Source organism: Rosettibacter primus (genome assembly GCF_036860675.1).
GTDB lineage: Bacteria > Bacteroidota > Ignavibacteria > Ignavibacteriales > Melioribacteraceae > Rosettibacter > Rosettibacter primus.
This window is the reverse complement of sequence record NZ_JAYKGK010000008.1, coordinates 57,672-115,342: the sequence shown is the minus strand read 5'-3', so window position 1 is coordinate 115,342 and position 57,671 is coordinate 57,672. Positions and strand designations below refer to the sequence as shown.

The window sequence follows — 57,671 nt, the reverse complement described above, 5'->3', positions numbered from 1 at the left end:
AGAGCTAATTTAATTAGTATTCTTGTTTTTTCATCAAGTGGTCCGGATTCATGAACAGCTGCACCTAAATTTTCATAAGCTACTGCAATTTCAGGAAATTCTTTCAAGAATCTTTCGAATCTTTTTGGAAGCTTTGCCATTTTATATCCCTCAATATTTTATTGTGTAAATTAACGCTATAACATGGTTTGTTCAATAAAAATTTTTATCGAGTAAAAATTTTTTTGTGTATTACAATTTATAAGAAATTTCTTATAATATTTTTAATTACAAGAATTTTATTTCGTATTTTTACAAAAAAAAGTAGAAAAATTATGAAAATACTAGTTACAGGTGGAGCAGGTTATATTGGTTCTCATTTTGTAAAATTACTATGCGAATATAGTCATGAACCTATTGTAATAGATAATTTATTTCGCGGACATAAAGAAGCTTTGCCTGAAGGTGTTCCACTCGAAATTGTGGATTTACTTGAATATGAAAAATTATTTGAGGCAATTAAAAAACATAATCCTGAAGCTGTAGTTCACTTTGCTGCTCTGGCTTATGTTGGTGAATCGGTTAAAAATCCAGAACTTTATTATTTGAATAATGTAGTTGGAAGTTTTAATCTAATTAAAGCCGTTGTTCATTCTAAAATTAAAAAATTTGTATTCTCTTCAACATGTTCAATTTATGGCAATCCATTGATGATTCCTATTTCGGAAAAAGAATCATCAAAACCTATAAATCCTTATGCAAATACAAAACTTATGATTGAAACTATGTTAAAAGATTTCGATACAGCTTATGGATTAAAATATGTAGCATTGAGATATTTTAATGCTGCAGGGGCACATTTGAGTGGTGAAATTGGAGAAAGCCATAATCCTGAAACTCATTTAATTCCACTTGTTCTTTATACTGCATTACAAAAAAGAGAAAAGTTATTTGTTTATGGAAATGATTATGATACTCTGGATGGAACATGTATTCGTGATTATATTCATGTAATGGATTTAGCTGATGCGCACTTAAAAGCTATAGAATACTTAAATGCTAACAATGAATCGACTATTATTAATCTTGGAACCGGGAAAGGTAATTCAGTCCTTGAAATAATTAAGAAATCCGAACAGATTACAAAAAGAAAAATTCCATATGAAATTACATCGCGAAGAGAAGGTGACCCTGCAATACTTGTTGCAGATAATAAAAAAGCTAAAGAAGTCTTAGGCTGGTCACCTAAATTTTCTATTGAAGAAATTCTTGAATCTGCTTGGCGCTGGCATTTAAATCCTAAATTTTGAGAGGGTAATTTGACAACAGAAAAAACTTTTATTGATGGTTTATTAGTTATAAAACCTGATGTTTATTTTGATGAAAGAGGTTTTTTCTTTGAGTCATTTAATCAAAAAAAATATTCAGAGTTAGGAATTAATTATAATTTTGTTCAGGATAATATTTCAAAATCAAAAAAAGGAACTATACGCGGACTTCATTATCAAGTCGGTGAATTTGCTCAAGGTAAATTGTGCTATGTAATTAAAGGAAAAGTTTTAGATGTTGCTGTAGATATTCGCTTTGGTTCTCCTACCTTTGGAAAATATTTTTCGTGTGAATTAAGTGAAGAAAATAAATATCAATTGTGGATACCACCCGGATTTGCTCATGGTTTTTCTGTTTTATCTGAAGAAACTATTTTTTGTTATAAATGCACTCAATTCTACAATAAAGAATTTGAAAGAGGAATTTTATATAACGATTCTGATTTGAATATCAACTGGAATGTTGAAAATCCAATTGTATCTCAAAAAGATTTATCATTAAAAAGATTTAAGGAAATAGATAAAGATTTTTTATTTAATTCTGACAGATAAAAAATAACTTATAAAAATTGAGGGAAAACAAATGGAACTTTCAGTTATTGGAACGGGCTATGTTGGATTGGTTAGTGGGACATGTTTTGCAGAAATGGGAAATAGGGTGATTTGTGTTGATAATAATCAAGAAAAGCTAAAAAAACTTAAAAACAAAATAGTCCCAATTTATGAACCCGGTTTAGAAATTTTATTTCATCGAAATATTGAAAAACAAAGATTAATTTTTACGGATGATTTAAAGAAAGCTGTACTTGAATCAGAAATTATTTTTTTATGTCTGCCCACACCTCAGGATGATGATGGCTCGGCAGATTTGAAATATGTTTTTGGTGTTGCTGACGAAATTGGCAAAATATTGAAAGAAGCTAATACTTCAGATTTTAAAATCATTGTTAACAAAAGTACCGTGCCTGTTGGAACTTCATATGAAGTAACAAAAATTTTACAAAAGCATGGAATTAAAAATTTTGAAGTAGCTTCAAATCCAGAATTTTTGCGTGAAGGTTTTGCAGTAGAAGATTTTATGAAACCAGATAGAATTGTTATTGGGGCAAGAAGTCAAAAAGTTTTTGAAAAACTTCACGAGCTTTATGAACCATTTGTTCGTCAAGGTAATCCAATTTACAATATGGACCCTGAGAGTGCAGAAGTAACAAAGTATGCTGCCAATTCATATTTAGCTATGAGAATTACTTTTATGAATGAGATTGCAAACTTCTGCGAAGCTGTTGGTGCTAATGTTGATTTAGTTCGTAAAGCTATGGGTGCCGATTCAAGAATTGGAAAAAGATTTCTTTTTCCTGGTATTGGTTACGGAGGTTCATGTTTCCCGAAAGATGTGAAAGCATTGATTAAAACTTCTCAAGAAAAAGGTTCTCCAATAAAAATTTTGAAAGTTGTTGACGAAGTAAATAATAATCAAAAACTTATTCTTGTTAATAAAATTCTAAAACATTTTAATAATGATATCAAGGGGAAAACATTTGGCGTTTGGGGATTAGCATTCAAACCAAATACTGATGATATGCGCGAAGCCCCTTCAATTGTTATTATAAAAAAGCTCGTTGAACTTGGAGCAGAAGTAAAAGCTTATGACCCTGCAGCTGCTGATAACGCAAAATATTATCTTGGTAATATTCTGGAATATGTAGATGAACAATATAAAGCATTAGAAAATGCTGATGCTCTTTTAATATTAACTGAATGGAATGAATTTAGAAATCCTGACTTTGATAAGATAAAATCATTGCTGAAATCAAAACTGATTTTTGATGGGAGAAATATTTTTGACCTGAATAAAATGCTTGAAATGGGATTTATTTATTATAGCATAGGCAGAAGACCTGTCGGAATATAATTTTGTATTTTTTAATAATGAGAGAAATTTTAACAGTTGTAAGATTGCTTTGTCATTTATTTTATTAAAATTTTCTGTTTATGCATTTAAGATTTTTTCATAATAATCAATATATTTTGGAACAATTAAATTTTTGTCGAAATATTTTACCGCTCTTTCTCTTGAATTCTTTGAAAATATTTTATACTTCTTTTCGTTAGTTAACAAATCAATAACATATTTTGCCATGCGTTCAACATCACCAATTTCTGCAATGTATCCAGTTTCATTGTGAATTACTAATTCAGGCAAACCACCAACAGAAGAGCTTACAACTGGAATCCCACATGCCATTGCTTCAAGTGCAGATAATCCAAAACTTTCTGATTGTGAAGGCATTAAAAATATATCAGCAGCATTAAGAATCTCTGGTAATGCATCTTGCTTGCCAAGAAAAATTACATCCTTTTGCAAATCTAATTCTCTTGCAAGTCGTTCGCATTCAGACCTGTCAGGTCCATCACCAACAAGAACTAATTTAGCGGGCAATTCTTTTTTTACTTTGTGAAGTATTTTTATTGTATCAGGGACTCTTTTTACTGCTCTGAAATTTGAAGTATGAATTAAAATTTTTTCTCCATGTGAAGCTAATCTTTCACGATAAGGTTTATCATCAACTGGTTTATATTTTTCTGTGTCAATGAAGTTATATATTACTTCAATTTCTTTATTGACATTAAAATTAATCAATGTTTTTTCTTTTAAAAATCTTGATACTGCAGTTACCCCATCACTTTCTTCAATACTGAATTTTACAAGAGGCATAAACGAAGGTTCGAGACCCATTAGTGTAATATCAGTTCCATGAAGTGTAGTTATAAACTTTATATCCTTATTTACTTTTTTTCGAATTTGTTTGGCAAGGTATGCACTTACTGCATGAGGAATTGCATAATGAACATGCATTAAATCTAACTGTTCATATTCTATTACTTCGAGCATTTTACTTGTCAATGATAAGCCATATAATGAATGTTCAAACAATGGATAGCTTGCTACTTCAACTTCGTGGAAAAAAACGTTTTCAACAAAGTGAGTTAATCTGTGTGGAATCGCATAACTGATAAAATGAACTTGATGACCTAAAGAAGCAAGAGCTAGTCCAAGTTCTGTTGCTACAACTCCGCTTCCTCCATAAGTTGGATAACATGTTATTCCAATTTTCATATTTTATTTAACCTTTTTGTTCAATCTTATTTATTTTTGAATTAAACATTAAACGCATAATCTTTAGTTCATAATATATCAATTTTGATATGAATATTTTATTAATCGGACATTCTATTATTGATCACATAGAAATCTCTGGCAGGGAGATAATAAAACCTGGTGGAATTTATTATTCAGTTTCGGGAATGTTATTTGTGAAAAACGAAAATGATAATATTTTTCTGTTAACCGGAATCAATAAGAATGCATTAAAGTATTTCGAAAAATTATATTCAAAATGTTTGCCTGACTTTTTAATTCATCTTGATGATATGCCCGAAGTCTTTCTAAAAATTTATGAGCATAAAGAACGTGATGAATTTTATAAAAATATTTCTTCATCTTTGCCAGTTGAAAAAATTAATAACTGGTTATCTTTTGATGGAATTTTAATAAACATGATAACCGGCTTTGATATTACTTACGAACAGTTGAAAAATGTTCGCCATAATTTTAATGGTTTAATTTACTTTGATGTTCATACATTATCTCGCGGAGTTGATGAAAATTTGAAGCGAGAGTTTAGAACAATTCCTGATGTAGAAAACTGGCTTTCAAATGTTGATATAATTCAATGCAATGAAAGTGAATTGAAAACTATTTTTAATTATGATGACAAGAAGATAATTATTGAAAATATTTTGAAATACGGTCCTCGAGCTTTAATTCTTACAAAAGGAAATAAAGGTGCAGAAATTTTCTACATAGACAAGGGAGAGATTAAAAACCTGAGTGTTACAGCAGAAAAAGTTGAAATAAAAAATAAAATTGGCTGTGGTGATATTTTTGGCGCAGTCTTTTTTTATACATATCTTAATACAAACGACTTATTAATTTCTTTAAGAACTGCAAATAAAATTGCTGCAAAATCAGTTTCATCAAACAATATTGAAGAATTGCTGAAAGAATATGTTAATTGGTAATTTAATTAAAACAAGAATTCTAATAATTGGGTCAAATGGAATGCTGGGGCAAAGACTCGCGGAATATTTTTCACTTACAAATAATTATGAATTAATGTGTGCCTCGGCTGAACCAGAGTCTTTCGTTCCCGGTGTTGATTATAAAAGTGTTGATATTACTCAGAAAAACAGTGTAAGAAAACTTATCTTAGATTTTTTCCCGGATTTTGTAATTAATGCAGCTGCATATACTAATGTTGACAAAGCAGAAAAAGAAAGAGAATTGGCATGGAAAATAAATGTAAATGGTGTTGAAAATATTGCTCTTTATGCATGGACGATTGATGCTCACATGATTCATATTTCAACGGATTACATTTTTGATGGTAAAAAAGGTCCTTATTCTGAAAATGATAAACCATGTCCAATCAGTTATTATGGAAGGACCAAATTAGCAAGTGAAAATTCGATAAGAACAAGCGGGGTTCGTTATACAATTGTTAGAACAAATGTTTTATATGGACCAGCAAAGCATGGCAGACCCGATTTTGTTAAATGGGTTATTAATTCACTTCGTGCAGGTGAAGAAATAAGAATTGTAACTGACCAATATAACAATCCAACATATGTGGATGACCTTGTTGATGCAATTCATAAAATTATTTTATTCAAAAAAGAAGGTATTTACAATATTGCAGGAAAAGAAATTATTTCAAGATATGATTTTACATTAAAAATAGCTGATTACTTTGATCTAAATAAAAAATTAATTAAACCAGTTTTAACAAAAGATTTGAATCAAGCAGCACCACGTCCTTTAAAATCAGGATTGATAATTTTGAAAGCAATGATAGAACTTGATTATAAACCTCACGAGTATGAAGAATCATTTGAAATGATGAGAAGAGACTTGAATTTGTGATTTTTATTGAAATCTTAAAAAATTCTAAAAAGTAAATAAGGGCTCAAATACTTATGAAGAATAATAAAAAGTTTTTTTAGGTTAAATTAATTGAGAATTCTATTTTATATAGTAATATTGTAAACATAATTTAAGCAATCCTTATATCATCCTTCAAAAAGGAGGTGTCTGATGCTGAGCATGCTAATCAGTCCTGAAATAAAAGAACTAATACAAAACAAACAATTCCTTGACCTTAAGGAAATTTTAATTGACTGGACACCAACAGATATTGCGGATTTGATTTTAACACTTAATGAAGATGAAAGAGTATTACTTTTTCGGTTGCTTCCTAAAGAATTAGCAGCTGATGTTTTTGAATATCTAAATTATGATACACAGGTAGAACTTATACATTCAATGGGACACGAAAAAATTTCGGAACTGCTCAATGAAATGTCACCAGACGACCGAACTGCATTGTTTGAAGAAATGCCGCCTAATGTTGTTAAACAGTTGTTAAACTATCTATCATATGAAGAAAGAAAAATTGCTCAGCAATTGTTAGGATATCCTGAAAACAGCATCGGGCGATTAATGACGCCTGATTATATTGCAATTAAAAAAAACTGGACTGTTCAAGAAACACTTGATTATATTCGAAAATATGGACAGGATAAAGAAACTTTGAACATTCTTTTTGTAGTTGATGAATCTGGTAAACTTATTGATGATATCAGAATTAGAGAAATATTACTTGCCTCACCTGATACTAAAATTAGTGAGTTGATGGATGGTAATTTTGTTTCATTAAAAGTATACGACGACCAGGAATCTGCAATAGAAATATTCAAAAAGTATGATAGGGTTGCTTTGCCAGTTACAGATAGTTCAGGAATTCTGGTTGGAATTGTAACAGTTGATGATGTACTCGATATAGCAGAAGAAGAAACAACAGAAGACATTCAAAAGATTGCAGCTGTTCAGACTTTCGAAGAACCTTATCCTCAGGCATCAATATTTCAGATGATAAAAAAGAGAGCAGGCTGGCTGAGTATTTTATTTATCAGTGAAATGTTTACAGCTACTGCTATGGGTTATTTTGAAAATGAAATTAGTCAGGCTGTTGTTCTCGCTTTATTTGTTCCTCTTATAATTTCAAGTGGGGGTAACTCAGGTTCACAAGCTTCTACATTGATTATACGTTCTCTTGCTCTTAACGAACTTTCTCTTAAAGATTGGTTTTTTGTATTCAGAAGAGAAATATTAACAGGTTTAATACTTGGTGTAATACTGGCAGTAATAGGTTTTCTAAGAATTTCTTTGTGGCAGTTCGTAAGCGGTGTTTATGGAGAACACTGGTTCTTAATCGGGATGACTGTAGCTATTGCTTTAATTGGTGTAGTTTGCTGGGGAAGTCTTATGGGCTCAATGCTCCCTTTTATACTCAAAAAACTTGGATTTGACCCGGCCAGTTCTTCAGCACCATTTGTAGCAACTCTGGTTGATGTTACAGGAATCATAATTTATTTTACTGTTGCTCATATGATACTTAAAGGAACATTACTTAATTAAAGAATTTATTCAAAACTTTTTTTCCAGCTTCGCATTAAAAAGCCAGTAATTATCAATGCAACACCAATTAATGCAATTTTTATATAAGATTCTGAGTAATAATAAAATCCTCCAATTGCAACAGGAACATTTTGCAACTCAGAAGTTGTAAAGCCTTCACCTCTGGCTATTTCGACTTTATATTGAAAATGAAGCAAAGCATAAAATAAAATTACGCCTCCCTGAACAAAACAAACAATATCTACTAATGCAAATATTACTGTTGACATTAATTTTTTCATTTAATTATCCCTCATCTTTTATTGAAATTTTTTTCATGTAAAAATTATTAAAATTCTATACGAATTGATATAAATTATTTTTGGATTTATGCCTTTGAATTTGGTTCATTATTAATATCGATTTTATGAAAAACAATTAAGTATTCCAATTTAGAATTTTCTTATATTTGTTAGCAGTTATTAATAAAAAGAGAGAAAAACTTGGCTAAGGAAAAAGTACTTGTAACTTCTGCTCTGCCTTATGCAAATGGCAATATTCATCTTGGACATTTAAGCGGAGCTTATTTACCTGCAGATATTTATGTAAGATACAAAAGACTTAATGGAGATGATGTAATTTATATTTGCGGTTCTGATGAACACGGTGTCCCGATAACAATTACAGCAGATAAAGAAAAAGTTCATCCAAAAGTTATTATTGACAGATACCATGAACTCAATAAAAAAGCTTTTGAAAAATTTGGTATGAGTTTCGACATATACTCAAGAACAAGCATTCCAATACATCATAAAACAGGACAGGAATTTTTTAAGTGTTATTATGATAATGGATTGCTGATAGAAAAAAAGTCAATGCAGTTTTATGATGAAAAAGTTAAAATGTTTTTGCCAGATAGATATGTAGAAGGAACTTGTCCACGTTGTGGATACGAGGAAGCAAGAAGTGATGAATGTGAAAAATGTGGTTCACTTTATGAACCTTCAGAATTAAAAAATCCTAAAAGCAAAATCAGCGGCGAAACTCCTATACTGAAAGAAACTTCTCACTGGTATTTCCCTTTGGGCAGATATCAAGAACGTCTTGAAAAATATATTGATGAAATGAATAAAAAATATGGCTGGAAAGATAATGTGCTTCAATATTGCAAAGGTTGGTTTAGCGAAGGATTAAAAGATAGAGCTGTAACGAGAGATTTAGATTGGGGTATAAAAGTTCCACTCCCAAATGCAGAAGGAAAAGTTTTGTATGTTTGGTTCGAAGCTGTTCTTGGTTACATATCGGCAACGAAAGATCTTTCTGAAAAAAGAAATGACCCCGATTTATGGAAAAGATACTGGCAGGACCCGAATACAAAATATATTGCATTTATAGGGAAAGATAATGTTGTTTTTCATACAATAATATTTCCTGCAATGTTAATGGCATGGAATGATTACAATAACGACAAATATATTTTGCCTCAAAATGTTCCTGCAAATGAATTTTTGAATTTTGAAGGGAAAAAATTTTCTAAATCACGCGGCTGGGGAATTGATGTAATTGACTTCCTTGAAATATTTCCCCCTGACCCGCTAAGATATACACTGGCAGCTAATCTTCCTGAAAATAAAGATACCGATTTTTACTGGAAAGAATTTCAAGCAAGAAATAATGGCGAACTTGCAGATATTCTTGGCAATTTCATTAACAGAACTTTTACTTTTGCATTCAAACACTTTGAAGGTAAAGTTCCAAAACTTGAAACTTTAGAGCCAATAGATGAGAACATGATTGAACTTTTGAAATCATATCCTCAAAAAGTTGGGAATCTTATTGAACACTTTAAAATCAAAGATGCAGTTTTCGAAATGATGAATCTTGCAAGAGCTGCAAATAAATATTTTAATGACTCTGAACCATGGATTACTATCAAGCAAAATAAAGCAAGATGCGGAACAACTATCAATATTTGTCTTAATACTATTTATACTCTTGCTGAATTATTCGAACCAGTTATTCCTTTCACATCTTCCAAAATATTTAATATGCTTAATGCAGAAAAATGTGAGTGGAATGAATCCGGAAAATTGAATTTAAAAGAAGGTCATAAACTTAATCCTCCAGAAATTTTATTCAATAAAATTGAAGATAAGATTATAGAAGAACAAATTAATAAACTTGGTGCGGTCGATACGGATGTTCAAAAAGACGAAGAAATTACAATAGATGAATTTAAACGTATAAAACTAAAGGTTGCAAAAATTATTGGAGCGGAAAAGGTTAAGAAAAGTGATAAGCTTCTTAAACTTCAACTTGAGCTGGGTAACGAACAAAGACAGGTAGTTGCTGGAATAGCAAAGAGCTATGAACCAGAAGAATTAATTGGGAAAAATGTTTTGATTGTTGCCAACTTAAAACCGGCAAAATTGTTTGGATTGGATTCACAGGGAATGATACTTGCTGTTGATGCTGATGAAGAAGGAAAAGTAAAGATAATCGAAATTGATAGCTCGATTAAGTCTGGCACACTTGCAAAATAATTTATATTCTCTTTTTGAACTAATCTAATTTTTCATTTATGAAGAATAAAAAAGTTGCACCCAGAAACAGAACAATCTTTTTATCTGATTATGAATTGAAAAAATATTCAAAGAAGTTAATCAAACTAAAAAATAAAGCTGAAGTAAAAGATATATTGAATAAAACAATCTGTCAGGATTTATTCACCGTTCTGGATTATCTTCCAGATTCCTTTGTAGATTTACTTTTTGTTGATCCGCCGTATAATCTTAATAAATCTTTTAACAAACTTAAGTTCAAGGAACAATCAATATTAGATTACTCAAGCTGGATTGAACAATTTATAATAAAATTGAAGCGAACTTTAAAACCAACTGCAACAATTTATTTTTGTGGCGACTGGCATACTTCAATTTCAATTCCTTTAGCTTTAGAAAAACATTTTATAATTCGAAACCGAATTACATGGGAAAGAGAAAAGGGAAGAGGTTCAAAATCAAATTGGAAAAATAGTTCGGAAGATATTTGGTTTTGTACTGTTTCAAACAAATATACATTCAATATAGATTCAGTTAAATTGATGAAGAAAGTTATTGCTCCTTACAGAGATGAGAATGGGAATCCGAAAGACTGGTTAGATTCTTCGGAAGGGAATTATAGATTAACTCATCCTTCAAATATCTGGACTGACATTTCTGTGCCGTTCTGGTCAATGCCTGAAAATACAATTCATCCAACTCAAAAGCCGGAAAAATTAATTGCAAAACTTATTTTAGCAAGCACAAATAAAAATGATATTGTACTTGACCCATTTTTAGGTTCTGGAACTACTTCGGTTGTAGCAAAAAAATTAGGAAGAAATTATGTAGGAATTGAGATAGATAAATATTTTGCATCGTTAGCAGAAAAAAGACTTCATATTGCCGAAAAAGAAAAAAAAATACAGGGCTTCGAATACGGCGTTTTCTGGGAAAGGAATACCAAACCTTTCCCTGTATAATTCCATTGACATACTTGAGTTGCAGATTATTACAAAAAGATTTCATTTTAGCTTTGTAAAATATTTGTGATATTGAAATAAAGATAAAATTAGAATGCAAGAAACTTTTTTATGAATAGAATTATTAAAAACAACTAAATAAAATTATTGTGGAGGATTTTAGCTATGCATATTAAAAAAATGTTTTTATTGATGCCTGTTATAATCTCCGTTTTTACTTCCTGTGCTGTTGAACATTCTAAAATTGTTGTTGCAGAATTTGGTAAAAATAAAATTTATATGGACGAGTTTGAAAAAGCATATGCTAAAAATTCCGGCAATATCGAAAATGCTAAACAGGATTCAATAAGTAATTATAAAAAATTTTTAGACCTTTATGTTAATTACAGAATGAAACTCCGTGATGCATTCGTAAGAGGTTATTATTCAGATGAAGATATGCAAAAAGAATTGAATGATTATAAAACAAACATAGGTACTACATTCTATCTTAATGATGAATTAATTAAACCAGGGATTAAACAACTTTATGAAAGAAGAAGATATGAATATCAAGTAGCTCATATAATGTTAAGACCTGATTCTTCGATGAACGAACAACAAACAATTGAATTCGGGAATGAATTAATTAAAAGAATTAACAATGGAGAAGATTTTGAAAAACTTGCCAGAGAATATTCTAAGGACACATACTCAAAAGAAAAAGGCGGTGATGTTGGTTTTGTTACAGCTGGAGAAATTGTAATCCCAGAAATTGAAGATGCAATTTATTCTACTGAACCAGGTAAAATTTATCCACAATTATTAAAATCAAATTTTGCTTATCATATCATTAAAGTTGTTGGGAAAATTCCAAGAAGACATATGATTCGTGCTCAACATATTCTTGCAAGCTCGAGAGATTCTCTCGGTAATGTTGATACATTAAAAGCTTATCAAAAAATCTTAGAAGTACAAAAGAAAATTCAGGAAGGTGCAGACTTTGGTGAACTGGCAATGGAATATTCTGATGATAAATACAGTGCAAAGAATAAGGGTGATTTAGGATATTTTCAGCGTCACCGCATGGTTCCTGAATTTGAAAATGCTGCATTTAAATTAAAGGTTGGAGAAATTTCTCCAATTGTTAAAACTTCTTATGGCTATCACATAATAAAATTGACAGAAGAAAAACCAATCCCAAGTTTTGAAGAAAGCAAAGATGAATTAGAAAAAACATATAAAAATCTGCGTTATAAAAAAGATTTAATGAAGTTAAAACAAAGTTTGATTAAACAGGCAAATCTGGAAATTAAAAAAGATTTATTTGATAGAGTCCTTTCTTACTCCGATTCATTAAAGAATATTAATGACTATTCTCAAAGTGTGATACATTATGAATTAGGAATGGGAGTAATTTTTGAACTAAATAAAAATAAAATATTGTGCGATTCATTATTCAATTATATGAAGGGAAAAGGTGATTATGTTTTTAGAAAATTAAGTTCAGACATGTTGAATGAAGCAATCGAAGATTATGCAGGAGAATTATTAATTAGAGAAAAAGCATTGCAATATGATAAAGTTAATCCAGAATTTGCTTCTTTAATTAAAGATTATGAAAACGGAATTTATCTTTTCAAAATTCTTGAAGAAGAGGTCTGGTCAAAAGTAAAAGTAGATAGCATAATGGCTATGAATTATTATGAAAAGAATAAAGAAAATTTTAAATGGAAAGACAGAGTTGCCTTCAAAGAAATAAGAGTTGATTCTGATTCTTTGGCAAATGTAATTTATAACCAAGCAAAAAGTGGAGTTGATTTTGATTCATTAATGATAAAGTATAATAAAAAATCATCTGCGCGAAGTCAGTCTAAGAACGAGTTAGTTGAAATTGGTGATAATGGTCTTGCTGATGAAGCAAATAAAATTAAAAACATAGGAGATATTTCAGCACCATTCAAAAATGGGAATAATTGGATAATTTTAAAACTGACAAATAGAGAACCATCACGAATTAAAACATTTGCAGAAGTTCGAAATGAAATTATGGGAATTTTACAAGAACTGGAAAGTAAACGTCTTGAAGAATCATATATTAACAGATTAAAAAAATTGTATCATCCAAAATATTATTATGATGAACTTGCTAAAGCATTCAAACAATAAAATATTTTTTGCTTTCTTTGTTCTTTTTATTTTCTTTGGTTGTTCAAAAGAAGAAAGAAAATCAAATGAAATTGTAAGAATAAGAGATGCTGTTCTTACAGAAGATGAGCTAAATATTGCACTCGGCGAAAAATCGAACAATACAAAACTACGAGAACAATTCATAAATGAATGGATTGAAAGAGAAGTTTTGTATCAAAAAGCTATCGAAGAAGGAATTACTGAGGATAAAGAATTTAATTCAATTTTAGAAAGGTCGAAAAAAGAATTGGCAGCTGCATTTCTTATCAATAAAATATTATCTGAAAATACAAATTCGCCTGATGAAGTAGAACTTCGAGATTATTATGAATTATTAAAGGAAGACTTTCGTCTTTTAGATGATTTATATCGCATTAACATTATTTATTTTAATAACTTTGATGATGCTGTAAAATTTAGAACAATTTTAATAGAAAGCGGATGGGATAAAGCATTAAATGCATTTGCTAATACATCTTCAATTATAAGTTCAGAGACCAATAGTTTGTATTATGGATATCAATTACAACCAGCAAGTTTGGCAAGAATAATTTCATTCATGTTGCCAGGTGAAATTAGCATTGTAATCGAAGCAGAAAAAAATAAATATGCTGTAGTCCAGCTCGAAGAAAAATTTGATAAAGGAATTATTCCGCCATTTGAAGTGATAAAAGAAAAAGTAAAAGAAAGATATCAGGTTATAAAAAACAAAGAGTTTATTCAGAATTACATTGAAGAATTAATTTCTGATTATGATGTTGAAATAAAAAGGTAATTAACATGAAAAAAATTTTTTTGGCATTATTGATTAGCACATCAGCTTTTGCACAACAGGTGCTTGATAAAATTGTTGCTGTAGTAGATAATGAAATAATTTTAAAATCTGAATTGGATTTTCGAGCGAATTATGAAGCGGCTCAAAGAAATATGAGTGCACCTGATTCAAATATGCTACGAAATGTTTTGATGCAGATGATAGAAGAGAAACTTTTATATGCTCAGGCTGAACTTGATTCGATTGTTGTTTCTGATGACCAGGTTAAAAGTCAGCTTGATTATCAGATTAATTATTTTATTCAACAATATGGTTCACAAGAAAAATTAGAACAGGTTTATGGAATGCCTGTCGAAAAAATAAAACGAGTTTTAAGAGATGATACAAGAAAAAATCTTATGGCTCAAATGCTGCAGCAAAAGAAATTTGGTGATGTTCAGGTATCACGTAAAGAAGTAGAAGATTTTTTTGAAATGTATAAAGATTCACTTGGTATTGTGCCAGAAAAATATGAAATAGCACATATATTTCAGAATCCAAAAACTGGTGAAAGAGCAAGAAAAAAAGCATATGAACTTGCAAAAACTCTTCTTGATTCTTTGAAAAAGGGAGCTGATTTTGCTGAACTTGCTAAAAAATATTCTGATGACCCCGGCAGTGCTGCTCAGGGTGGTGACCTGGGATTTGTAAAGCGTGGTGTTTTCTACCCTGAATTTGAAGCAGTTGCATTTTCACTGGCTCCTAATCAATTATCTGGAATAGTTGAATCTCCAGTTGGTTTTCATATAATTCAAATGCTCGAAAGGAGAGGTGAATCCATTCATACACGTCACATTTTGATTAAAATGAAATCTGATAATGAGTCGGACCTCAGAGCAATAGAATTTTTAAATGAAATAAGAGACAGTATAATTTCTGGCAAAAACACGTTTGAATATTATGCAAAAAAATATAGTGACGATAAAGAAAGTGCAAAATTTGGTGGTGTTCTTGGTACATTTGAAGCTAATCAGCTTGATAAATCAATAGTTGATCAGATTTATAAAATGAAGGAAGGAGATATTAGTTTCCCTAAAAGAATGGAACTTGATAGAAATAATTACGGATATCACATTGTGAAACTAATTAAAAGAATTCCACAGCATAAAGCTGACCTTGAACTTGATTATAATGAAATTAAAAGACTTGCAGAATATTATAAGAAACAAAAACTTTATAAAAATTGGATGGATGAAATTAAAGGAAAAATTTATTGGGAAGTTAGATTATAAATAAATCAAAAGGAATAAAGTGAATAACAAAAATATAAATGATATTGAGATAGTTGAAAAACTATCTGAAGCTGTTAAAGAAATTAAAAAGGAAATTTCAAAGGTCATAGTTGGACAGGAAGAAATTATTAGTAACTTAATTGTAAGTTTGTTGTCAAGAGGCCATTGCCTTTTAGTTGGAGTCCCTGGTCTAGCAAAAACTCTTTTAATTAAAACACTCTCAGAAGTACTCGATTTAAAATTTAGTCGTATTCAATTTACCCCTGATTTAATGCCAAGTGATATTACAGGAACAGAAATAATTGAAGAAGATTCGATAACTAAAAAGAGAGATTTTAGATTTATAAAAGGACCAATTTTTGCAAATATTATTCTTGCAGATGAAATAAATCGCACTCCTCCCAAAACTCAATCAGCATTACTCGAAGCTATGCAGGAACATAAAGTCACTGCAGCTGGTGTTACATACAAACTCGAAGAACCATTTTTTGTGCTTGCAACACAAAATCCTATTGAACAAGAAGGAACTTATCCATTACCTGAAGCACAGCTTGATAGATTTATGTTCAATCTCTGGCTTGATTATCCGTCTTTTGATGAAGAAATTAAAATTATAAAACAAACTACAAGCGATTATAAACCAGAATTGCAAAAGATACTTAATGCTGAAGATATAATTTTCTTTCAGGATTTTATCACGAGAGTTCCAGTTGCAGAAAATGTTATCGAATATGCTGTTAAATTTGTTAAATCAACACGTCCAGTCGATGGAACAAATAAATTTATTAAAGATTGGATAAGTTGGGGTGCAGGTCCAAGGGCATCACAGTATTTAATACTTGCTGCAAAAACAAAAGCAGTAATGGAAGGAAGATTTACTCCGTCAATTGAAGATGTGAGAACATTTCTTATTCCAGTTTTACGTCATCGTATAATTCCGAATTTTTCTGCTCAAGCAGAAGGTATAGATTCTGTAGAAATTATTAAGAGACTCGATACAGTTTGAAAATTTTTATAAATATTTAACTTATAATTATGCATTATTATGCATAAAATTAAAAAATATTTTTTTTAACAACTGTTTTTATTGCAAAGCCGCAAAATATTTTTTATCTTCGCAAAAAATTTTAGGAGCAATATGAAAGCAGAATGCCCTGTTTGTGGTGCAATGATTGAATTAAAGGAAGGGACAGTAGTTGGAGAATTACTTGAATGTCCCGATTGTGGAACTGAACTTGAAGTTGTTTCTCTTAACCCTCCAACATTAAACGAAGCACCTCAAGAAGAAGAAGATTGGGGAGAATAATTGGTCTGGGTTTTAGACTCAACTTTAAGAGAAGGGGAACAAACCCCCGGTGTTTATTTTGATAAGCACATCAAGCTTGCAATTGCAAATTTACTCGATGAAATCGGCATCGATATTATCGAAGCCGGGCATCCAATGGTTACGCCTGAAATTCATGAAGCTGTAAAATCTATTGCTCAAAAAAATTATAAGGCTATTGTAGGAGCTCATTCAAGGTCATTAAAACAGGATGTTGACATGGCACTTGAATGTGGTGTAGGCTTTATTGGTGTTTTTTATTGCGTATCCGATGAAAGATTAAACACAGTTTTTAAGAAAGACCTCGATAGTGCAATTAAACAAATTACCGATATAATTAAATACGCTAAAAGTCAAAAACCTGATTTATTAATTCGATATACTCCTGAAGATACTGTAAGGTCACAGTTTGAAAATGTTGTGAAAGCTTCTGTTGCTGCTATTGAAGCAGGAGCCGACATTATCAGTGTTGCTGATACTACAGGATACATGATACCAGGCAAGAGAAGTATGTATGATTATATTTCAAGATTGAAAGAAGAATTTAATAAGAGAAATTTATATCCTAAAGTTGCTGTGCATTGCCATAATGATAGAGGACTGGCACTCGCAAATGCACTTGATGCATATCGCGCTGGAGCCGATATAATTGACGCAACAACTCTTAGTTTGGGTGAAAGAGCAGGTATAGTCGATTTAGCTCAATTACTGGTTGTTCTTACAGTAGATTTTGGAGAAAATCGATGGAATCTTCACAAACTTATTGATTTATATAATCTAGTTAGTAAACATTCTGGGATTCCAATACCAGCTAATTTCCCGATTACTGGTATGAATGCATTTACTCACTGTGCCGGAGTTCATACCCACGCTGCTTCTATCAATCCAATGCATTATGAAAGCTTAAGTCCTGCAGTTATTGGTAGAGAAAGAAGTTTTGCTTTAGACCATATGTCGGGAATCGCATCACTAAGATATGCATTAAATTTAATTGGTGAATCAGAACTTGATGAGCAGACGCAATATGATATTTTGAAGGAAGTAAAATCTGTTGGTCAGAAAGGACGGATGGTCGACCTTGCCGAACTTAAACACATCGTAGATGCTGTCAAACATCATCTAACCTATAAACGCTGAAAAATTTCTGCTCTTTTTTATTTAATTAGGGAGAATATTAAAAATGAAAATCGGATTACTTCATTCATTGATAAGAAAAGATGAAAAATTTCTAATTGATGAATTCAACGCAATTAAAGGTGTTGAATTGGTTATGATTGATGACCGTGAGATAACATTTAATCTTGGCAAAGACCATTTTGACTTAGATGTTGTTGTTGAAAGATGTATTAATCACTCACGGGCACTGCATAGCTTACGACTTTTTGAAGCAGCAGGAATTAAATGTGTTAATACTTATCATGTTGCTACTATTTGTGGTGATAAACTGCTTACTTCTGTTGCTCTTGCCGAACATAATGTTCCGCAACCGGAAGTTAGAGTTGCATTTACAGAAGAATCAGCTCTAAAAGCTATTGAAGAAATGGGTTATCCGGTTGTTCTTAAACCAGCTGTTGGTTCATGGGGTAGACTGCTTTCGAAAATTAATGACCGCGATGCAGCAGAAGCTATTCTTGAACATAAAACTATTTTAGGTTCTTATCATCATTCTATTTTCTATATTCAAAAATATGTCGAAAAAAAAGGAAGAGACATTCGTAGCTTTGTGGTTGGCGACGAATGTATTGCAGCAATTTATAGAACATCACCTCACTGGATTACAAATACAGCTCGAGGTGGCATTGCTTCTAATTGTCCTGTAACTGATGAACTTCGTGATATATCCTTACGTGCTGCCAAAGCAGTAGGCGGAGGTATTGTTGCTATCGATATCTTCGAAACTGAAAACGGCTTTTTGGTAAATGAAGTTAATTATACAATGGAATATAAAAACAGCATCGTAACTACGGGTGTAAATATTCCTAAAAAAATGGTTGAATATATCTTGAGAGTTGCAGAGGAGAAATAAATGGAAAAGATTAAAATCTCCATAGTAGGTGCTTCTGGTTACACTGGAGGTGAACTTCTTAGATTATTGCTGTTTCATCCTTTTGTTGAAATAAAACAGGTTACTTCTGAAAGTAATACCGGAAAATTTGTTCATAAAATTCATCCAAATTTAAGAAAAGTTACAACACTGAAATTTAATTCAATTAATGAGCTTGAAGAGTGTGATTTATTATTTCTTTGTCTCCCTCATAATAGTTCTCAAAATAAAATTGATGCATTCAAAAAAATTGCTCCAAAAATAATTGATTTGAGTGCAGATTTTAGATTAAAAGATGCTTCTGAATATGAAAAATGGTATGGCCACAAACATACACGCCCAGACTTATTAAACGAATTTGTCTATGGTATTCCTGAACTTCATCGTGAAGAGATGAAACAATCTAATTTTATTTCGAGTGCAGGATGCAATGCAACCGCAAGTATACTTGGTTTATATCCTTTGTATAAAAATGGACTTGTCGAAGAAGATAGAACTGTAATTGAAGTAAAAGTTGGTTCAAGTGAAGGCGGCAATAAAGTTAATGAGGGTTCTCATCATCCTGAAAGAAGTGGAGTTGTTAGATCTTATATGCCAACTCAACACAGACATACTGCTGAAATTTTACAGGAATTATCTTTTGGTAAAAAAATTCAGGTTCATTTCTCTGCTACTGCTATTGATATTGTCCGTGGCTTGCTTGCAACATGTCATGTATTCTTAAAAGAAAATTTAACTGAAAAAGATATATGGAAAATTTATCGCGAAGCTTATGGTAATGAACCATTTATTCGTATTGTGAAAGAAAACGAAGGAATTTACAGATACCCCGAACCAAAATTATTGATTGGTACAAATTACTGTGATATTGGTTTTAAAAAAGATGAATTCTCAAATCGACTTGTTGTTATAAGTGCAATTGATAATTTAATGAAAGGAGCAGCAGGTCAAGCTGTTCAGGCATTTAATATCATGTTCGGATTTGATGAAAAAACTGGTCTTGAATTTCCAGGACTTCATCCAATTTAATTTTTTTCATTTTGATTGATGATTTAATTTACTTTGATATTACTTAAAAAGAATAAGTTTATTAAGATGAGATAAAATTATAACTGTTATGTTATGGAGAAAAAATGTGCAGACTGTTGTATGTAAATTCTAAATATGAATTTAATGCTAAAGATTATCTTTTGAAATTTGCAGAAATATCAAAAATAAGTAAGGAATATCAAGGTCATGGGTGGGGTTGTGCTTACTGGCGAAACAATAAATGGAATTTTTACAAAAACATAAAACCAATCTGGGAAGATGATTTTCATCATTTTGGTTCGACAAAAAGATTAATAGCTCATGCACGAAGTGCTTTTCGCGATGAAGGAATTAGCATAGAAAATAATATGCCGTTTTATGATGATAATTACGTCTTCATTTTTAATGGTGAACTTCGCGGTGTTAAAATAAAAGAAGAAGGAAGAATTGGTGCAGAAAAAATTTTTAATTACATAAAAAGATTTGATAAGGGAAGCATTAAAGATGCGATTAAAAAAGGAACTGAAATAATTATAAAAAAATCTTCTTATGTCCGAGCAATGAATTTTATCATTGCAGATAAAGAAAATGCTTATCTTTATTCTTTATTTAATGAAGATGAAGATTATTTTACAATGCATAAAAAAATTACTGAAGATTTAATTCTTATTTGTTCAGATAAATTTATGAATGAAGATAACTGGCAATCTATTCCAAATAATTCATTGATGGAGTTCAAATGTATTTGATTAAAATTGGTGGTGGAAAAGAAATTAATCTAAAAGGAATTATTTCAGACCTTTCAACAATTAATGAAAAATTTATTATAGTTCACGGTGCAAATGCTTTAAGAGACGAGATAGCACAAAAATTAAATTATCAAAAAAAAATTGTTACTTCTTTATCTGGCTATGATTCTGTTTTGAGCAGCGAAGAAACAATCGATTTGATGATGATGACTTATGCAGGACTGAAGAACAAAAGAATTGTAGAACTCTGTCAGCAAAATGGAATTAATGCAGTTGGATTAAGTGGACTTGACGGCAAAGTCATAGTTGGAAAAAGAAATAGTGGAATAAAAGTTCGAGAAGGCGGCAAAACTCTTTTATTAAGAGATTTTTCCGGAAAACCAAAGTCAGTTAATAAACATCTATTAAATTTATTGCTTGATAATGGCTATACTCCCGTTTTATGCGTTCCATTAATAGATGAAAATAATTTTGCAATTAATTCAGAAAATGATGATATAGTAGCACTATTACAAAGTGAATTCAATGCAGAGAAAATTATTTCCTTAATTGAAGCTCCAGGATTTTTACTTGACAAAAATGATGAATCATCACTAGTTGCTAAAATGTCAAAAGAAGAACTTGAGGCAATGGAACAAAAAGTTGAAGGGAGAATGAAAAGAAAAATTTTAGCACTTCGAAAATTATTTGAAACTGGAAATACAACAGTTATAATTTCAGATGGCCGAACTGAGCATCCAGTTATAGATGCATTAAATGGTAAAGGGACAATTATTTCATAGAAATGAGGTTTCAAAAATGACTGATTACAAAGCACTTCAACAGCAATACGAAATTGAAGTTTATCCAATGCGAGATATTGTTTTTGTAAAAGGAAAAGGGGCACGACTTTGGGATGACCAGGGAAATGAATATATTGATTTAGCTGCAGGAATTAGCGTTGCTAATGTAGGACATTGCAACGATAAAGTTGCAGATGCAATCTCAAAACAAGCTTCTACACTAATAACATGTCCGAATACTTTTTATAACGATAAAAAAGCTTTATTTCTTGAAAAACTTTTTAGTATTGCACCAAAGAATCTTAAAAAAGCATTTCTGACAAATTCAGGAACAGAAGCAATTGAAGGTGCAATTAAATTTGCAAGATTTACAACCAGGAAAACAAAATTCATTGCTGCAATGAAAGGTTTTCATGGGAGAACAATGGGGGCTTTAAGTGCAACTTACAAATCTGAATATCGTGAAGGTTTTGAACCGCTGGTCCCAGGTTTTACATTTGTTCCTTATAATAATTTTGATAAACTTGCTGCAGCTGTTGATGATGATACTGCTGGAATTATGCTTGAATTAGTTCAAGGAGAAGGTGGAATTAATATTGGGAAGAAAGAATTTTTTCAGAATGTCAGAAAGTTATGTGATGAAAAAGGTATTATCTTAATCATTGATGAAATTCAGACTGGATTTTGCAGAACAGGAAAAATGTTTGCAATAGAACATTATGATATTGAAGCAGATATAATGACACTTGCAAAATCGATTGCTGGTGGATTCCCTATGGGTGCAATTCTTTGTTCGGATAAAATTAAAATGGAAAAAAGCAAACATGGTTCTACCTTTGGCGGGAATCCTCTTGCCTGTGCAGCTGGAATCGCTGCAATTGATTTTATGATTGAAAATAAATTGTGGGAACAAGCTGAACAAAAAGGAAATTACTTCAAAGAAAAATTAAGTAAATATTCATTATCAAAAGTAAGAGAGGTTCGTCAAATCGGTTTAATGATTGGCATTGAGTTAAAAGATAAATCTCAGCCAGTTATTGTGGAATTATTAAAGAAAGGAGTTGTTACTCTTCCCGGTGGCACTACTGTGTTGAGATTACTTCCACCTTTAGTAATAAGTTATGAAGATTTAGACATTGCAATAGAAAAAATTGCCGAAGTGCTTGCCTGAAATTAATCCCGGTTATTTCTAAAAGTAACCGGGATTTTTAATTATATATCACTTCTTAATATCTGCTTTTGCATAATAAAATGAATTAGGTTATTTTTCATTCATAAAAAAGTAGAAAATCTGTTTATGATATTAGATTATATACCAATAATTCTTGTATTAATTTTCTCTGTAATAGTAAGTGCAGCTATTATTCTTTCTTCGAGAATTTTTGGACCTTATAGGCCAAATAAAGTTAAATTAATGCCATATGAAAGTGGTAAAAATCCTGTAGGAACAACTCACGAACGAATTTCGGTTAAGTATTATCTTGTTGCAATGTTATTCATAATATTTGATATTGAAGTTATTTATGTTTACCCGTGGGCTGTCCAATTTAAATCACTTTTTAATCAATGTGGAATTTTTGCATTTTTTCCGATGTTTATCTTTTTAGTAGTACTCGAAATAGGATTTATATATATCCTCATGAAAGGGGGATTAAAATGGGATTAGAAGCAAAGTTAAATAAAGATGGTTTTATTATCACTACATTAGATGCGGTAATTGCTTGGGCAAGAAAAAGTTCTGTTTGGCCAATGCCTATGGGAATCTCATGCTGTGCAATTGAACTAATTGCAGCTGCAGACCCTAAATATGATTTAGCTCGTTTTGGTTCAGAAGTTATGAGGTTTACACCGCGCCAGTGTGATTTAATGATTGTAGCTGGAACAGTAACTTATAAAATGGCTCAAGTGGTAAGAAGAATTTATGACCAGATGCCTGAACCAAAATGGGTAATTGCAATGGGTGCATGTACTTCTTCTGGTGGAATGTATCGTTCATATAATGTAGTTCAAGGAATTGACCAATTTTTGCCGGTCGATGTTTATACAGCAGGATGCCCGCCACGACCAGAAAATTTAATAAATGCAGTTATGACAATACAACAAAAGATTGCTAAAACAAAAGCACGCGATTTTCAGGATAAACCACTTTTAGAAAATATTGCTAAATAATTATGGAATTTAAAGAATTAATTATTCAGAAAGTTAAAGAACAGTTTGACAACTCAATAGAAGAAATTAAAGAATTTCGTGGTGATTTATCTATCACAATTAAAAAAGAAAAAATTGTTGAACTCGCAAAACTATTAAAAGAAAATAATGACCTTCATTTCGAAACTTGTATAGATGTAACTGCAATTGATTGGGCAACTCGTAAAAATAGATTTACTGTTGTTTACCATGTTTATTCTTACAAGAACAACTTTACTCTTAGAATAAAAGCTAACATTGATGATAATCCTCCACAAATTGAATCAGTTACATCAGTTTGGAAAAGTGCTAATTGGTATGAAAGAGAAACTTATGATATGTATGGAATAATTTTTATCAATCATCCTGATTTACGAAGAATTTATATGCCCGAAGGATTTGAATATCATCCTCTTAGAAAAGATTTTCCTGTATTAGGCATTCCAGGGTCATTACCATTACCAGATAAAATTGATTAAATATTCATTATGGAAAAGAAAAATATCTACTCAGATGAAAAATTATTAAAAAAATTACTTGAGGATAGAGACATTACCATTGAAGATGCACTCGAAAACGAAATGGTAATTAATATGGGTCCTCAACATCCTGCTACTCATGGTGTGTTGAGATTGGTATTAAGACTCGATGGCGAAACAGTTCTTGGGGTTGTTCCAGAATTAGGTTATTTGCACAGAGGCTATGAAAAAATGGCTGAAGAAATGACCTACATTGAATATATTCCTCACACAGACCGCCTTGATTATACTGCCACTATGTGTAATAATGTTGCCTATGTTTTAGCAGTTGAAAAACTTCTTGGTATCGAAGCTCCTAAAAGAGCACAGTATATCAGAATGATGGTTGCAGAACTTTCTCGTATTGCTGCTCATATGGTTGCTATTGGAACCTATGCAATGGATGTAGGTGCTGTTACAATGGTGATGTGGACTTTTAGAGAAAGGGAAAAAATTCAAAATATTTTTGACAGATTAGCAGGGGCTCGTTTTACTACAAGTTATACAAGAATTGGCGGTGTAGCTAATGATGCAGATGATATTACATTAAAAATGGTTCGAGATTTTCTTGACCAGCATCATTCTGCTCTTGATGAAATGGATAAACTTCTTTTAAGAAATAAAATTTTTATAAATAGACTTGAAGGAGTTGGAATACTTCCTAAAGATGAGGCTATTTCACTTGGTGTGACAGGTCCAAATCTTAGAGCATCGGGAGTTGAATACGATGTGCGAAGAGCAAAACCATATCTTTTCTATAATGAAATTGATTTTAATATTCCTACTCAAGCAGAAGGTGACTGTTTAGCTAGATATTATCAAAGAGGCGAAGAAGTAAGAGAAAGTGTAAAAATACTTTATCAAATTCTAGATAAAATGCCGCAGGGAGAAGTGCTTGCAAATGTCCCTAAACATGTTCTTCCTTATAAAACAGAAATTTATACTAAAATGGAAGAACTAATTCATGATTTTATGTTGATTAATTATGGAATTAATCCTCCAATAGGTGATGTATTCTTTTCGGCAGAAAATCCTAAAGGAGAACTTGGATTTTATATTGTTAGTAATGGAAGTGGACATCCATGGAAATTAAAAATTCGCTCTCCTTCATTTTGCAATCTTCAAGCATTGCCAGTGGTTTGTAAAGGAGCAATGATTTCTGATGTGATTGCAATTATCGGAAGTTTAGACCCTGTAATGGGAGAAGCAGATAAATAAATTGTTATTTAATGTAAATTAAGGTTTAAAATGAGTTTTAGATTCACTGAAGAAAATCTTAAAAGAATAGAAGAAGCAAGAAAGAAATATCCAACACCTCTTGCAGCAGTAATGCCCGCAATTTATATAGCACAGGAACAAAATGGATATATTACTAATGAGGTTATGGAAGAAATTGCAAATGTACTTGGAATAGGTAAAGTAGATGTTTTAAGTGTTGTAACTTTTTATACTATGTTTCATACAAAACCAGTTGGTAAATATCATATTCAAGTTTGTACAAATGTATCATGTATGCTTCGCGGGGCTTATGAAATCTGGGATTTAATCAAAAGTAAACTTGGAATTAACCATATGGAAGTTACACCTGATGGAAAATTTTCATTAGAAGAAGTTGAATGTATGGGAGCCTGCGGTTATGCGCCAATGATTGCAATTAATGAAGATTACTATGAAAATTTAACTAAAGAAAAAGTCGAAGAAATACTGAATTCCCTTTCAAAAGAATGAGCAAAATGATGGAAAGAATAGTTCTGCCTGAAATTCCAAATTTAGATGATATAGAAGTTTATCTTTCACATGGTGGCTTTGAAGCTGCTAAAAAAGCATTTTCACAATCACCAGATGATATTATTGAGCAGGTAAAAAAATCTGGATTGAGAGGAAGAGGAGGTGCTGCTTTCTTAACAGGTTTGAAGTGGAGCTTTATGCCAAAAACTACAGATAAACCTAAATATCTGTGTATTAATGGTGATGAAAGTGAACCTGGTTCATTTAAAGATAGGCAGATTTTTGAATATAATCCTTTTCAATTGATTGAAGGCGCAATTATAACTTGTTATGCAATTGGAGCTCATACAGCATATCTCTATATTCGAGGTGAATATCATAAATGGATTAAGTTGATGCAGAAAGCAATTGATACAGCTTATGCAAGAGGATTTCTTGGCGAGAAAATGAAATCTACTTTTGGAATAGATTTTTACTGTAATATTTATATTCATAAAGGTGCTGGAGCTTATATTTGTGGTGAAGAATCTTCATTAATGAATTCGATAGAAGGTTTGAGAGGTTATCCGAGAGTTAAACCACCTTTCCCAGCGCAACGTGGTTTGTGGGGTTGTCCTACTACAATTAATAATGTAGAAACTATTACAAATGTCCCCCCAATAATTCTAAAAGGTTGGGAATGGTTCTCAAAAATTGGAGCACCAAAACATCCTGGTACCCTGCTTTATGGAGTGAGTGGTCATGTAAATAAACCAGGAGTCTATGAATTGCCAACCGGCATTTTACTTACAGAATTAATTTATGATTATGCTGGTGGTGTTTTAGGAAATAAAAAAATTAAATGTGTAATACCCGGAGGAACTTCTATGCCTCCATTAAGAGGCGACCAGATTGAAGGAGTTAGAATGGATGCAGAATCTCTCAAGGCTGCTGGTTCTGCTATTGGCACAGCAGGTGTAATAGTCATGAATGAAGATACAGATTTATTAAAAGTGCTTTTGAGAATTGCTCATTTCTATCACCATGAAAGTTGTGGCCAGTGTACCCCTTGCCGCGAAGGAACAGGCTGGATGGAAAAAATTCTTCAAAGAATTTCTGAAGGTAATGGAACATCGAAAGACCTTGATTTATTGATTAGTGTTGCAAACAACATTGAAGGAAATACTATTTGTGCACTTGGTGATGCAGCAGCATGGCCTGTTAAATTTATGATTCAAAGATTTAGAGATGAATTTGAAAAGTATGTAAAAAGTGAAGTTAAAATTCCCGTTCAAAATAAAGTTCATTCAATGAGATTTACTAAATTTCCTCTTTCATGAAGTAAGAAATTAGTTTAAAAAATTTCATTAATTCTATGGGCAAGGTTTTAGTTCTCTATTATTCCAATGAAGGGCATACTAAAAAAATGGCAGAATTTGTAGCCGAAGGTGCAAAAGAAATTCCCGAAACAGAGGTGCGTCTCAAATCTATTTATGAAGCAAATAAAGATGATATTTTCTGGTGTGATGGCCTTGCACTTGGTTCCCCAACTTATCTTGGTACTGTTGCCTCCGAAATGAAAAAATTCTGGGAAGATTTGCTTCCATACTGGCAAAAATTAGATGGTAAAATTGGTTGTGCATTTAGCTCTCAAGGCGGCTGGGGTGGTGGAGCAGAATTAACCTGTCAAACTTTAATGAACATTATGATTAATTATGGATTTCTAGTTTTTGGTGTCACTGATTATTCTGGTAAACAATTTACAGCTCATTATGGAGCAACTCAAGCTGGTGAACCTCGACAAGAAAAAGAAATTGAATCTTGTAAAAGATTAGGAAAAAGATTAGCTGAATGGGTCGCTGTTTTTGTTGATGGTAGAAAAAATTTACACCCTTTGAATAATTTATATAAAAGAAATCCCTGGGATTAATTTTTCCCACACCTCAAAATAATTTTTTAACACTATTCAAAAATTAATTTCATTCTCGATAATAGGAATAGAATTAGTGTTTTTTTGTCTAATTGGAGGAAATATGTTCAAAAAATTTAACGACCTTAAAATTATTTACAAAACAATAATAATTGTTGCTGTTGTTGCGATTGTAACAGGAATAAATGCTTATCTGGCTTATAGAAATTTAGATGAAGAAGAATTAGCTGTTAAAACACTAGGTTACAATATATTACCAGGAGTACAATCGCTTATAACTCTATATCAAGCCGAAGCTTCTGTTTTAGCAGCAGAGAGAGGATTATTAAATCAAGATTTAAAGGACGAAAAAGTTCGTCAATCGATTTATGAATCAATCCCTGCTGCATTTAAAAGAGCTGAAGATGCATGGAAAATTTTTGAGTCATTAGAAAAAGATGAAAAGGAAAAACAAATATGGGAAAAATTTGTAAATGATTGGAACAACTGGAAAGAAACACATCAGGCAGTTATGGATTTACAAAAAAGGATAGATAACTTAGCATCACAGAATTTAGATATAGAAAGGAATAATGAATTAATAGAATTGAGAAAGAAATGCAATGAATTGTCAATAGAAGCTTTGAAAAAATTTGATACAGCAAAATTGAACTTAAAAGAACTCGTCAATATTTACGATGAAAAAGCTTCACAATTTAATCAAGCTACTTTAAGTTCAATTTCTGATGCAAAAACAAAAACTTTGGTTTTTATTTTAATAACTACTGTTATCATTTTTGTTCTTATTCCAGTTATAAGAAAAATAATTATTGACCCTATAGTATTACTCGATGCAGGTGCTAAAGAAATAATTAATGGAAATTATGATGTTGCACTTAAAAGTATAAACAGTAAAGATGAAATCGGAAATCTTTATTTGTCTTTTGAAACCATGATTAGGAAAATTAAAGATGAAATTGCAAGAGCAACAAGTTTTCAAACTGGTGTTAATGGAGCATTTTTTATTGTTGATAAAGATTTAACCATTAGATTTATAAATCAAGCTGCTTGTGATATTGTTGGATTTAATAAAAGTCCTGAAGAAATTATTGGTAAATTGAAAGTTAAAGAAGTATTTGGTACTGACTCGGTAAGTAGAAGAGCTGTTGAAGGAATTTTCATTAAAGGTGAAAAAATATCATTGAAAAACAGAAACGGCGAAGATATTCCAGTGCTTGTTCAATCTGGAGCAATTTATAATAGCAAAAAAGAAATTGATGGCAGTTTTGTATTCTTTACAGATTTAAGAGAAGTAGAAGAAAAGAACAAAGAATATTTAAAAGAGCAGATAAAACCAATTGTTGAAATTATTGAAAATTTAGCCAATGGAGATTTTACAGAAGAACTTGAATTAAAAAATGATGATGTATTGTATGAATTAGGCCTAAAGATAAATAAAATGATAAGAGAATTAAGAAGTGTACTTGAAAATGTTAAAGAAGCAATTCAATCAACAGCAAGTGCAGCAGAACAAATATCTTCTTCATCAGAAGAAATGGCTGCGGGTGCTCAAGAGCAAAATATTCAGGTAAGTGAAGTATCTCGTTCAATTGAGCATATGACAAGAGCAATAATTGAAATGTCGAAGAACATAACAGAAGTTGCACAAATGTCACAGAAATCAAGTCAGTCAGCAAAACAAGGCACTGAAAAAACCTATGAAACAAAAGAAGGAATGAATAAAATTGTTCAGGCTTCGCAGGAAACTGCACAAATTATTGCTTCACTTACAAATAAAACTGACCAAATTGGAGAAATTACAAAAGTGATTGATGATATTGCCAATCAAACAAATTTACTTGCTTTGAATGCTGCAATTGAAGCCGCAAGAGCTGGGGAACAGGGAAGAGGTTTTGCTGTTGTTGCCGACGAAGTGAGAAAACTTGCAGAAAGAACTACCAAAGCTACAAAAGAAATTGCCGAGACAATTAAATCAATTCAGTTGGAAGTAAAAGAAGCAGATAAATCGATGGCTAATGCTAAATCTTCAGTTTATGAAGGAATGAAATTAACAGAAGAGATTGATATGACACTTCAGGAAATTTATCAATCTGCTAAATCTGTATCCGATTTAATTGATAATATCGTTGCATCAAGTCAAGAACAATCAATTTCTGCTGATGAAATAAGCAAGAATATCGAAAATATTGCAAGTGTAACAGAACAAAGCACAACAAGTACAGGACAAATTGCGAGTGCAGCAAATAACCTTGCAAGATTAACTTCTAATCTTGAAGATTTATTCAGTAAATTTAAGGTTGGAGAAAAAACTTTATCTTATTCAAGAGAAAAATTTATGCTCGAGAGAGCGAATGCATAAAATGTTAAAAGGTGTCTAAAAATTTAGATTTAGTAGAAAAGTCCCAAATTAGAAAGACCTGCCTGAACAAGCAGGTCTTTTATTGTAAAATTATTTTTTAGTTAACTTCTTTTACTTTTCGATTAACACTACTTCAAAAGTCAATTCTTTTTCATCGCGTAAAATTGTTACATCAACTTTATCACCTGGTTTATAGTTTGATATTGCATACATGAAATCATAAATATTGCTAATTTTTTTAGGACCAAACTTGATAATAATATCACCACTCTTTAATCCGGCTTTTTCTGCTGGTCCCCCCTCAGTAACACCAGAAATTTTATAACCCTCACCATTGTAGCCAAATTCCGGAATTGTTCCGACTGTAACTCTTGAACGAGTTGATGTTCTTTTTACAGTTTCGGAGACTTTTACAAAATCTATTTTTGCATCATAATTTTGGATTTCATTTGCAATATCAAATACAAATTTTATTACATCTGATGCACCATCATAATTGATTTTATCTGCATCATCAGATGGTCGATGATAATCCGAATGTATACCTGTAAAGAAAAAAAGCACCGGAATATTTTTATTGAGAAATGCTTGATGGTCACTACCTCCAGAGCCAGCATCACTTAAGTTTAACTCGAAATTGTATTTGTTGTTTTTATTAAGCATATCTTTCCATTTTGAAGATGTTCCAGCTCCAATAATCGTAAGATTTTTTTCAGAATCCAGTCTGCCTACCATATCTAAATTTAACATTGCAATAATATTTTCTTGTGGGATTGGTAAATTATTAGTGAAATATGTAGAACCAAGTATTCCTAATTCTTCTCCCGAAAAAGCAATGAAAATAATACTTCTTCTTATCGAATCTTTTATTGAACTAAATTTTTCTGCAAGTTCAAGTAAACCTGATGTGCCTGAAGCATTATCATCTGCACCATTGTGAATTTGTTTATCTTTACCTTTATATAATGAAGATGATAACAACTGGTCAATTCCAAGGTGGTCGTAATGAGCACCGATAACTAAATATTCATTTTTGAGATTTGGACTATTGCCTTCGAGATAGCCTGCAACATTTCTTGCTTTCTTTTCTATTTCTTTAACTTCAGTTGCAATTGAAATTGTTATATCATCAAATTCAATTGAATGTGGTTTCTTTTGTGAATCAATCTGTTTCTGAATTTCAGAAAGAATTAATCCTTTCTGTTCAAAAATATTTTCAATGAATTCTCTTTTAACCTGAACAACCGGGAAATTTTTAATTCCGGGTGCTCCATCATATGTTAGTTGAATTAATTCATCATCATTCTTTTTTTGATTTACAAAAATAATTGCAGCTGCTCCTTTCTCCTTTGCTATTAAAGCCTTAAATCTCATTGAAGAATATTTCTCAAATTCAGATCTTGCACTATCATTCTCAGGATTCGACCTTAATACGATAACAATTTTTCCATATACATTTATTTTTTCATAATCATCATAATTAAGTTCAGGGGCTGAAATTCCATATCCTGCAAAAATTACATTTGATTTTGCATTACCATTTCCAGAAAATGGTGCGGTTATAAAATCTTTTTTGATAATTAATTTTTTTGAATAAAGAGGTGTCTTAATTAGAACAGAATTATTTCTGGTTAATTCTATTTTCTCAATAAATGGGAATTCCTGAAAATACGAGTTATTAAAAAGTGGTTTTAATCCATATGCAGCAAACTGTTCTTTAATATAATTACCAACTTTTCTTTCCTCATTGCTCCCAGTGAATCTTCCTTTCATTTCATCTGATGCTAAATAAAATAGATGGGCTTTCAAATCTTTTGGGGTTATTTCAGAATCAATCCATTTCTTTTGTGAATATGTAATGGTAGTTATTAATGATAGAAAGATGATAAGATATTTTCTCATGATTAACTCTAAATTAATGATGTGCAAATTTAAAGAGGAATATGAACAAGGAAAAATTCTTTAGCAGTTTTTCCAATTTTCGTTGCCTGTTCAATAGTCATATGAAGTTCCGATGTTGATTCATCAAAGGCACCAGCTTCGATAATTGCTAAATCCGAGCCTTTTGCCATCTTAACAAGATTTTCGCAGTATGCAGTATCTCCTCCATAGCATATAGTTTTAGTGTCATAAAAAAATTTATAACCAAGTGAAGGAACTTCAATGAATTTACCATCTGGACTTACTTCTCTGTGATTAACCTTGAATGGTTTTATTCTAATTGAATTTCTTGTGAATTGTTTTTCATTAATAATTGGTTTAAGAACAATCTCATAAGAAAGCTCTTTGCCATAAACTTCTTTGAAAGCTTTATAGATACTTTCTATTTCAACACAACCTTTAGGGTAGTAAATTGAAAGCGGAAGTCTTCTTCTCAATACTGATAAGTAGGTTAAAAGGGACCACACACCTCCTACATGGTCGTGATGACCATGACTTATAAAGATGTCAGATACTCTAAGAATTGTTTCTGCTCCAACATCTTGAGTCAAATCTCTCAGTATTCCATCGCCGGGGTCAATTATAAAAGTTGTTTTGCTCGTAGTAAGAAGAATTCCAGTAGAAACATTTGGTATTGAGCTATAAATTTTTATAAAGAAATCATCCTTGCGCCAGATTAAAGGGTACTTATGAAAATCTTTTTGTTTCATAAATTAAACTATAATTTGTGCTACAATTCCGCCAATTAAAAAAGCTGTTATCCATGTTCCAATCCAGATAGAAATTCCTTCTTTCAAGCCTCTTTCTTTCAGCATAACAACAAATGATGCTATGCATGGAACAAACAAAGTAATAGTTATGATTGCAACAGTTATTTGCATTGTAGTTAATTTTAAATCAAATAAACCAGCTGCACCAAAATCTCTTCGAACCATTCCCATAACAAAGGCATTGGCAGCTTCCTTAGGTAATTTTAACCAGTAAGTAGTAATAGGAGAAAGTAAATCCTGCCATATAAAAAGTAAGCCTGTAATTTCCATTAAACCTACTGCTAATGCACTAACAAAAAACCAGAAACCTGCTTCTTTCATAAATCCTAAACTTCGATAAAATGTTTTTTTCAAAATATTATTGAGTTTAGGAATTCTCATAATAGGGAGGTCAATCAATAATGGAGAACTTTCGCCGGGAAGAAGTTTATTCAAAATGGTCGAAAGTATAATTAATACACTACCAATTACGGATACATAAATTAATAGTGGAGTAATTCCTGCACCGCTTAGCAAAACAGTAATAACTGCTAATTGAGCAGAACATGGAATAACAAATTGAAGTATTGCAGTAACAATAGATTTTTCTCGCTCACTTCCAAGAAGTCTTGTAGTAATATTTGCCATTGTAATGCATCCAAACCCAAGGATAATTGGAATTACAGCTTTTCCATTTAATCCTATTCGGTTAAAAGATCTATCCAGCATAGTTGCAAGTCGAGGTAAATAACCGCTATCTTCTAATAAAGCCATAACAAAATAAAAACTAATAACAAGTGGGAATAACAGAAATAGAAGATAGGTGGTGGTCATTGTAATGACTCCAAATTCCCCAAATAAAAGTCTAAGTAATGGATTATAAAAATGGAAATTAATTTCTACCGAGTCGTTAGTTGATAAATTTTTAAATTCATTTCTAAGATTAATATTTTTTTTCATTCCATCCGGGAAATAAAAATTTTTTGTGTCTATGACTTTTTCTTCATCATTCAATAAATCGACAGTTATTTTGCATTGAGAGTAATCAGCAATTAAAGATTTTAAGTTATATTCAAAAAATTTTTTTCCAAGAGTGTTTTCTGTAAAATCAACAACTCTTTGAGATACAAAATCACCAACAAAGAAATAAACTAAAATCAACATTAGAAAAAGAATTGGTATACCAGTTTTAGGATTTAATGACATTCTCCCGATTAGATTAAATATTTCTCCTTTTTTTGAATCTTCATGTTCAACTTGGTCAACAATATCATTTACTCTATTTCTTCTGCTTATATAAATTTTTTCTCTTGAATCTGATTTATCACTTTTGATGTTATACTTAACTGCAGTTTCCTCGTCGCCTTCAAGAATTAAAAGTGCTTCTGCTTGAGGGATTGATTTTTCCATTAATTGCTGAAGAAGTGCAAAAAGTTCGAGCTGTTGATTACCAATTTTTGCATTTTGAATTGCGTAGTCAATTTTGTCAAATCCATATTTTGAAATTGCAGATGTTTCAATTACTTCTACACCAAGCAGTTCTGATAAGAGTTCTGTATTTATTTTAATTTTTCTTTTCTTGAGTTCATCAGAAAAATTAAGCAGCACAGAAACTCTTTTGCCCATATCGATTAATTGAAGAGTAAGGAATAGGTCTCTTTCGAGGTGAAGTGCATTAACTACATTTAAGACAATGTCCGAAGATAAAATAATTTCTTTTGCAACTCTTTCTTCATCATTAAATGAAGAAACTCCATAAATTCCAGGGGTATCAAAAATTTCCTTGTCTTTATAAAAACTTTTGTTAATAGAAATTGTTGTGCCCGGGAAATTGGAGACATCAACGTACATTCCACTCAAATAATTAAAAATACAAGACTTGCCAACGTTTGGGTTGCCTACAAGAACTATTTTTTCTTTTAATAAGGTTTGAGAGACTTTATGGTTCTCAATCAATTGGTCGGCTGTATGCTGGTTTTCAAAATTTTCATAGCTCATAATTTTCACTGAAGAATTATTTTAATTTTCTTTGCTAAATCACTGCCAATGGCAATTTCTTGTCTATTTTTTTGAATTACAATTGTTCCTCCCGGTAATCGTTCAGAACATAAAACAGAATCACCTTCAGTAATTCCAAGACGAAGAAACTGTACTTTGTATTGACCTGAAGGCAAATTTAGAATTGTTACTCTACTTCCCTTTTTTGCTTTATCAAGTGTCATTTTTGTCATCTTTCCTCAATTTGCAGTTAGAATTGTTACATTTACCAAATATATAAAATGAATGACCTGAAGGTTCAAAACCAAGTTTTTCTGAAATTTCTTTGACAATTTTTTCAATAATAGGTTCAGAAAATTCTTTGATTGCACCACAATTTGTACATATTAGATGGTCGTGACTTTTTTTCCCATACTTTGCTTCGTATCTGGTTTTGTTCTCACCGAAATTTCTTTTTGCAAGTAAATCGCAAGCTGCAAGCAGTTCGAGTGTGTTATAAACCGTTGCTCTCGAAATGTTTGAGTTGTTGTTTTTCATTTTCAAATACAATTCATCTGCACCAAAATGTCCATCATATTCGAGAGCGTAATCAAGAACCTCGAATCTTTCCGGTGTAATACGGTGGTTTTCTTTTTTTAAATATCTTCTGAATTCTTCGTGAGCTGCGTTAATATCTAAGTTCATTTTTCATATAATTTAGATTAAGTCTACATAAAAATATCAACCATTTTCAAGAAAAGCAAATGTTAATATCTCTTTTATTAAATTAATTTGAGTATATAAATATTTCATTTAAGATTTTTTAATAATTTTATGAATGAGAATTCTTAAAATGAACTAAGCAATAAATATTGCTGTTTTTCTTTTGTAATTAAATTTACTAAAATGAATTTTTATAAATAGGAGGAGAAAAATGTCAAGAAATTTTGAATTAATTGAAAGAGTTGGTATATCATTAGAAAGTATTAGTGATGCAATTAAATCAGTAGTTGAAGAAGCAAATAAAGAAAAGAAAGTTGCCTGGTTCGAAGTTATTGAACAACGTGGTAGAATTACTTCTGAAGGTAAAATTGAATTTCAAGTAAAAGTGAAAATTGGAAGAAAAATTAACGAATAAAAAAGGAGGAAAAAATGTCACTTAAAGTAGGAGATATAGCCCCAGATTTCTCTTTAAAAAATGCAAATAATGAAGCTTTCACATTATCTGATTTCAGAGGGAAGAAAAATGTAGTAATTTTATTTTTCCCTGCAGTTGGAACTTCTGTTTGCGAAAAAGAATTATGTTCAACAAGAGACAGCATGAAAGATTATGAAAATCTTGATGCACAAGTATTAGCAATAAGTGTTGATGGACCTTTTGCTCAAAAATTATGGGCAGATAAACATCAATTTAATTTCCCTTTGCTCAGTGATTTTAATAAAGAAGTTTCACAATTATACGGTGCATTTTATGATGTTTGGCTTCCAGATAAATTCAACTTGAAAGGGGTTTCTAAAAGAGCTGCTTTCGTCGTTGATAAAAATGGAATAGTTCAATATGTAGAAGTTCTTGAAAATGCTGGTGAGGAACCAAACTACAATGCAATAAAAGAAACATTAAAAAAATTATCATAAATGCCGGGGATATTATGCTTGAAGTCGGTAAAAAAGCACCAAGCTTTACTTTGTTAGATATTAATGGTAAGAAAGTATCTTTAAAGGATTTTTTAGGAAGTAAAGTAATTCTTTATTTCTACCCTAAAGATATGACAAGTGGCTGTACTAAAGAAGCATGTGATTTCAGAGATAATTTCCCTAATTTTAGCAAGTTAAAAGTGCAGGTAATTGGTATTAGTCCCGATTCAGTTGAGTCACACAAAAAGTTTACTGAAAAGTACAATTTACCTTTTATTTTATTGAGTGATGATAAGAAAGAAGTGGTTCAGAAATATGGTGTGTGGAAAGAAAAATCTTTATATGGTAAAAAATATATGGGTGTAGAGAGAACTACTTTCATAATTGATGAAAATGGGAAGATAATTCATATTTTCCCTAAAGTAAAAGTAAATGGTCATGTAGAAGAAATATTAAAAGTACTAAAATCAAATTAAATATGATTTATGTAACCCGCAGAGAAGTCTTTAGTGCTTCCCATAGAATTTATAACCCAAATTTATCTGACGAAGAAAATTTCAAAATCTATGGGAAGTGTAGTAATCCTAATGGACATGGACATAATTATACTATTGAAGTGACTGTTATAGGAGAGATTAATAAAGATACAGGTTATCTTATTGATTTAAGTCAATTAAAAAATATTATTCGTGAAAATGTGATAAATAAACTTGACCACAAAAATTTAAATCTGGATGTAGAGTTTCTAAAAGACAAAATTCCTACTGCAGAGAATATTTTAATTGGAATCTGGGGTCAATTGGTAGATAAGATACCTAATGGGAAATTATATTCAATAAAATTGTATGAGACAGAAAATAATTATGTAGAATATCGAGGAGAATAAATTGAATCACGAAGTAGTTGAAGAAAGTGTAAGAACAATTCTTAAGGAACTTGGTGAAGATATTAATCGTCCAGGGCTATTAAAAACACCTCATCGAGTTGCAAAAGCATATGAATTTTTAACTCAAGGTTATCGCAAAAAAATTGAAGATGTTCTAAATGGGGCAATCTTCGAAGAAAAATATGATGAAATGGTAATAGTTAAAGATATTGATTTTTACAGTATGTGCGAACATCATCTGCTTCCTTTTTTTGGTAAAGTTCATATTGCATATATTCCAAATGGAAAAATTGTTGGATTGAGTAAATTGCCTCGAATAGTAGATGTTTTTGCAAGACGTCTTCAGGTACAAGAACGAATGACACAGGAAATAGCCGACACACTTGATAAATATCTTGCTCCTCGTGGTGTTGCTGTAGTAATTGAAGCCTATCATATGTGTATGATGATGAGAGGTGTACAAAAACAAAATTCAATTACTACTACAAGTGCAATGCATGGAATTTTTTCAGAAGATACAAGAACACGTTCAGAATTTCTAAACTTAATAGCTCTAAAAAGAATTTAATGGATAAACTCCAAAAAGCTGTCTGGATAACCGGTGCAAGTTCTGGAATCGGTAAGGAATTAACACTTGAATTTGCAAGAAAAGATGAAATTGTAATTGCAACTTCAAGAAGAGTAAATCTTATTGAAAATTATAAAAAAGAACTTGGTGAAAAGGAATCCAATATAATTCCAGTACAACTTGATATAGAAGATTTGAAATCAATCGAAAATTTTTATAAAAAGTTTTCAAAAGATTTTTTTATTGCTGCTTTAATTAATAATGCTGGAGTTACTTCCTTCAAATCTGCACAAGAAGATTCTCTCGAAGAGATAAAAAGAATTATTGAAGTAAATCTGCTTGGAGCAATTTATTCTATAAAAAAAGTTTTACCGCAGATGATAGAAATGAATTACGGAACAATTATAAATATACTTTCTGTAGTTACTCATAAAGTATTTTTAGGGAGCAGTGCATATTCAGCTTCAAAAGCAGGACTTTTAGCTTATACAAATTCTTTGAGAGAAGAAATTCGAGAAAATAATATTCGAATAATAAATATAATTCCCGGCGCTACTAAAACACCTATATGGAATAGCTCTGTTCTGGAAAAAAAGTCTCATAGAATGATGTCGCCAGAAGAAATAGCTAAACTTGTTTATTATGTATATTCTATAAAATCAAATTTAGTTACAGAAGAAATTGTTATAAGACCTATACAGGGAGATTTAGAATAAAAAAACCCCGCACTTAAGGCGGGGCTTTTTATTAACGGCAACCTTTCATTTTTAGTCTATCAAAAATTTTGTTTTTTATGATTACATGTTTACCATAACCGTAACTATTCCCCCAAAGTTTTGCCCATAGTTCTTTTTGTTCATCATTGAGTATTTTATAAACAGAAAGCCAGTGATTGATTGAAGCAATTCTCATTTCGGAAAGAATTTTGTTATTTGCTTGAACCAGATCGAGCAATTTTTTTTCATCAATTTTATTTTGAAGCATCATGTTTTTGATATCAATTCTGTTCTTTTGAAGCTGTGCTCTTAAATCAACCATCTTTTTTTGATGCTCACTCATCAAATTATTAAACTGTTTCTTTTGCTCGTCGGATAAATTTAGTTTATCGAACAGCCTATCACGCATCATTCTTTTATGAATCTGTATTCCCGGTAATTGTTCTTCAACGAATTGGTCATTTTGAATTGGATTATCAATGAAATCTTTTTCGATTTCAATTGCTTCATCATCAAAGTGATTGTCTAAATCTGCAAATAAATCTGGTTGAGCATATGTTGATATTCCAAACAAAAACAAAATAATGATTGAGAAATATGTTATTTTTTTCATTGCTGAATCTCCTGTTTTATTTTATTTGACGCTTTTTTGACATCAGTTTTTCATCGATAGTTTAATTAATTTTACTTATAGCAGAAACTTTTTAATGCAGTTTATTTTTAAACCACAATAAAAAAATATTTGTCTACACTTTTGAATCAAAGAGTTTAAATGAATTTAGATAACGATTTTGAACTTGTTCGAAAATTTAATGCAGGTGATGAATCTGCATTCAATGAAATTGTTAAGAAATATCAAAAAAAATATACTGGCATGCAAGACAAATGCTTGGTGACCATTTAGATGCAGATGAAGTAACACAAGAAGTTTTAATTGTATTGTATAAAAAATTAAAGACATTTAATTTCAAGTCGTCTCTTTTTACCTGGATTTATAGAATTGTAACGACAAGAAGTTTAAATCAAATAAAAAGAAATCAATTAAAAAAATTTCTTTCATTTGAAAATGCTAATGAAGTGGAACTTGCAGAAAAGAAAGATATAATTGATGACATCATTAATAAAGAAAAATTGGAAAAATTAAATAAAATATTGCAAAAGATTCCTCCAAAACAAAGACAGGTTTTTATACTTAGAAATTTTGAACAACTTTCTTATGAAGAAATATCAAAGATTACCGGGAAAAGTATTGGTGGATTAAAAGCAAATTATTTCCATGCGTTGAAAAAAATATTGGAGTATGCAAATGAAAAAGAATGAAGATTTGATATTGAAATACCTTTCAGATATGATGGATGAGAAAGAGAAAGCAAATTTTGAGGACAAACTAAAATCATCAGATGAATTAAATAAGGAATATGAAAGAACACTTTCTTTACTAAATCAATTTAAGGAATTTGAAAAATTACAGCTCGATGAAAGATATTTTGCTTCATTATTGCCAAGAGTTAATGAAAAAATCTATGCTAAAAAGAAAATTTCGTTTAATAGGAAATTGTCATATGTTCTTCCTGCAATAATAATTTTAATATTAATTTATATTATGTATCCAGCATCTTCGCCAACATTTGATGAAAATTTACAATCAATCACAAAAGAAATGGTTAATTATTATTCAAATAACTTAGATGAATTTACGACTGAACAAATAGTTCCTGTTCAATATGAAGAAAATTATGATGCAACATTTCTTGAAGATTTCGAGCTTCCAAAAGAATATATCAATAAGTATGTGCCAGCAATTTTTGAAGAGTCACAGGTTATAGATAAATTACCAGATGAGGATCTTTCTGCAGTTTATGTTAAATTAAGCAAGTTTAATATTCAATAGGTGAAACAATGAAAAAATTAATGTCGGTAATAATATTTGTTTTTATATTTTTTTTAATCAGTTATGCTCAGGAAAGAGAACAAATGTTCGAAAAAAGATTTGATGATAGAAAAATATTAAAGAAAATCGAACAGCTTGAAAAATCAAAGTTGATTGAGTTATTGAATTTAGATGAGGATACGTCAATTAGATTTTTTGCACGCCGAAATGAACATCAAAAGAAAATAAAATTAATTTTTGATGAAAGAGAAAAAATCATTCAGGATTTGAAAAAAAATCTAGATGAAGAAAAAAGGAACGATGCTTACTATAAAGAACAGGTAAGCAAATTAATAGATTTAGAAAACAAAATGTGCAATGAAAGAGAGAATTATTATAAATCACTATCTTCAATACTTCAGCCACAGCAAATTGCAAAACTTGCAGTCTTTGAATTTATGTTTAGAAAAGAACTAACACATTCAATTTTTAGAAAAATGCCTAAGGATAAGTAAAGAAAAATTTAAGTGTATTAAAGATGATGTTGCATTTTTTTATTATGCAGTATATCTTGCAACACAAAATTTGCGGAAGTGGTGAAATTGGTATACACGCTACTTTGAGGGGGTAGTGCCCGTAAGGGCGTGCGGGTTCGAGTCCCGCCTTCCGCACAAAACAAAATTAAACGAAGGTTAACAATGAATAAGAAATTAATATTATATTTTCCTTTATTAGTTTTTTTGTTAATATCAGTTGTAAATGCACAAGATATGCCTCCCGAAGCAGCAAAAGCTTATAATGAAGGAAATCAATATCTCAAATCCGGTAATTATGATGAGGCAGTAAAAAAATATAATGAAGCTCTGTTAACATCAAAAGATTATAGAATATATTATCAATTGGGAGTTACACTTAAAAAACAAAACAAGTTAGCTGAAGCTGAAGCTGCTTTCAAATCTTCAATTGAAAGTAATCCAAATTTTGATATAGCATATAATGGTCTCGGTGGTACTTATTTTCAGGGGGGGAAATATCAGGAAGCAGTTGAAAGTTTTAAAAAGTTTGAACAATTAACAAAACAGAAAACAATGAAAGAACAGGCTCAGCTAAATATTGCTCGTTCATATGTAAAATTAGCTGAAGCAAATAAAAAAGATGGAAATTATCAGAAAGCAATCGAAAATTTAAATGAAGCAATTAAATACAATAAACTCGATGCTGCATATGTTTTATTAGCAACAACTTATTATGAAAATGGTGAATATGACAAAGCAATTGAAGCAGCAGACCAGGTTATCAACATGAAAACAACTAATTTGAAAGGAGCAGCTTATTATTACAAAGCAATGGCATTTAAACAGAAAAATGATATTATAAAAGCAAAAGAAAATTTTGAACTTGCCAAGAAAGACCCGCAATATAGAAAATTAGTAGAGTATGAATTAAAGCTTCTAAGATAAACTTGAGCCCTCATTAAGAGGGCTTTTTAATATTACCAGATTTCATCTCAATTAATCGTATATTTAGAAAATCAGAACTTTTTTTGAATCAAATTTTTTAATAGTGCGAATTTCTGCAGAATAAAATAATATGAAAAAGGCTACTTTATACATCTTACTTTTGCTATCATTTTTTAAGAGCAATGCTGAATATAATAATGACTTATTTAATCAGGCATTGAGTTACTATAACCAGAAAGAATATGCTACAGCATTTAAAATATTCGAAAAATTATTTTCAGATAATAATACTGAAGAAACAAAAAAAATTCTTTCTAAATATTATGCTGCCGATTGCCTTTTTAACATAAAACAATTTGATGCATCTGCAATATTATTTGAATCTTTCAACAGTCAAAATACTTTTTCAAACTTGCGGGAAGGAGCTTTATATAAATTAGGTGAAATATATTTTCAAATAGGAAGTTTTAGAAAATGCAGAGAAAGATTATTGACTTTAACAGAAGCATATCCACAAACTTCATACAAAGGTTCAGCTTATTACTGGATTGCAGAAGCATATACTGCTGAAAAACGATATCTTGAAGCAGAAGAATACTTTCAGAAAGCAATAGAAAATAGAGAAACTAATGATTTTATAGTAAATACTTTTTTTTCCTTTGGCCAATTGTATGAAAATATTGGCAACTTTACTGAAGCTGTAAATTATTATGACCAGTTGCTTGCTTATTATAAAGATAGTCAGCTTGCTCCTTTTGCACAATTAAGAATTGGAATTTCTTACTTTAATCTAAAAGAGTATGATAGTGCCATTCTTGAATTAACAAATCCACTAATAAAAAATTTACCTCCTGAAAATATTATTGATGCTAAATATTATTTAGCAAACTCATATTCCAGAATTAAGGATTATCAAAATTCACTTGCAATTTTGACAGAATTATCAAAAGAAGAATTATCCAATGAATTAAAAAGAATTATTATCTATAACATAGCCTGGACAAAATTTCAATTAAATGATTACGAAGGAGCATTCAATATTTTCAAAGAATTATCTGAACCTGAAGCTGATTCAATTTCAATATATGCATTTTACTGGAGCGGTGAATGTAAACGTTATGCAGGTGAGATTAAAACGGCTGATGAAATCTATAAAAAGTTTCTTGAAAAATATCCCTCGCATGCTTTAGCTGCTCGTGCACAATTAAGCAAAGGAACTGTTTATTTTACTTCAAATCAATCAAAAGAAGCGGAAAAATCTTTAATTAATGCAACAATTGCAGGCGATGCTTTAACAAAAGCAAAAGCATTTACTTTGCTTGGAGAAATGAGATTAAATAGCAACAACTATTCAGATGCACGAAATTATTTTTCATCAGCTTTGAAATTTATTTCAAATGATATTCAATTGAGTAATCGAGCTAAACTTGGATTGGCTATAAGCGAATTTTACTTGAACAATTTTGGCTCTTCTTTACAGTATCTTCAAGAACTATCTTCTAAATACAGCGATTTTGAAAGTGATAAAGTTAATTTTTACATGGCTGAAAATTATTTTGCAAGAAAAGAATATGCAGCTGCTCTTAAGCATTATAATAAAATTAATTCTACAAATGAATTAATCAAAAAACAAACTTTGTTGGGAAAAGCTTATTCGTATTTCAATCTGAAAGATTTTTCTAATGCTGTTTATTTCTTCAATGATTATGTTAACAAATACCGTAACGACAAAAATCTTACAGAAATTAAATTGAGACTTGCAGATAGTTATTATGCTTTGAAAAATTTTGATAAAGCAAGCGTGATTTATAAAGATTTATTCTCTGGTGATAAATCATTTCTTCAAAACGAACAGGCTTATTATCAATATTGTCAGTCCCTGTATAAAGCAGGCAAGACAACTGAAGCTATTAGAGAATTTGCAAATCTCCAAAAAAAATTTCCGAATTCAAGATATGCAGATGCATCACAATATGTTATTGGTTGGATTTATTTTCAACAGGGCGACTTTCAATCTGCTATTAACAATTATCTTAATTTAATTAGAAGATTTCCACGCTCAGATTTAATCCCTGTAGCCTATTATTCTATTGGCGATTCTTATTATAACATTGGTAATTACGATTCTGCAATTGTTTTTTATAATAAAGTGCTGGTTGAATATCCTAACACTCAATATATAATTGATGCCGTAAATGGAATTCAATATGCATACATTGCTAAAGACCAACCAGCTCTGGCAATTAGCTCGATAGAACAATTTATTAAAGAAAATCCTGGACTGAAATTGAGTGACCAGATTTATTTTAAGAAAGGAGATATTTATTACAGTCTTGATGATTATTCTAATGCAATTAATGCTTACAAAGAATTTATTCAATACTATCCAAAGAGTGAATTAATTCCAAATGCTTATTTCTGGATTGGTAAATGTTTTGCGAATCTCAAAAAAGAAAATGATGCTATAGAGAACTTTAGTAGAGTTTTAGAGATTTCAAAAAAATCTGATATAGGAATTTCTGCTGCAATTGAATTGGCTAATATTTATTCTAATAAAAAACAATATACTTCTGCAATTCAGGTTTTGAATTCTTCGATTGATGCAGTACCAACTTCCAACAGAATCCCTGAACTTTTATATTTAAGAGGCACTGCTGAAGTAAAAGATAACAATATGAAAGCAGCTTATTCAACTTTTGAACAAATAATTACTTATTATGAAGGAAACATCTTTGCAGCAAAATCAAAAGTTGAATTAGGAATACTTGAACTTAATAAAGGCAATTACGAAAATGCTATTCAGTTATTAAAAGAAACTGCAGAAAATAGAATTGATGATATTGGTGCTCAAGCCCAATATTATTATGGATTGGCATTATTTAATCAAAATAAAATTAATGAAGCAATTACTGCTTTCGTTAGAGTAAGGTCAATTTTTTCTGCTTATGATGAGTGGTATACAAAGTCACTGCTTAGACTTGGTGATTGTTATGTTAAATTGAATGACAAAAAACTTGCTCGTGAAATGTATAGAGCTGTTCTTATAAGACATCCCAAAGGTGAATACGCAATTGAAGCTAACAAAAAGTTAAAACAACTATGAAAAAAATTTTTATCACGATATTCTTTGCAAATATTATTCTTATTGCACAAACCGAACAAAAAAATGTTGAACTGCCAGATTTTGTAATAACTGGAAGACAAAAAATTGATGTTCAGACTGTTGAAAAGAAAAAAGCAGATTTAATCGGAATTGTATCTGAAGATTTTTTAATGCCTCGTTACTCGCCGGAAGAACTGCCATTGTTAATATCCTCAGTCCCTAAACCAATTATACCTTCAGTTGATGATTTGAACAATTCTTATTTTGGAAATATTTATATCGGTTTAGGAAGATATAGTTATCCAGTTGGTGAACTACATCTTAATAAATCAATGAATTATTATTTACTGCATGCTGATGTGTGGGGTTTGAATATCAGGGAATACATACCATATTCAGGATACAATTCTTCCGGGGTTAATGTTGAAAATAATTTATTTGTGAGCACCAAATCAGATTTTCTTCCCGGCAGCGAAATAAAATTGAACGGAAAATATTTTAGAGATTCATACAAATTTTTTGGTTCACTTACGCAGGATTCATTAAGAGAAAATTTTAGAACTAATGGTAATTTTTCTTTTTCTAATAATTACAACAAATGGATTAATGCAGGCTTAAATTTGCAGGTAGATTTGTTAACTATCAAAAATTCTATAAAAGAAAAATTATTATCAGGCTCAGGTTATTTTGAAACAAAAGCGCCTAAATTCATCCTTGGAACAAAAGCTTTATACAAAAAACAATTTCTTGAAAATAATTTAAGTGGCATTGATAATTACAGCTATTATGAACTCGAAGCATATTCAAAATTGTATTCTTTAAAAAATGTAATACTAAACTTTGGAATTAATTATTCAAAAAATAACAATAATAATTTCTTATCTCCTTTCGCATCAACACAAGTAAAATTATATAATGGATTAACATTGAAAGCGGAGTTTACTCCGCACACTGAATTTTATTCAATCAATGATTTATTAAACAAAAATATTTATATGAATAATGATTCCATAGACAATGTTTTTATGAAAATCCCATTCAACTTATATGCATCTCTAAAATATGATTATGAAAATATATTAACAGTGAAATTGCTGGGTAATTATAGAACAATCAATAATTATCCATACTTTGAAGATAAAATAAAAAAAGGTTTCTTCAATATTTATTCATCTGAAGAAGTAAAATCTTATTCAATTGGAACTGATGTTCTATTTAATTCTTCATTTTACGGTTTTTTAGATTTTAGTTTTATGATAAATCAAGTGAAAGATAAAAGTGATAATTATATTCCTTATAATCCTCTTTATCAATTAAATATATCTTACGGATATAATTTTTATTTTGGATTAGGAGTTAAAATCAAATACAAATTTTATAAAGATTATTATGCAGACATTATGAATAAAAAATTAATTCCTGACTATCATGATTTCTCGGCAAGTTTAATGTATGAACTATTTAAAAGCTTATCTTTAAGAGCAGACTTTCATAATATTTTTAATAAAAGTAATTTTGTGTTTGAAGGATATAGAGAAAAACCTTTTGATATAATTTTGGGAATTGAATATCGATGGCAATAACATTGAAATAGTGAAGATGACAAAAAGTGAATTGCAAACAAAAGTAGCAGAGGTGTTAGGTGTTTCTGTTTCCGAAAAGGAATTAGCATATGATATTTTTATCTCAAGAATAGCTGACCTGTTAGCTCCTGATTTGACAATTAAAATTCCAGGTTTAGGATTTTTTCAGTTAAAAAAAACTCAAAGCGGCGAAGTCTCTTCTGAAATTATCTTTTCTACTTTAGATGAAGTTATTGAAGGAGAACCAAAGCATCTTTTTTTAAGCCTTGAATTACCTGAAGAAAAAAAAGCAGAATTAACAACCAAGAAAGACGAAATCAGTGATGATATTTTTAGTATAGGTGTTGGCAAGCCTTATATTCCATTGTCTGATAAATTAGAAGATAATGCAGAAGCCTCTTATATTTTTTTGAGAAAATCAATTGAAGAAAGAGTTAACGAATTAATTTCAGAAGCTGAACATCTTCCAAATTTTAATTTTATGGAAGAAAACAACAAAATATTAGAAGAACAAAAAGATGTTTCTGCTCAACAAAAATTATCGGAATTAACATCAGATTTGGAATTTGAAAAGAGCATACCAATTGAGAACGAAGATTTTATTGCAAACCATATAGCGAAAACACTACTCGATATAGAAAAGTTTGATGAAAAAATTAGTGATAAAAATGAGAGCTCTTCTGAATTAACGCCAACAGAATTACTCGAAGATTATAAACCTCAAGAAAATTTAGATATGGAAAAGCCAGAAGAGATAGAAAGTAAGGAAGATGATGAACCAAAAGAAATTGAGATTGAGCTTGGAAAACATAGAAGAGATAATAAAGCTGATAGGTTGAATATTGTTGAAGATGATTCATGGATTCGCTCTGAAATTAATATTGAAGATAAAAATAAAGAACAAGAAGATAATTTTGAGCATGAGAAAAAGGAAGAAAGTTATCTAGGGCTTAAGAAAAAAGTACCCGAAAAAATTGAGTGGAACTGGGGTGATGAATTAAGAGAAGAACTGGAGTCTTATAATAAAGATTTTGAAAATGGAAGTGAAGTAGAAGAGGACTTTGATTTTTATGAAAATAAATCAAGCATTAAGAATGAAAAAGTTGATGATATATTAAAAACAACAAAACCTTTATCATCAAAATTATTTGAAGAATTAGAAAAGACAATAAAAAAAGAAATTGAAGAAACAACAAAAGAATTAATCTACTCGGAAAATCAATACAGTAGAAAAAAATATGAATTTATCGAAGCAGATGAAAATCAATTTGACAGAAAAGAAATTTCAAGAACACACACTTATGATGATGAAAGAAAATATATTTCGCAGGAATATGGATATAAGAATGATAATAAAACTTTTGGGAAAACTTTTTTGATTCTATTCTTTTCATTTGTAGTAATTGCAGGTATGATAGTATATCTTCTTTTACCTAATAAAAAATTGGGAACTAAGAATCCAAATCTTGATGAAGGACTAAATTTAGATACATCTGAAAATCGTGAACAGGTAATTGCATCTTTGCCACAGGAACAAACAGTAATCCCAGAAGAAAGTGATTTCCCAAGAGTTCCAGTGTTGCCCTCGGTTAAAAAGTCCGAACAAAAATTAGAAAAGCCAAAAGAAGAGATTATAAAACCTTCAGATGAAACGTTATATAGAAACATTTTGAATGATACGCGTATAAACAGGACAATTTATTTTGATGGAAAGACTTATAATGTTCAGGTTTCATCGTGGAGAAATAAACTTAAAGCCGAACAAGAAGTAAAAAGATTAAGAAGGGAAGGTTATGATGCTTTTGTATTGATTGCTAATCTTCCCGAAAAAGGAGGATTATGGTATCGAGTAAGAATTGGTTCTTTTAAATCACTTGAAGAAGCAAAAGAATTTTCTTCTAAAAATAATTTCTAACAAAATGGAAGGTTAATATGGATTTACTTTCAATTTTCCTTAAAGGTGGATGGATAATGTATTTTATCCTGATATGTTCGATAATTGCTCTTGCAGTAATTATTGAAAAATTTATTGTATTGAGAAAGGCTAAGGTAAATGTCCCGGCATTTTTAATTAAAATTAGAGCAATGCTTAAAAAGAAAGATATTGAAGGAGCAATAAATTTTTGTTTACAGGAAAGAACACCAGTTTCAAACATTGTAAGAAAAGGATTGAAAAAGTTTAGATTTGGCCATCAAAGAGTTGTAGAAGCAATTGAAAGCGCAGGCAGACAGGAAATTGGCAGACTTGAAAAAGGTCTTTCAATATTAGCAACAATATCTGGTATTGCTCCATTACTCGGATTTTTAGGAACAGTAACTGGTATGATTGGTGCATTTATGAAAATACAGGAACTTCAGGGTTCAGCAAATCCTTCGGATTTGGCAGGTGGAATCTGGGAAGCATTAATTACAACAGCATTTGGTTTGATTGTTGGAATTCCTGCACTTGCATTTTATAATTATTTTGTAAGTGCAATTAATAAATTGGTTATGGATATTGAACTAATTACAAATGATATTATTGATTTGCTTGATGATACATCAAAGCAGCCTGCATATGATGATGAAGAAGAAATAAATTTATAGGAGCTTAAAATGAAATTTGAAACTACAAATAAACCCTTAAGCATATTTGCTTATTCATCACTTACAGATATTGTAATGCTTCTGTTGATATTTTTTCTGTTAACATCTCAATTTGTAATTCAAACAGGAGTGAAAGTAAAATTGCCAGGTGCCAAAAACAATGAACAGGCAGCTCCATCAAAAATGATTGTAACAATTACAGAACAGGGTAGAATATTTTTGGGTAACGAAGAAGTTGGAATTGACAAACTTGCAGGTAAGCTTGAATTAAATAAACAAAAGACAAATGAAAATAATTTAATTATTCGTGCAGATAAATCTGTTAAAATTGATTTAGTAATTCGAGTAATAGATGCTGCTAAAGGAATTGGAATAGATAGATTTACAATTGAAACTGAAAAAGAGACATTTTAATTATGAATAAAAATCCAAGAAATATTTCTTACATAATTTCATTTATTATTCATGTAATTATCATTATTGTTTTTGCTTTTATAAATTTATCTGTAGGTCTTGAAGAAGAAGATTATGTTACAATTGGATTTGGAAGTGGAATGAGTGCTGGCAGTGTTGGTCCTCTGGGACAGGATATGGAAACTCAGCAAACACAACCAAAGAAAGAAATGATTAAAAAAGATGAACAGCAAAAAGTTGAACTTCCTAAAACAAAGACTTTGGATGAAGAAAATTTAATTGCAAAAACTGATAAGAAAAATCAAAAAGACCTAAATACAGAAAAGATAAAGCCATTGAATACAAATCAGCAGAAAGCAAGTGGTACAGAAGATGCAGGAGAAGGTATAGGCGGTTTTGGTTTTGAACTCGATTTTGGCGGGAAAGGAATTCGAAAAATTTACAGTTATACATTACCAGAATATCCTGAAGGTGTTTCCAAAGAAATTGATGTTAAATTAAAATTTACAATTCTGCCAGATGGAACAGTTGGAAAAATTTTCCCGTTGATTAAAGCTGATGCAAGATTGGAAATGGCTGCAATTAATTCATTGCGTCAATGGAGATTTGAACCGCTTCCTCCAAATGCAAAGCAGGTAGAACAAACAGCAATTATTACATTCCCTTATCGTCTTCAGTAACCTTTTCTTCTTTATAATAAAAACGATAAAAAAAGAATTCAGCAATTGAAAGAAGTGTTAAAGAAATTGTATCTGCGTCAAAATGAATACCAAAACCTTTGCTGTCAAAAAATATTTTTACAATTGTTGTAGAAATTGACCAGCCTACAGAAAAAAGAATGATGATTAAAGCAACATTTATTAATGCTGTGCTTAATGATTCTTCCTGCCACTTTTTTGTGAATATTACCGTTATAAAGATTAGATGAGCTGCAAAAATTAATGCCGATACCATTCTTATTCTTCACTTATTTTACTATTTATAATTTGAGCCCCAATTAATCCACCGATTATACCGAAAATTGTATCAACAAGAAAATTATTAATGATTACTGAAAGTGTATATAGAAATGAAAATCCGTGTTCAATTATATCATTACGGACAATTTGAAATAAATTTATTACTTCGTTGCGAATTTCATCACTTAAAGGAAAATTGTTGACCATTTTCTGAAGTTCAGGAAACATTGCCACCACATCATTATTCCTTGTGATAAAAGTTATTATGATATCAAATAAAGAACCAAATAATGCAGCATAAATTCCTGTCATTAATCCAATCATTAAAGCATGCTTCATTGTAGTTTTTGTTGTTATACGATTTGCTTTCCTATCAAGCAAAATAGCAATGAATGAAGCAGCTGGAATAATTAAACAACATGAAAAACTTTTAACAAGTGGGACAACCTGCAAAACACCTGCACCAAATCCGCATACGAATGATGATATATATTTTCTCATTTATCTAATTGAATTTCATTAAAAAGATTTATTAAACTTTTGTAAAAATATAAAAATAGAACTGAACCGAAAAGAAACCCGGTAAAAAATGCTAAAGTTTTTGAATAACTGTAAATATTTAATGATACAAATAAAATATCAATTATTATTGGGATTATAGATATAAAAAGAAATTTGAGATTTGTGTGTAATATTTTTTTAACGACAAGACTTACAATTGATGAAAGTAAAATACCAGAATAAATTCCAGCACATCTTGAACAAACAAGTGAATGCCCGCAGTTAAGTTCTATTAATTTCCCGGATTTTTGATGACAGACTAGTGAATATGTTTTTTTAATAAATGGCAAAATTATAATTGACTTAGGATAAAGTTTTGTCAGGCATTCAAAAAATATTCCTGTATACCAGATTGAAATTAAAATAAATATGAGTAGTTTAAATCTCAGTCTCAAAATTATTCTGATATTATTTTATAAATCAAAATTTTTTTTGGAGTTAATAAATACAATTTTTGGTTGAATATTAAGCAGTCTGTTATTATATCTTCAATTTGAGGGTCAAAATTTTTAAACTCAAGAGTCTGTAAGTTATTCTTTGACAAAGAAAAATAAATTATTTTTTGTGAGCAAAGGATAATTCCGGAAAATGTTGAATTTATATTAATAAGTTGTTCTTGAAATTTAAATTTGGAAATGTTGTTGCCAAAGAGGTCATAAATCAAAAGAAAATTATTATCTATTACCAAAATTTTATTATCAATTATTGCAAGTGCACGGGGATTCTGCAAAGCAAAATCTCCAGATTCTCTGCTTCCAATCTCTGCTAAAAATTTTCCTGCAGAAGTAAATTTTAAAATTCTTGAATTATCAGAATCAATAAGAAAAATGTCGCCCTGACTTGAAATTCCTGTTCCAATTGGATATCGAAATTTATAAAAGTCATTTTCAATTGAATTAGCTGATAGCGAGGAAATATAATTCAGGTCTTTATCAAATATTTGAATTCTGTCATTAAATTTATCTGCCACATATACATTTAAGGTTGTGGCAGTAATATCTATCGGTAAATCAAAAGAATTATTGTCAAATCCATATCCGCCAAAAGTTTTTAATGTGTTTCCAAGAGTATCTAATTTTATTATTTCATTTTCTGCTGCATCTGATACATAAATAAATCCAGAAGGATTAATACTAAATGCATATGCTGAATTAAAGGAACCAATTTCATTTTGGAATAAGAAAGACTGGGCTTGAGTGTTTTGATTCGTTAAGAATAAAAAAAGTAAAATTGACATGTAAGAAATTAATCTACTTATTGTGACAATGATTTTGTGAATGTACTCAGAATAATTTTTTAGTAATTCTATCATTATGATTTTATTATTAAAGAATTAAGATAAATATTCGATTATGAATTATAAAAAATACTTTTGATTGCAGGCACAATTTATGTAAGATTTTACTTAATTAAAATAAGTTTATTTATTAAATTTGTTTCAAACATAAGGCTATAAATTGTTGCCGGGGGGAAAATGAAAAAGACATTAATAATACTGATGTCATTATTAGTTTTGCTTTCTTCATGCAAATTAAAAGAAGAAAGTGATATTACAGGACCTGAGGGAGAAAATATTTCAACACAATTAAAATTATTATCCCCGAACGGTGGCGAATCCATTGTGGAAGGCAGCTCGTTTGACATCAAATGGAGCGGAAAAACTACCTCGCTTGTTAAAATTTTATATTCGATTGATAATGGAATAAGCTGGAATTTAATAGCTGATAGTTTGAAGAATTTAGGCATATATGCATGGTTTCCGGTTCCGAGTACTATTTCAACTCAATGTAAGATAAGAATTGCATCAATTGATGGTTCAACTTCTGATGAAAGTGATGATGTATTCAGTATTATTCGTAGTACAAACGAAAGTTTAAAAATTACTTCTCCAAATGGCGGCGAAGAATGGGAAGCTGGTTCTTCAAAACAAATAAAATGGTTCAGTACTGGAATTGATTCGGTGATTATTGAATATACAACCGATAATGGCAATCATTGGAATTATATCACAACAGATAGAAAAAATACTGGAATTTATTACTGGGAACCAATTCCAAATACCCCCTCAACTTTAGCCAAAATAAGAATTAAAGATGCTAAGGATGGAATACCATCAACCGAAAGTGAAAAACCTTTTAATATTTTGCCAGAGCCAAAGATTAAGGTAATTACACCAAATGGAAAAGAAATCTGGCTTGCAGGTTCATCTCAAAAAATTGAATGGATTTCTGAAAATGTTGAATATGTTAAAATAGCATATACAACAAACAATGGCTATAACTGGAATACAATAATTGAGTCATATCCAAGTGTTGGGTTTTATGAATGGAAGCAAGTTCCAAATGTAAATTCAAAATTGTGCAAGATACGAGTTTATGATGCAAAAGATGGTGAACCATGGGATGTTTCAGATGAGACATTTGAAATTACCAATCAGGTAAGTCAATCAATTAAAATTATAAGTCCAAATGGAGGAGAAAGCTGGCAGGCTGGAACTTCTCAAAATATAACATGGTCATCGGTAGGTATCAAAAAAGTGAGAATAGAATATTCTTCTAATAATGGTTTAACATGGGATGAAATAATTAATAATTTGTCAAACTCAGGAGCTTATGAATGGAATGTCCCAAATACATTATCAACACAATGTCTTGTAAGAATTAGTGATGCAGAGGATGGCGAACCAGTAACACAAAGTGATAAAGTCTTTAAAATAGTTCCTCGACCCGAAATTAAAGTTTTGTATCCAAACGGTGGTGAATCATGGCCAGCTGGAGTGCTTGATACGATTAGATGGCAATCTATTGGAGTTGAAAATGTTACAATAATGTTTTCTGCAAATAATGGAATTACTTGGGATATGCTTATAGAAAAAACTCCTTCTAATGGAAAATATCCAGCAAGTTTTACATCACCTTCCAATCAATATAAAATAAGAATTTTTGATTACGACAAAGGTTCCCCACTTGATGAAAGTGATGGAACATTTACTGTTACACCTGAACCTATGATTACTGTATTAACTCCAAATGGTGCTGAAGAATGGTATGCAGGTTCGAGTGACAATATTAAATGGATATCAACAAATATTAAATATGTAAAAATTGAATATACAACAAATAACGGAGCTACATGGGATTTAATTGTAGATAGAACAGAAAGTGATGGAGTATATAGCTGGAATCAAATACCAAATGTAAGTTCACTTTTGTGCAAAGTAAAAATTAGTGATGCCGATGATGGTAACCCCTCCGATGTTTCAGATAATGTGTTTACAATTATTAACAAAGGTAATCAATTAATTAGGGTAACAAGTCCAAATGGAGGTGAAAAATTAACAGCAGGTGCTTCATATAATATAACATGGGATGCAGCAGGAATTACTAATGTAAAAATCGAATACACTACTAATAATGGAATTTCATGGAACACAATAGTTAACAGCACACCAAGTACAGGATTTTATAATTGGGCTATAATTCCAAGCACAGCATCAACAAATTGTAAAATTAGAATTAGTGATGCACAAGATGGCTATCCTTCAGATGAAAGTGACCAATTTTTCTCAATTGAACCAGAACCAAGAATAAAAGTATTAGAACCCAATGGTGGAGAAAGCTGGAATTACGGAACACCTGAAGAGATTAGATGGGAATCAGAAAACATTAAGAATGTAAAAATAGAATATACTACTGATGGCGGAGGGACATGGATTCCAATAGTTAATAGCACTCCAAGTATTGGTTCATATATATGGAATGATATTCCTAATACAAATTCTAATCAGTGTAAAGTAAAAATTAGTGATGCTGATGATGGTGTCCCTTATGATTTGTCGGATAACAATTTCCAGATATCAAATCAGGTAGTTCAATCAATAAGAATTATTTCTCCTAACGGAGGAGAAAGATGGCAAGCTGGTACTTCTAAAAATATTACATGGGATTCTAAAGGAATAAATAATGTTAATATTGACTACACAATTAACAATGGTTTAACATGGATTCCTATTGTTCAGAATATTCCAAGTTCTGGTTCTTATGAGTGGAATCCTATTCCAACCGTAAATTCAACTCAATGTAAAGTAAGAGTTAGAGATGCAGCAGATGGAGAACCATCGGATGAAAGTAATACTACATTTACTATACAGCCAAGTCAATCGATAGAAGTTGTTTATCCTTATTCAGGAGTGGAATTGCTATCGGGAGAAAAATTCAAAATTAAGTGGAAATCTACAGGGATAGAATATGTTAAGATTGAATTTAATCCGTACAATTCTACTTTCAGTTATGATTGGATAGTACTTGTTGATAGTGTATCGGGCACAGATGAAGGAAATGGAATTCGCTCATATGAAGCAAGCTTTTCTGTTGTATCAGATAATTATGTAATTAGAATAAGTGATGCTGTCGACGGTACACCAATGGATTATTCTGATGGAGTATTTAAGATTAAACCAGCACCACAGATTCAGATTCTTGTTCCAAATGGTGGTGAACAATGGCTAGCTTCTAAACAAAATGTTTCTACTTCAGATATACAAAATTATCATCCTTATGAGATTAAATGGAATGCCAATAATATTAAGAAAGTAAAAATTGAATGGTCAACAAATGGTGGAGGAAGCTGGTATACAGTTCCAGGCGCTGAAAGTACTGAGAATGATGGTATTTTTATCTGGGCACCGGGTCATAAAGATTTAGTTCGACCCGATAGTTCTGATAATTGTAAAATTAGAATTTCTTCTGCAGATGCAGGTGTTACAGCAATTGATGAGACTGATGGTTACTTCTCAATTCATTCGAGTAAAAAAATAAAAATTGAGTATCCTAACGGTGGTCAATATTTTTATTTAACAGCTGATGAAATGCAAGATCCTAAACCTTCAGACCATTGGCCAATGTTAATTAAATGGACTAGTTATGCAATTTCTGGTAATGTAAATATTTATTACAGTATTCAAAATGGAGCTGAAGGAACATGGAAACCTATTATAACAAATTATCCTTCAACTGGTGCTTACGGCTGGGATTTTATTTTTGGAAATGTTAAAGAGTTATTGCCTTCAACATTATTGAGAATTAAGATTGTTGACTCAGCTGACGCAAAAATATGGGATGTTAATGATAATCCAGTAAATCTTAATATAATAGGGAATTAGGTTAAAACTGCTTAAAATAAGAATTAGTAGTTTGAGCTTATTTGAATGTTTTTTGTTAATTTTACAGTGTAGATTTGCCCCGTGGTGTAATTGGCAACACGTCTGACTCTGGATCAGAAGTCTCCAGGTTCGAACCCTGGCGGGGCAGCAAAAATGTTCTTATCTAAAAATACATCTTTTAATGCCTTTTAATTTTAGAAAAATTCAAAGTAAATAATAACACACATGAAAATGTCCTTTCTTTTATATAAAGAATTTTTCCTTTTTAAAATAGATAACGAACTTTTTAAGATATTTTAATCAGTTATATTGTTATTAGTTTTAGTTTATGTTTATGAAGAAAGTGCTTATTATAGAAGACGATAAAAATTTACGCGAAAACCTTAAGATTGTTCTTTCTAAATATGACTATCAAGTTTATTCAGCTGAAAATGGGAAAGAAGGTTTGTTAATGACAGAACAAACAAAACCTGATATAATATTGTGTGATATAATGATGCCCGATATTGATGGTTACAAAATTTTAAAGATTGTCCGCAATAAAAGTGAATTATCCTCCGTTCCATTTATTTTTTTAATAGCTAAAGCCGAAAGAGAAGATTTAAGAAAAGCTATGGAATTAGGAGCAGATGATTATATAACAAAACCATTCAAAGTAGATGAATTGTTGAAAGCTATTCAAGTTAGACTGGATAAAAGTAATTTGTTGACTCAAACATTACTAAAAAAATCAAATAATGTATATGTATTTGTTAAGTGTGATAATCAAATAGAGAAATTGGATTTAAATTCAATAGAGTGTATAATAGCTGATAATATTTACTCAAAAGTATATCTAAATTCTAAGAAATTTATAGCAGTAAGAAAGTCACTAAAGAAGTGGGAAGAGATTTTACCGGAAGATAAATTTATTCGTGTGCATCGAAAGGCAATTATAAATGTTCAATTTATTCAAAAAATAGAGAAATGGTTTAATCAAAAAATGAAAATTACAATGATTGATTTTGATGAAGAAATTTATGCGAGTAGAAATTACACACATAAACTAAAGGATAAATTGTTTATATAGTTCTAAAAAATTACGGAGACAAAAAGATGAATAAACGCCAACTCGGGAAAAATGGTCCTTTCATTACCACAATTGGATTTGGTGCATGGGCAATTGGTGGTCCCTGGCAATATGGCTGGGGGAAAGTTGATGATGATGAATCTATTAAAGCTATTCATACAGCAATTGATAACGGCATAAATTGGATTGATACAGCTGCAGTTTATGGTTTTGGTCATTCCGAAGAAGTTGTGGGTAAAGCA

Annotated in this window: 60 protein-coding genes and 2 tRNA genes (2 of these 62 cut by a window edge); 49 read left to right on the top strand and 13 right to left on the bottom strand. The window is 30.6% G+C overall.

Annotated features, from left to right (window positions below):
• Positions 1-140, bottom strand: the start of a protein-coding gene (locus tag VJY32_RS10955) for a carboxymuconolactone decarboxylase family protein (RefSeq protein ID WP_353677956.1). It extends 184 nt beyond the left edge of the window; the window shows 140 of its 324 coding nt (coding positions 1-140); it begins with the start codon at positions 138-140; the stop codon falls past the left edge of the window.
• Positions 141-314: 174 nt separating this feature from the next.
• On the opposite strand from VJY32_RS10955, the gene galE reads away from it, so the two are divergent.
• Genes galE through VJY32_RS10940 form a run of 3 tightly spaced genes read left to right on the top strand, consistent with a single transcriptional unit; the run spans position 315 to position 3,219 of the window.
• A complete protein-coding gene (gene galE / locus VJY32_RS10950) occupies positions 315-1,289 on the top strand; it encodes a UDP-glucose 4-epimerase GalE (RefSeq protein ID WP_353677955.1) in 975 nt (324 codons plus the stop codon).
• Between the two features lie 9 nt (positions 1,290-1,298).
• Positions 1,299-1,859 carry a dTDP-4-dehydrorhamnose 3,5-epimerase gene (rfbC, locus tag VJY32_RS10945; protein ID WP_353677954.1) on the top strand — a complete coding sequence of 187 codons (561 nt, stop codon included), beginning with the start codon at positions 1,299-1,301 and terminating at the stop codon, positions 1,857-1,859.
• A 31-nt stretch (positions 1,860-1,890) separates the two neighbouring features.
• Positions 1,891-3,219, top strand: a complete 1,329-nt coding sequence (locus tag VJY32_RS10940; RefSeq protein ID WP_353677953.1) for a UDP-glucose dehydrogenase family protein — start codon at positions 1,891-1,893, stop codon at positions 3,217-3,219.
• A gap of 78 nt (positions 3,220-3,297) precedes the next feature.
• Here VJY32_RS10940 and bshA read toward each other — a convergent pair whose 3' ends face one another.
• Entirely contained in the window at positions 3,298-4,425 is a 1,128-nt protein-coding gene (gene bshA / locus VJY32_RS10935; protein ID WP_353677952.1) for an N-acetyl-alpha-D-glucosaminyl L-malate synthase BshA, read from the bottom strand.
• Positions 4,426-4,622: 197 nt separating this feature from the next.
• On the opposite strand from bshA, the gene VJY32_RS10930 reads away from it, so the two are divergent.
• The 3 genes from VJY32_RS10930 to mgtE all read left to right on the top strand — a co-directional run bounded on the left by VJY32_RS10930 (position 4,623) and on the right by mgtE (position 7,845).
• Positions 4,623-5,390, top strand: a complete 768-nt coding sequence (locus VJY32_RS10930; protein WP_353677951.1) for a carbohydrate kinase family protein — start codon at positions 4,623-4,625, stop codon at positions 5,388-5,390.
• Positions 5,377-6,291: a dTDP-4-dehydrorhamnose reductase gene (gene rfbD / locus VJY32_RS10925; RefSeq protein WP_353677950.1), complete on the top strand. Its 915-nt coding sequence runs from the start codon at positions 5,377-5,379 to the stop codon at positions 6,289-6,291. The genes VJY32_RS10930 and rfbD overlap by 14 nt, the downstream gene beginning before the upstream one ends.
• Positions 6,292-6,462: 171 nt before the next feature.
• On the top strand, positions 6,463-7,845 hold the full coding sequence (gene mgtE, locus VJY32_RS10920; RefSeq protein WP_353677949.1) for a magnesium transporter: 1,383 nt from the start codon (positions 6,463-6,465) through the stop codon (positions 7,843-7,845).
• A gap of 5 nt (positions 7,846-7,850) precedes the next feature.
• Here mgtE and VJY32_RS10915 read toward each other — a convergent pair whose 3' ends face one another.
• On the bottom strand, positions 7,851-8,126 hold the full coding sequence (locus VJY32_RS10915) for a hypothetical protein (protein WP_353677948.1): 276 nt from the start codon (positions 8,124-8,126) through the stop codon (positions 7,851-7,853).
• Between the two features lie 201 nt (positions 8,127-8,327).
• Here VJY32_RS10915 and metG point away from each other — a divergent pair, with 201 nt between their 5' ends.
• From metG to VJY32_RS10810, 21 genes are all read left to right on the top strand, one after another.
• On the top strand, positions 8,328-10,367 hold the full coding sequence (metG, locus tag VJY32_RS10910) for a methionine--tRNA ligase (RefSeq protein ID WP_353677947.1): 2,040 nt from the start codon (positions 8,328-8,330) through the stop codon (positions 10,365-10,367).
• 38 nt (positions 10,368-10,405) lie between these two features.
• On the top strand, positions 10,406-11,347 hold the full coding sequence (locus VJY32_RS10905; protein ID WP_353677946.1) for a DNA-methyltransferase: 942 nt from the start codon (positions 10,406-10,408) through the stop codon (positions 11,345-11,347).
• A gap of 165 nt (positions 11,348-11,512) precedes the next feature.
• Positions 11,513-13,495, top strand: a complete 1,983-nt coding sequence (locus VJY32_RS10900; protein ID WP_353677945.1) for a peptidylprolyl isomerase — start codon at positions 11,513-11,515, stop codon at positions 13,493-13,495.
• Positions 13,464-14,291, top strand: coding sequence for a peptidyl-prolyl cis-trans isomerase (locus VJY32_RS10895; RefSeq protein ID WP_353677944.1), 828 nt, complete (start codon positions 13,464-13,466; stop codon positions 14,289-14,291). The genes VJY32_RS10900 and VJY32_RS10895 overlap by 32 nt, the downstream gene beginning before the upstream one ends.
• 5 nt (positions 14,292-14,296) lie before the next feature.
• Complete coding sequence (locus VJY32_RS10890) at positions 14,297-15,562, top strand: peptidylprolyl isomerase (RefSeq protein WP_353677943.1); 1,266 nt, start codon at positions 14,297-14,299, stop codon at positions 15,560-15,562.
• Between the two features lie 19 nt (positions 15,563-15,581).
• On the top strand, positions 15,582-16,568 hold the full coding sequence (locus tag VJY32_RS10885; RefSeq protein ID WP_353677942.1) for an AAA family ATPase: 987 nt from the start codon (positions 15,582-15,584) through the stop codon (positions 16,566-16,568).
• 132 nt (positions 16,569-16,700) lie between these two features.
• Positions 16,701-16,868, top strand: coding sequence for a lysine biosynthesis protein LysW (lysW, locus tag VJY32_RS10880; protein ID WP_353677941.1), 168 nt, complete (start codon positions 16,701-16,703; stop codon positions 16,866-16,868).
• Positions 16,869-18,023, top strand: coding sequence for a hydroxymethylglutaryl-CoA lyase-like TIM-barrel protein (locus tag VJY32_RS10875; protein ID WP_353677940.1), 1,155 nt, complete (start codon positions 16,869-16,871; stop codon positions 18,021-18,023). It abuts the gene before it with no gap.
• A gap of 43 nt (positions 18,024-18,066) precedes the next feature.
• Positions 18,067-18,912, top strand: coding sequence for a lysine biosynthesis protein LysX (gene lysX / locus VJY32_RS10870; protein WP_353677939.1), 846 nt, complete (start codon positions 18,067-18,069; stop codon positions 18,910-18,912).
• Entirely contained in the window at positions 18,913-19,959 is a 1,047-nt protein-coding gene (gene argC / locus VJY32_RS10865) for an N-acetyl-gamma-glutamyl-phosphate reductase (protein ID WP_353677938.1), read from the top strand.
• 104 nt (positions 19,960-20,063) lie between these two features.
• Positions 20,064-20,708 (top strand): class II glutamine amidotransferase, encoded by a 645-nt coding sequence (locus VJY32_RS10860; RefSeq protein WP_353677937.1) that lies wholly within the window; start codon positions 20,064-20,066, stop codon positions 20,706-20,708.
• On the top strand, positions 20,699-21,490 hold the full coding sequence (locus VJY32_RS10855) for a [LysW]-aminoadipate kinase (RefSeq protein WP_353677936.1): 792 nt from the start codon (positions 20,699-20,701) through the stop codon (positions 21,488-21,490). Before VJY32_RS10860 ends, VJY32_RS10855 begins: the two co-directional genes overlap by 10 nt.
• Before the next feature lie 16 nt (positions 21,491-21,506).
• A complete protein-coding gene (locus VJY32_RS10850) occupies positions 21,507-22,661 on the top strand; it encodes an aspartate aminotransferase family protein (protein ID WP_353677935.1) in 1,155 nt (384 codons plus the stop codon).
• Positions 22,662-22,787: 126 nt separating this feature from the next.
• Complete coding sequence (locus VJY32_RS10845) at positions 22,788-23,156, top strand: NADH-quinone oxidoreductase subunit A (protein WP_353677934.1); 369 nt, start codon at positions 22,788-22,790, stop codon at positions 23,154-23,156.
• Complete coding sequence (locus VJY32_RS10840; RefSeq protein ID WP_353677933.1) at positions 23,147-23,659, top strand: NADH-quinone oxidoreductase subunit B; 513 nt, start codon at positions 23,147-23,149, stop codon at positions 23,657-23,659. Before VJY32_RS10845 ends, VJY32_RS10840 begins: the two co-directional genes overlap by 10 nt.
• Positions 23,660-23,661: 2 nt before the next feature.
• Positions 23,662-24,156 (top strand): NADH-quinone oxidoreductase subunit C, encoded by a 495-nt coding sequence (locus VJY32_RS10835; RefSeq protein WP_353677932.1) that lies wholly within the window; start codon positions 23,662-23,664, stop codon positions 24,154-24,156.
• Between the two features lie 9 nt (positions 24,157-24,165).
• Entirely contained in the window at positions 24,166-25,413 is a 1,248-nt protein-coding gene (gene nuoD / locus VJY32_RS10830) for an NADH dehydrogenase (quinone) subunit D (RefSeq protein WP_353677931.1), read from the top strand.
• 30 nt (positions 25,414-25,443) lie between these two features.
• Positions 25,444-25,923, top strand: coding sequence for an NADH-quinone oxidoreductase subunit NuoE (nuoE, locus tag VJY32_RS10825; protein WP_353677930.1), 480 nt, complete (start codon positions 25,444-25,446; stop codon positions 25,921-25,923).
• A gap of 8 nt (positions 25,924-25,931) precedes the next feature.
• Positions 25,932-27,242, top strand: coding sequence for an NADH-quinone oxidoreductase subunit NuoF (gene nuoF / locus VJY32_RS10820; protein ID WP_353677986.1), 1,311 nt, complete (start codon positions 25,932-25,934; stop codon positions 27,240-27,242).
• Between the two features lie 35 nt (positions 27,243-27,277).
• Positions 27,278-27,832: a flavodoxin family protein gene (locus VJY32_RS10815; RefSeq protein WP_353677929.1), complete on the top strand. Its 555-nt coding sequence runs from the start codon at positions 27,278-27,280 to the stop codon at positions 27,830-27,832.
• Positions 27,833-27,935: 103 nt separating this feature from the next.
• Positions 27,936-30,191, top strand: coding sequence for a methyl-accepting chemotaxis protein (locus tag VJY32_RS10810; protein WP_353677928.1), 2,256 nt, complete (start codon positions 27,936-27,938; stop codon positions 30,189-30,191).
• Positions 30,192-30,302: 111 nt separating this feature from the next.
• Here the strand turns inward: VJY32_RS10810 and VJY32_RS10805 are convergent, their stop codons facing one another.
• The 5 genes from VJY32_RS10805 to VJY32_RS10785 are packed head-to-tail and all read right to left on the bottom strand — an operon-like array spanning position 30,303 to position 35,563.
• Positions 30,303-32,093 (bottom strand): M28 family peptidase, encoded by a 1,791-nt coding sequence (locus tag VJY32_RS10805; RefSeq protein ID WP_353677927.1) that lies wholly within the window; start codon positions 32,091-32,093, stop codon positions 30,303-30,305.
• 29 nt (positions 32,094-32,122) lie between these two features.
• Positions 32,123-32,842, bottom strand: a complete 720-nt coding sequence (locus tag VJY32_RS10800; protein WP_353677926.1) for an MBL fold metallo-hydrolase — start codon at positions 32,840-32,842, stop codon at positions 32,123-32,125.
• A 3-nt stretch (positions 32,843-32,845) separates the two neighbouring features.
• The gene (locus VJY32_RS10795) at positions 32,846-34,879 is read right to left on the bottom strand and encodes a FeoB small GTPase domain-containing protein (RefSeq protein WP_353677925.1); all 2,034 of its coding nucleotides are present in this window, start codon (positions 34,877-34,879) and stop codon (positions 32,846-32,848) included.
• A 5-nt stretch (positions 34,880-34,884) separates the two neighbouring features.
• On the bottom strand, positions 34,885-35,112 hold the full coding sequence (locus VJY32_RS10790; RefSeq protein ID WP_353677924.1) for a FeoA family protein: 228 nt from the start codon (positions 35,110-35,112) through the stop codon (positions 34,885-34,887).
• Complete coding sequence (locus VJY32_RS10785) at positions 35,093-35,563, bottom strand: Fur family transcriptional regulator (protein WP_353677923.1); 471 nt, start codon at positions 35,561-35,563, stop codon at positions 35,093-35,095. Before VJY32_RS10785 ends, VJY32_RS10790 begins: the two co-directional genes overlap by 20 nt.
• Before the next feature lie 229 nt (positions 35,564-35,792).
• Between VJY32_RS10785 and VJY32_RS10780 the strand changes: the two genes are divergently transcribed.
• Genes VJY32_RS10780 through VJY32_RS10755 form a run of 6 tightly spaced genes read left to right on the top strand, consistent with a single transcriptional unit; the run spans position 35,793 to position 38,663 of the window.
• Positions 35,793-35,996: a dodecin family protein gene (locus tag VJY32_RS10780; protein ID WP_353677922.1), complete on the top strand. Its 204-nt coding sequence runs from the start codon at positions 35,793-35,795 to the stop codon at positions 35,994-35,996.
• A gap of 14 nt (positions 35,997-36,010) precedes the next feature.
• Positions 36,011-36,493 (top strand): redoxin domain-containing protein, encoded by a 483-nt coding sequence (locus VJY32_RS10775; RefSeq protein ID WP_353677921.1) that lies wholly within the window; start codon positions 36,011-36,013, stop codon positions 36,491-36,493.
• 14 nt (positions 36,494-36,507) lie between these two features.
• Complete coding sequence (gene bcp, locus VJY32_RS10770; RefSeq protein ID WP_353677920.1) at positions 36,508-36,969, top strand: thioredoxin-dependent thiol peroxidase; 462 nt, start codon at positions 36,508-36,510, stop codon at positions 36,967-36,969.
• 2 nt (positions 36,970-36,971) lie between these two features.
• Positions 36,972-37,379: a 6-carboxytetrahydropterin synthase gene (locus VJY32_RS10765; RefSeq protein WP_353677919.1), complete on the top strand. Its 408-nt coding sequence runs from the start codon at positions 36,972-36,974 to the stop codon at positions 37,377-37,379.
• A gap of 1 nt (position 37,380) precedes the next feature.
• Positions 37,381-37,947 (top strand): GTP cyclohydrolase I FolE, encoded by a 567-nt coding sequence (folE, locus tag VJY32_RS10760; RefSeq protein WP_353677918.1) that lies wholly within the window; start codon positions 37,381-37,383, stop codon positions 37,945-37,947.
• Positions 37,947-38,663: an SDR family oxidoreductase gene (locus tag VJY32_RS10755; RefSeq protein ID WP_353677917.1), complete on the top strand. Its 717-nt coding sequence runs from the start codon at positions 37,947-37,949 to the stop codon at positions 38,661-38,663. Before folE ends, VJY32_RS10755 begins: the two co-directional genes overlap by 1 nt.
• Before the next feature lie 31 nt (positions 38,664-38,694).
• On the opposite strand, the gene VJY32_RS10750 is transcribed toward VJY32_RS10755, so the two are convergent.
• Positions 38,695-39,276 carry a Spy/CpxP family protein refolding chaperone gene (locus tag VJY32_RS10750; RefSeq protein ID WP_353677916.1) on the bottom strand — a complete coding sequence of 194 codons (582 nt, stop codon included), beginning with the start codon at positions 39,274-39,276 and terminating at the stop codon, positions 38,695-38,697.
• Between the two features lie 159 nt (positions 39,277-39,435).
• Here VJY32_RS10750 and VJY32_RS10745 point away from each other — a divergent pair, with 159 nt between their 5' ends.
• The 12 genes from VJY32_RS10745 to VJY32_RS10690 all read left to right on the top strand — a co-directional run bounded on the left by VJY32_RS10745 (position 39,436) and on the right by VJY32_RS10690 (position 50,359).
• On the top strand, positions 39,436-39,567 hold the full coding sequence (locus tag VJY32_RS10745; RefSeq protein ID WP_353677915.1) for a hypothetical protein: 132 nt from the start codon (positions 39,436-39,438) through the stop codon (positions 39,565-39,567).
• Positions 39,549-39,983, top strand: a complete 435-nt coding sequence (locus VJY32_RS10740; protein WP_353677914.1) for an RNA polymerase sigma factor — start codon at positions 39,549-39,551, stop codon at positions 39,981-39,983. The genes VJY32_RS10745 and VJY32_RS10740 overlap by 19 nt, the downstream gene beginning before the upstream one ends.
• On the top strand, positions 39,970-40,554 hold the full coding sequence (locus VJY32_RS10735; protein ID WP_353677913.1) for a hypothetical protein: 585 nt from the start codon (positions 39,970-39,972) through the stop codon (positions 40,552-40,554). The genes VJY32_RS10740 and VJY32_RS10735 overlap by 14 nt, the downstream gene beginning before the upstream one ends.
• An 8-nt stretch (positions 40,555-40,562) precedes the next feature.
• On the top strand, positions 40,563-41,048 hold the full coding sequence (locus tag VJY32_RS10730; protein WP_353677912.1) for a hypothetical protein: 486 nt from the start codon (positions 40,563-40,565) through the stop codon (positions 41,046-41,048).
• A gap of 72 nt (positions 41,049-41,120) precedes the next feature.
• Positions 41,121-41,204, top strand: a tRNA-Leu gene (locus VJY32_RS10725).
• A gap of 27 nt (positions 41,205-41,231) precedes the next feature.
• A complete protein-coding gene (locus tag VJY32_RS10720) occupies positions 41,232-41,993 on the top strand; it encodes a tetratricopeptide repeat protein (RefSeq protein WP_353677911.1) in 762 nt (253 codons plus the stop codon).
• A 130-nt stretch (positions 41,994-42,123) separates the two neighbouring features.
• Positions 42,124-45,096 (top strand): tetratricopeptide repeat protein, encoded by a 2,973-nt coding sequence (locus tag VJY32_RS10715; RefSeq protein WP_353677910.1) that lies wholly within the window; start codon positions 42,124-42,126, stop codon positions 45,094-45,096.
• Positions 45,093-46,679 carry a hypothetical protein gene (locus VJY32_RS10710; protein ID WP_353677909.1) on the top strand — a complete coding sequence of 529 codons (1,587 nt, stop codon included), beginning with the start codon at positions 45,093-45,095 and terminating at the stop codon, positions 46,677-46,679. Before VJY32_RS10715 ends, VJY32_RS10710 begins: the two co-directional genes overlap by 4 nt.
• A gap of 16 nt (positions 46,680-46,695) precedes the next feature.
• Positions 46,696-48,594 (top strand): SPOR domain-containing protein, encoded by a 1,899-nt coding sequence (locus tag VJY32_RS10705; protein WP_353677908.1) that lies wholly within the window; start codon positions 46,696-46,698, stop codon positions 48,592-48,594.
• A 17-nt stretch (positions 48,595-48,611) separates the two neighbouring features.
• Complete coding sequence (locus VJY32_RS10700) at positions 48,612-49,265, top strand: MotA/TolQ/ExbB proton channel family protein (protein WP_353677907.1); 654 nt, start codon at positions 48,612-48,614, stop codon at positions 49,263-49,265.
• Positions 49,266-49,274: 9 nt separating this feature from the next.
• Positions 49,275-49,679, top strand: a complete 405-nt coding sequence (locus tag VJY32_RS10695; RefSeq protein ID WP_353677906.1) for an ExbD/TolR family protein — start codon at positions 49,275-49,277, stop codon at positions 49,677-49,679.
• 2 nt (positions 49,680-49,681) lie between these two features.
• Positions 49,682-50,359 carry an energy transducer TonB gene (locus tag VJY32_RS10690; protein WP_353677905.1) on the top strand — a complete coding sequence of 226 codons (678 nt, stop codon included), beginning with the start codon at positions 49,682-49,684 and terminating at the stop codon, positions 50,357-50,359.
• On the opposite strand, the gene VJY32_RS10685 is transcribed toward VJY32_RS10690, so the two are convergent.
• From VJY32_RS10685 to VJY32_RS10670, 4 genes are read right to left on the bottom strand one after another with little or no spacing between them, the layout of a single operon-like run.
• A complete protein-coding gene (locus VJY32_RS10685; protein WP_353677904.1) occupies positions 50,334-50,633 on the bottom strand; it encodes a hypothetical protein in 300 nt (99 codons plus the stop codon). The two genes, VJY32_RS10690 and VJY32_RS10685, sit on opposite strands and share 26 nt — an antisense overlap.
• A gap of 2 nt (positions 50,634-50,635) precedes the next feature.
• Complete coding sequence (locus VJY32_RS10680) at positions 50,636-51,139, bottom strand: hypothetical protein (RefSeq protein WP_353677903.1); 504 nt, start codon at positions 51,137-51,139, stop codon at positions 50,636-50,638.
• On the bottom strand, positions 51,136-51,594 hold the full coding sequence (locus VJY32_RS10675) for a DUF2085 domain-containing protein (RefSeq protein WP_353677902.1): 459 nt from the start codon (positions 51,592-51,594) through the stop codon (positions 51,136-51,138). The genes VJY32_RS10680 and VJY32_RS10675 overlap by 4 nt, the downstream gene beginning before the upstream one ends.
• Positions 51,595-51,596: 2 nt before the next feature.
• On the bottom strand, positions 51,597-52,511 hold the full coding sequence (locus tag VJY32_RS10670) for an NHL repeat-containing protein (protein ID WP_353677901.1): 915 nt from the start codon (positions 52,509-52,511) through the stop codon (positions 51,597-51,599).
• 162 nt (positions 52,512-52,673) lie between these two features.
• On the opposite strand from VJY32_RS10670, the gene VJY32_RS10665 reads away from it, so the two are divergent.
• From VJY32_RS10665 to VJY32_RS10650, 4 genes are all read left to right on the top strand, one after another.
• A complete protein-coding gene (locus tag VJY32_RS10665) occupies positions 52,674-56,360 on the top strand; it encodes a hypothetical protein (RefSeq protein ID WP_353677900.1) in 3,687 nt (1,228 codons plus the stop codon).
• A gap of 75 nt (positions 56,361-56,435) precedes the next feature.
• A tRNA-Gln gene (locus VJY32_RS10660) sits at positions 56,436-56,508 on the top strand.
• Between the two features lie 186 nt (positions 56,509-56,694).
• On the top strand, positions 56,695-57,429 hold the full coding sequence (locus VJY32_RS10655; protein ID WP_353677899.1) for a LytR/AlgR family response regulator transcription factor: 735 nt from the start codon (positions 56,695-56,697) through the stop codon (positions 57,427-57,429).
• A 26-nt stretch (positions 57,430-57,455) separates the two neighbouring features.
• On the top strand, positions 57,456-57,671 hold the start of the coding sequence (locus VJY32_RS10650) for an aldo/keto reductase (RefSeq protein ID WP_353677898.1). The gene runs 732 nt beyond the window's last position; only the first 216 of its 948 coding nucleotides appear in the window; its start codon is at positions 57,456-57,458; its stop codon lies beyond the right edge, outside the window.

Coding starts and splice junctions, on each gene's coding strand:
- VJY32_RS10665 (WP_353677900.1), top strand. CDS start 52,674: ATGAAAAAGACATTAATAATACTGATGTCATTATTAGTTTTGCTTTCT.
- bshA (WP_353677952.1), bottom strand. CDS start 4,425: ATGAAAATTGGAATAACATGTTATCCAACTTATGGAGGAAGCGGAGTT.
- VJY32_RS10680 (WP_353677903.1), bottom strand. CDS start 51,139: ATGAGAAAATATATATCATCATTCGTATGCGGATTTGGTGCAGGTGTT.
- mgtE (WP_353677949.1), top strand. CDS start 6,463: ATGCTGAGCATGCTAATCAGTCCTGAAATAAAAGAACTAATACAAAAC.
- galE (WP_353677955.1), top strand. CDS start 315: ATGAAAATACTAGTTACAGGTGGAGCAGGTTATATTGGTTCTCATTTT.
- VJY32_RS10915 (WP_353677948.1), bottom strand. CDS start 8,126: ATGAAAAAATTAATGTCAACAGTAATATTTGCATTAGTAGATATTGTT.
- VJY32_RS10815 (WP_353677929.1), top strand. CDS start 27,278: ATGGGCAAGGTTTTAGTTCTCTATTATTCCAATGAAGGGCATACTAAA.
- VJY32_RS10905 (WP_353677946.1), top strand. CDS start 10,406: ATGAAGAATAAAAAAGTTGCACCCAGAAACAGAACAATCTTTTTATCT.
- VJY32_RS10695 (WP_353677906.1), top strand. CDS start 49,275: ATGAAATTTGAAACTACAAATAAACCCTTAAGCATATTTGCTTATTCA.
- VJY32_RS10795 (WP_353677925.1), bottom strand. CDS start 34,879: ATGAGCTATGAAAATTTTGAAAACCAGCATACAGCCGACCAATTGATT.
- VJY32_RS10740 (WP_353677914.1), top strand. CDS start 39,549: ATGCTTGGTGACCATTTAGATGCAGATGAAGTAACACAAGAAGTTTTA.
- VJY32_RS10670 (WP_353677901.1), bottom strand. CDS start 52,511: ATGATAGAATTACTAAAAAATTATTCTGAGTACATTCACAAAATCATT.
- VJY32_RS10745 (WP_353677915.1), top strand. CDS start 39,436: ATGAATTTAGATAACGATTTTGAACTTGTTCGAAAATTTAATGCAGGT.
- VJY32_RS10710 (WP_353677909.1), top strand. CDS start 45,093: ATGAAAAAAATTTTTATCACGATATTCTTTGCAAATATTATTCTTATT.
- VJY32_RS10800 (WP_353677926.1), bottom strand. CDS start 32,842: ATGAAACAAAAAGATTTTCATAAGTACCCTTTAATCTGGCGCAAGGAT.
- VJY32_RS10845 (WP_353677934.1), top strand. CDS start 22,788: ATGATATTAGATTATATACCAATAATTCTTGTATTAATTTTCTCTGTA.
- VJY32_RS10730 (WP_353677912.1), top strand. CDS start 40,563: ATGAAAAAATTAATGTCGGTAATAATATTTGTTTTTATATTTTTTTTA.
- rfbD (WP_353677950.1), top strand. CDS start 5,377: ATGTTAATTGGTAATTTAATTAAAACAAGAATTCTAATAATTGGGTCA.
- VJY32_RS10895 (WP_353677944.1), top strand. CDS start 13,464: ATGATGAACTTGCTAAAGCATTCAAACAATAAAATATTTTTTGCTTTC.
- VJY32_RS10755 (WP_353677917.1), top strand. CDS start 37,947: ATGGATAAACTCCAAAAAGCTGTCTGGATAACCGGTGCAAGTTCTGGA.
- nuoE (WP_353677930.1), top strand. CDS start 25,444: ATGAGTTTTAGATTCACTGAAGAAAATCTTAAAAGAATAGAAGAAGCA.
- argC (WP_353677938.1), top strand. CDS start 18,913: ATGGAAAAGATTAAAATCTCCATAGTAGGTGCTTCTGGTTACACTGGA.
- VJY32_RS10775 (WP_353677921.1), top strand. CDS start 36,011: ATGTCACTTAAAGTAGGAGATATAGCCCCAGATTTCTCTTTAAAAAAT.
- VJY32_RS10900 (WP_353677945.1), top strand. CDS start 11,513: ATGCATATTAAAAAAATGTTTTTATTGATGCCTGTTATAATCTCCGTT.
- VJY32_RS10690 (WP_353677905.1), top strand. CDS start 49,682: ATGAATAAAAATCCAAGAAATATTTCTTACATAATTTCATTTATTATT.
- VJY32_RS10835 (WP_353677932.1), top strand. CDS start 23,662: ATGGAATTTAAAGAATTAATTATTCAGAAAGTTAAAGAACAGTTTGAC.
- VJY32_RS10765 (WP_353677919.1), top strand. CDS start 36,972: ATGATTTATGTAACCCGCAGAGAAGTCTTTAGTGCTTCCCATAGAATT.
- nuoD (WP_353677931.1), top strand. CDS start 24,166: ATGGAAAAGAAAAATATCTACTCAGATGAAAAATTATTAAAAAAATTA.
- VJY32_RS10840 (WP_353677933.1), top strand. CDS start 23,147: ATGGGATTAGAAGCAAAGTTAAATAAAGATGGTTTTATTATCACTACA.
- VJY32_RS10785 (WP_353677923.1), bottom strand. CDS start 35,563: ATGAACTTAGATATTAACGCAGCTCACGAAGAATTCAGAAGATATTTA.
- VJY32_RS10655 (WP_353677899.1), top strand. CDS start 56,695: ATGAAGAAAGTGCTTATTATAGAAGACGATAAAAATTTACGCGAAAAC.
- lysW (WP_353677941.1), top strand. CDS start 16,701: ATGAAAGCAGAATGCCCTGTTTGTGGTGCAATGATTGAATTAAAGGAA.
- VJY32_RS10700 (WP_353677907.1), top strand. CDS start 48,612: ATGGATTTACTTTCAATTTTCCTTAAAGGTGGATGGATAATGTATTTT.
- VJY32_RS10685 (WP_353677904.1), bottom strand. CDS start 50,633: ATGGTATCGGCATTAATTTTTGCAGCTCATCTAATCTTTATAACGGTA.
- lysX (WP_353677939.1), top strand. CDS start 18,067: ATGAAAATCGGATTACTTCATTCATTGATAAGAAAAGATGAAAAATTT.
- VJY32_RS10890 (WP_353677943.1), top strand. CDS start 14,297: ATGAAAAAAATTTTTTTGGCATTATTGATTAGCACATCAGCTTTTGCA.
- VJY32_RS10805 (WP_353677927.1), bottom strand. CDS start 32,093: ATGAGAAAATATCTTATCATCTTTCTATCATTAATAACTACCATTACA.
- VJY32_RS10850 (WP_353677935.1), top strand. CDS start 21,507: ATGACTGATTACAAAGCACTTCAACAGCAATACGAAATTGAAGTTTAT.
- bcp (WP_353677920.1), top strand. CDS start 36,508: ATGCTTGAAGTCGGTAAAAAAGCACCAAGCTTTACTTTGTTAGATATT.
- VJY32_RS10705 (WP_353677908.1), top strand. CDS start 46,696: ATGACAAAAAGTGAATTGCAAACAAAAGTAGCAGAGGTGTTAGGTGTT.
- VJY32_RS10780 (WP_353677922.1), top strand. CDS start 35,793: ATGTCAAGAAATTTTGAATTAATTGAAAGAGTTGGTATATCATTAGAA.
- VJY32_RS10855 (WP_353677936.1), top strand. CDS start 20,699: ATGTATTTGATTAAAATTGGTGGTGGAAAAGAAATTAATCTAAAAGGA.
- VJY32_RS10940 (WP_353677953.1), top strand. CDS start 1,891: ATGGAACTTTCAGTTATTGGAACGGGCTATGTTGGATTGGTTAGTGGG.
- VJY32_RS10735 (WP_353677913.1), top strand. CDS start 39,970: ATGAAAAAGAATGAAGATTTGATATTGAAATACCTTTCAGATATGATG.
- VJY32_RS10810 (WP_353677928.1), top strand. CDS start 27,936: ATGTTCAAAAAATTTAACGACCTTAAAATTATTTACAAAACAATAATA.
- VJY32_RS10715 (WP_353677910.1), top strand. CDS start 42,124: ATGAAAAAGGCTACTTTATACATCTTACTTTTGCTATCATTTTTTAAG.
- VJY32_RS10860 (WP_353677937.1), top strand. CDS start 20,064: ATGTGCAGACTGTTGTATGTAAATTCTAAATATGAATTTAATGCTAAA.
- VJY32_RS10790 (WP_353677924.1), bottom strand. CDS start 35,112: ATGACAAAAATGACACTTGATAAAGCAAAAAAGGGAAGTAGAGTAACA.
- VJY32_RS10750 (WP_353677916.1), bottom strand. CDS start 39,276: ATGAAAAAAATAACATATTTCTCAATCATTATTTTGTTTTTGTTTGGA.
- nuoF (WP_353677986.1), top strand. CDS start 25,932: ATGGAAAGAATAGTTCTGCCTGAAATTCCAAATTTAGATGATATAGAA.
- VJY32_RS10720 (WP_353677911.1), top strand. CDS start 41,232: ATGAATAAGAAATTAATATTATATTTTCCTTTATTAGTTTTTTTGTTA.